This window comes from Pseudomonas congelans (assembly GCF_900103225.1).
GTDB lineage: Bacteria > Pseudomonadota > Gammaproteobacteria > Pseudomonadales > Pseudomonadaceae > Aquipseudomonas > Aquipseudomonas congelans.
Window position 1 is genome coordinate 1543552 of the sequence record NZ_FNJH01000001.1, and the last position, 57394, is coordinate 1600945.

Annotated in this window: 53 protein-coding genes, 1 tRNA gene and 1 pseudogene (2 of these 55 running past the window's edge); 21 read left to right on the forward strand and 34 right to left on the reverse strand. The window is 59.5% G+C overall.

Going from position 1 to position 57394, the window contains the following annotated elements:
* The 3 genes and pseudogenes from BLR20_RS06275 to BLR20_RS06285 form a co-directional block, all read left to right on the forward strand.
* Window positions 1-823, forward strand: partial view of a sensor histidine kinase gene (locus BLR20_RS06275; RefSeq protein WP_054993800.1) — the 3' portion only. It extends 575 nt beyond the left edge of the window; the window shows 823 of its 1398 coding nt (coding positions 576-1398); its start codon lies off the left edge, out of view; it ends in the stop codon at window positions 821-823.
* Between the two features lie 496 nt (window positions 824-1319).
* Window positions 1320-2183, forward strand: coding sequence for an alpha/beta fold hydrolase (locus tag BLR20_RS06280; RefSeq protein WP_010426911.1), 864 nt, complete (start codon window positions 1320-1322; stop codon window positions 2181-2183).
* Window positions 2184-2318: 135 nt separating this feature from the next.
* Window positions 2319-2735: pseudogene (locus BLR20_RS06285) on the forward strand (efflux RND transporter permease subunit); the annotation flags it as partial.
* Window positions 2736-2739: 4 nt separating this feature from the next.
* Here BLR20_RS06285 and BLR20_RS06290 read toward each other — a convergent pair.
* Genes BLR20_RS06290 through BLR20_RS06300 form a run of 3 tightly spaced genes read right to left on the reverse strand, consistent with a single transcriptional unit; the run spans window position 2740 to window position 5710 of the window.
* On the reverse strand, window positions 2740-3585 hold the full coding sequence (locus tag BLR20_RS06290) for an amidohydrolase family protein (protein ID WP_054993798.1): 846 nt from the start codon (window positions 3583-3585) through the stop codon (window positions 2740-2742).
* 55 nt (window positions 3586-3640) lie between these two features.
* Complete coding sequence (locus BLR20_RS06295; RefSeq protein WP_054993797.1) at window positions 3641-4927, reverse strand: MFS transporter; 1287 nt, start codon at window positions 4925-4927, stop codon at window positions 3641-3643.
* Window positions 4928-4978: 51 nt separating this feature from the next.
* Window positions 4979-5710 (reverse strand): GntR family transcriptional regulator, encoded by a 732-nt coding sequence (locus BLR20_RS06300; RefSeq protein ID WP_010426918.1) that lies wholly within the window; start codon window positions 5708-5710, stop codon window positions 4979-4981.
* Between the two features lie 262 nt (window positions 5711-5972).
* Between BLR20_RS06300 and BLR20_RS06305 the strand changes: the two genes are divergently transcribed.
* Window positions 5973-7172, forward strand: coding sequence for an MFS transporter (locus BLR20_RS06305; protein WP_025990780.1), 1200 nt, complete (start codon window positions 5973-5975; stop codon window positions 7170-7172).
* A gap of 7 nt (window positions 7173-7179) precedes the next feature.
* Here BLR20_RS06305 and BLR20_RS06310 read toward each other — a convergent pair whose 3' ends face one another.
* The 13 genes from BLR20_RS06310 to BLR20_RS06370 all read right to left on the reverse strand — a co-directional run bounded on the left by BLR20_RS06310 (window position 7180) and on the right by BLR20_RS06370 (window position 18366).
* Window positions 7180-7899 (reverse strand): alpha/beta hydrolase, encoded by a 720-nt coding sequence (locus tag BLR20_RS06310; protein WP_032612538.1) that lies wholly within the window; start codon window positions 7897-7899, stop codon window positions 7180-7182.
* Window positions 7900-7972: 73 nt separating this feature from the next.
* On the reverse strand, window positions 7973-10300 hold the full coding sequence (gspD, locus tag BLR20_RS06315) for a type II secretion system secretin GspD (protein WP_054993796.1): 2328 nt from the start codon (window positions 10298-10300) through the stop codon (window positions 7973-7975).
* Window positions 10300-10830, reverse strand: a complete 531-nt coding sequence (locus BLR20_RS06320) for a hypothetical protein (protein ID WP_054993795.1) — start codon at window positions 10828-10830, stop codon at window positions 10300-10302. Before BLR20_RS06320 ends, gspD begins: the two co-directional genes overlap by 1 nt.
* Entirely contained in the window at window positions 10827-11438 is a 612-nt protein-coding gene (gene gspM, locus BLR20_RS06325; RefSeq protein ID WP_003343405.1) for a type II secretion system protein GspM, read from the reverse strand. The genes BLR20_RS06320 and gspM overlap by 4 nt, the downstream gene beginning before the upstream one ends.
* Entirely contained in the window at window positions 11413-12507 is a 1095-nt protein-coding gene (locus BLR20_RS06330; protein WP_054993794.1) for a type II secretion system protein GspL, read from the reverse strand. Before BLR20_RS06330 ends, gspM begins: the two co-directional genes overlap by 26 nt.
* Window positions 12504-13238, reverse strand: a complete 735-nt coding sequence (locus BLR20_RS06335; protein WP_054993793.1) for a hypothetical protein — start codon at window positions 13236-13238, stop codon at window positions 12504-12506. Before BLR20_RS06335 ends, BLR20_RS06330 begins: the two co-directional genes overlap by 4 nt.
* Window positions 13235-13867 (reverse strand): prepilin-type N-terminal cleavage/methylation domain-containing protein, encoded by a 633-nt coding sequence (locus BLR20_RS06340; protein ID WP_010426934.1) that lies wholly within the window; start codon window positions 13865-13867, stop codon window positions 13235-13237. Before BLR20_RS06340 ends, BLR20_RS06335 begins: the two co-directional genes overlap by 4 nt.
* Entirely contained in the window at window positions 13864-14235 is a 372-nt protein-coding gene (locus BLR20_RS06345; protein WP_032612529.1) for a type II secretion system protein, read from the reverse strand. Before BLR20_RS06345 ends, BLR20_RS06340 begins: the two co-directional genes overlap by 4 nt.
* Window positions 14235-14669, reverse strand: a complete 435-nt coding sequence (locus tag BLR20_RS06350; protein ID WP_074594479.1) for a prepilin-type N-terminal cleavage/methylation domain-containing protein — start codon at window positions 14667-14669, stop codon at window positions 14235-14237. The genes BLR20_RS06345 and BLR20_RS06350 overlap by 1 nt, the downstream gene beginning before the upstream one ends.
* A gap of 8 nt (window positions 14670-14677) precedes the next feature.
* Window positions 14678-15109: a type II secretion system major pseudopilin GspG gene (gspG, locus tag BLR20_RS06355; RefSeq protein ID WP_003317918.1), complete on the reverse strand. Its 432-nt coding sequence runs from the start codon at window positions 15107-15109 to the stop codon at window positions 14678-14680.
* A 25-nt stretch (window positions 15110-15134) separates the two neighbouring features.
* Window positions 15135-16337, reverse strand: coding sequence for a type II secretion system inner membrane protein GspF (gene gspF / locus BLR20_RS06360; RefSeq protein WP_010426940.1), 1203 nt, complete (start codon window positions 16335-16337; stop codon window positions 15135-15137).
* A complete protein-coding gene (gspE, locus tag BLR20_RS06365; protein ID WP_025990782.1) occupies window positions 16334-18058 on the reverse strand; it encodes a type II secretion system ATPase GspE in 1725 nt (574 codons plus the stop codon). Before gspE ends, gspF begins: the two co-directional genes overlap by 4 nt.
* An 83-nt stretch (window positions 18059-18141) precedes the next feature.
* The gene (locus BLR20_RS06370; protein ID WP_010426945.1) at window positions 18142-18366 is read right to left on the reverse strand and encodes a hypothetical protein; all 225 of its coding nucleotides are present in this window, start codon (window positions 18364-18366) and stop codon (window positions 18142-18144) included.
* Between the two features lie 494 nt (window positions 18367-18860).
* Between BLR20_RS06370 and BLR20_RS06375 the strand changes: the two genes are divergently transcribed.
* Window positions 18861-21602, forward strand: a complete 2742-nt coding sequence (locus BLR20_RS06375) for a beta-glucosidase (protein ID WP_010426946.1) — start codon at window positions 18861-18863, stop codon at window positions 21600-21602.
* Window positions 21603-21640: 38 nt separating this feature from the next.
* Here the strand turns inward: BLR20_RS06375 and BLR20_RS06380 are convergent, their stop codons facing one another.
* Together BLR20_RS06380 and BLR20_RS06385 are read right to left on the reverse strand one after the other, a co-directional pair.
* On the reverse strand, window positions 21641-22285 hold the full coding sequence (locus BLR20_RS06380) for a TetR/AcrR family transcriptional regulator (protein WP_054993792.1): 645 nt from the start codon (window positions 22283-22285) through the stop codon (window positions 21641-21643).
* Window positions 22286-22398: 113 nt separating this feature from the next.
* A complete protein-coding gene (locus BLR20_RS06385) occupies window positions 22399-22938 on the reverse strand; it encodes a GNAT family N-acetyltransferase (protein ID WP_010426949.1) in 540 nt (179 codons plus the stop codon).
* Window positions 22939-23042: 104 nt separating this feature from the next.
* Between BLR20_RS06385 and BLR20_RS06390 the strand changes: the two genes are divergently transcribed.
* From BLR20_RS06390 to solA, 3 genes are all read left to right on the forward strand, one after another.
* The gene (locus tag BLR20_RS06390) at window positions 23043-23933 is read left to right on the forward strand and encodes a LysR family transcriptional regulator (RefSeq protein ID WP_010426951.1); all 891 of its coding nucleotides are present in this window, start codon (window positions 23043-23045) and stop codon (window positions 23931-23933) included.
* A 262-nt stretch (window positions 23934-24195) separates the two neighbouring features.
* Window positions 24196-25779, forward strand: a complete 1584-nt coding sequence (locus BLR20_RS06395; protein WP_010426953.1) for an aldehyde dehydrogenase (NADP(+)) — start codon at window positions 24196-24198, stop codon at window positions 25777-25779.
* 429 nt (window positions 25780-26208) lie between these two features.
* Window positions 26209-27384 carry an N-methyl-L-tryptophan oxidase gene (gene solA, locus BLR20_RS06405; RefSeq protein WP_054993791.1) on the forward strand — a complete coding sequence of 392 codons (1176 nt, stop codon included), beginning with the start codon at window positions 26209-26211 and terminating at the stop codon, window positions 27382-27384.
* Here solA and BLR20_RS06410 read toward each other — a convergent pair whose 3' ends face one another.
* The 6 genes from BLR20_RS06410 to BLR20_RS06435 all read right to left on the reverse strand — a co-directional run bounded on the left by BLR20_RS06410 (window position 27385) and on the right by BLR20_RS06435 (window position 34967).
* Window positions 27385-28734 (reverse strand): TolC family outer membrane protein, encoded by a 1350-nt coding sequence (locus BLR20_RS06410; RefSeq protein ID WP_032612524.1) that lies wholly within the window; start codon window positions 28732-28734, stop codon window positions 27385-27387. It abuts the gene before it with no gap.
* Window position 28735: 1 nt separating this feature from the next.
* Window positions 28736-30073 carry an HlyD family type I secretion periplasmic adaptor subunit gene (locus BLR20_RS06415; RefSeq protein ID WP_054993790.1) on the reverse strand — a complete coding sequence of 446 codons (1338 nt, stop codon included), beginning with the start codon at window positions 30071-30073 and terminating at the stop codon, window positions 28736-28738.
* Entirely contained in the window at window positions 30070-31863 is a 1794-nt protein-coding gene (locus tag BLR20_RS06420; protein WP_010426961.1) for a type I secretion system permease/ATPase, read from the reverse strand. The genes BLR20_RS06415 and BLR20_RS06420 overlap by 4 nt, the downstream gene beginning before the upstream one ends.
* Before the next feature lie 81 nt (window positions 31864-31944).
* A complete protein-coding gene (locus BLR20_RS06425; RefSeq protein ID WP_010426963.1) occupies window positions 31945-32328 on the reverse strand; it encodes a protease inhibitor Inh/omp19 family protein in 384 nt (127 codons plus the stop codon).
* Between the two features lie 57 nt (window positions 32329-32385).
* Window positions 32386-33816 carry a serralysin family metalloprotease gene (locus BLR20_RS06430; protein WP_054993789.1) on the reverse strand — a complete coding sequence of 477 codons (1431 nt, stop codon included), beginning with the start codon at window positions 33814-33816 and terminating at the stop codon, window positions 32386-32388.
* 479 nt (window positions 33817-34295) lie between these two features.
* Complete coding sequence (locus tag BLR20_RS06435) at window positions 34296-34967, reverse strand: Bax inhibitor-1/YccA family protein (RefSeq protein ID WP_002553978.1); 672 nt, start codon at window positions 34965-34967, stop codon at window positions 34296-34298.
* Between the two features lie 121 nt (window positions 34968-35088).
* Here BLR20_RS06435 and BLR20_RS06440 point away from each other — a divergent pair.
* Window positions 35089-35176, forward strand: a tRNA-Ser gene (locus BLR20_RS06440).
* A 143-nt stretch (window positions 35177-35319) separates the two neighbouring features.
* Window positions 35320-36228: a LysR family transcriptional regulator gene (locus tag BLR20_RS06445; RefSeq protein WP_010426967.1), complete on the forward strand. Its 909-nt coding sequence runs from the start codon at window positions 35320-35322 to the stop codon at window positions 36226-36228.
* Here the strand turns inward: BLR20_RS06445 and BLR20_RS06450 are convergent.
* The gene (locus tag BLR20_RS06450) at window positions 36214-36993 is read right to left on the reverse strand and encodes a substrate-binding domain-containing protein (protein WP_032612513.1); all 780 of its coding nucleotides are present in this window, start codon (window positions 36991-36993) and stop codon (window positions 36214-36216) included. The genes BLR20_RS06445 and BLR20_RS06450 overlap by 15 nt on opposite strands.
* 15 nt (window positions 36994-37008) lie before the next feature.
* Entirely contained in the window at window positions 37009-38310 is a 1302-nt protein-coding gene (gene tcuC, locus BLR20_RS06455; RefSeq protein WP_011268262.1) for an MFS transporter, read from the reverse strand.
* Between the two features lie 234 nt (window positions 38311-38544).
* Between tcuC and tusD the strand changes: the two genes are divergently transcribed.
* The 6 genes from tusD (at window position 38545) to BLR20_RS06485 (ending at window position 42025) form a co-directional block, all read left to right on the forward strand.
* Window positions 38545-38937, forward strand: a complete 393-nt coding sequence (tusD, locus tag BLR20_RS06460; protein WP_010426971.1) for a sulfurtransferase complex subunit TusD — start codon at window positions 38545-38547, stop codon at window positions 38935-38937.
* Window position 38938: 1 nt separating this feature from the next.
* On the forward strand, window positions 38939-39301 hold the full coding sequence (gene tusC / locus BLR20_RS06465; RefSeq protein ID WP_032612511.1) for a sulfurtransferase complex subunit TusC: 363 nt from the start codon (window positions 38939-38941) through the stop codon (window positions 39299-39301).
* Window positions 39301-39600 carry a sulfurtransferase complex subunit TusB gene (gene tusB, locus BLR20_RS06470; RefSeq protein WP_054993788.1) on the forward strand — a complete coding sequence of 100 codons (300 nt, stop codon included), beginning with the start codon at window positions 39301-39303 and terminating at the stop codon, window positions 39598-39600. The genes tusC and tusB overlap by 1 nt, the downstream gene beginning before the upstream one ends.
* Window positions 39597-39932 (forward strand): TusE/DsrC/DsvC family sulfur relay protein, encoded by a 336-nt coding sequence (locus BLR20_RS06475; protein WP_054993787.1) that lies wholly within the window; start codon window positions 39597-39599, stop codon window positions 39930-39932. Before tusB ends, BLR20_RS06475 begins: the two co-directional genes overlap by 4 nt.
* Window positions 39929-40930, forward strand: a complete 1002-nt coding sequence (locus BLR20_RS06480) for a glycosyl transferase family protein (protein ID WP_054993786.1) — start codon at window positions 39929-39931, stop codon at window positions 40928-40930. Before BLR20_RS06475 ends, BLR20_RS06480 begins: the two co-directional genes overlap by 4 nt.
* A gap of 96 nt (window positions 40931-41026) precedes the next feature.
* On the forward strand, window positions 41027-42025 hold the full coding sequence (locus BLR20_RS06485; protein ID WP_054993785.1) for a glutathione S-transferase family protein: 999 nt from the start codon (window positions 41027-41029) through the stop codon (window positions 42023-42025).
* Window positions 42026-42075: 50 nt separating this feature from the next.
* Here BLR20_RS06485 and cysG read toward each other — a convergent pair whose 3' ends face one another.
* The 6 genes from cysG to ftsK form a co-directional block, all read right to left on the reverse strand.
* Entirely contained in the window at window positions 42076-43470 is a 1395-nt protein-coding gene (cysG, locus tag BLR20_RS06490; protein ID WP_010426982.1) for a siroheme synthase CysG, read from the reverse strand.
* Window positions 43471-44751 (reverse strand): serine--tRNA ligase, encoded by a 1281-nt coding sequence (gene serS, locus BLR20_RS06495; protein WP_010426984.1) that lies wholly within the window; start codon window positions 44749-44751, stop codon window positions 43471-43473.
* A gap of 16 nt (window positions 44752-44767) precedes the next feature.
* Entirely contained in the window at window positions 44768-45142 is a 375-nt protein-coding gene (crcB, locus tag BLR20_RS06500) for a fluoride efflux transporter CrcB (RefSeq protein ID WP_010426985.1), read from the reverse strand.
* Window positions 45142-46464, reverse strand: coding sequence for a replication-associated recombination protein A (locus BLR20_RS06505; protein ID WP_054993784.1), 1323 nt, complete (start codon window positions 46462-46464; stop codon window positions 45142-45144). Before BLR20_RS06505 ends, crcB begins: the two co-directional genes overlap by 1 nt.
* Before the next feature lie 18 nt (window positions 46465-46482).
* Complete coding sequence (lolA, locus tag BLR20_RS06510; RefSeq protein ID WP_003371767.1) at window positions 46483-47106, reverse strand: outer membrane lipoprotein periplasmic chaperone LolA; 624 nt, start codon at window positions 47104-47106, stop codon at window positions 46483-46485.
* Window positions 47107-47182: 76 nt separating this feature from the next.
* The gene (gene ftsK, locus BLR20_RS06515) at window positions 47183-49588 is read right to left on the reverse strand and encodes a DNA translocase FtsK (RefSeq protein WP_010426991.1); all 2406 of its coding nucleotides are present in this window, start codon (window positions 49586-49588) and stop codon (window positions 47183-47185) included.
* A gap of 468 nt (window positions 49589-50056) precedes the next feature.
* Between ftsK and aat the strand changes: the two genes are divergently transcribed.
* From aat to infA, 3 genes are all read left to right on the forward strand, one after another.
* Window positions 50057-50746 carry a leucyl/phenylalanyl-tRNA--protein transferase gene (gene aat, locus BLR20_RS06525; protein ID WP_010426992.1) on the forward strand — a complete coding sequence of 230 codons (690 nt, stop codon included), beginning with the start codon at window positions 50057-50059 and terminating at the stop codon, window positions 50744-50746.
* Window positions 50747-50794: 48 nt separating this feature from the next.
* A complete protein-coding gene (locus BLR20_RS06530) occupies window positions 50795-51502 on the forward strand; it encodes an arginyltransferase (protein WP_032612506.1) in 708 nt (235 codons plus the stop codon).
* A gap of 101 nt (window positions 51503-51603) precedes the next feature.
* Entirely contained in the window at window positions 51604-51822 is a 219-nt protein-coding gene (gene infA, locus BLR20_RS06535) for a translation initiation factor IF-1 (RefSeq protein WP_002553999.1), read from the forward strand.
* Between the two features lie 115 nt (window positions 51823-51937).
* On the opposite strand, the gene clpA is transcribed toward infA, so the two are convergent.
* A complete protein-coding gene (gene clpA / locus BLR20_RS06540; protein WP_003371759.1) occupies window positions 51938-54211 on the reverse strand; it encodes an ATP-dependent Clp protease ATP-binding subunit ClpA in 2274 nt (757 codons plus the stop codon).
* Window positions 54212-54241: 30 nt separating this feature from the next.
* Window positions 54242-54604 carry an ATP-dependent Clp protease adapter ClpS gene (clpS, locus tag BLR20_RS06545; RefSeq protein WP_003405085.1) on the reverse strand — a complete coding sequence of 121 codons (363 nt, stop codon included), beginning with the start codon at window positions 54602-54604 and terminating at the stop codon, window positions 54242-54244.
* Between the two features lie 218 nt (window positions 54605-54822).
* Here clpS and BLR20_RS06550 point away from each other — a divergent pair, with 218 nt between their 5' ends.
* Together BLR20_RS06550 and BLR20_RS06555 are read left to right on the forward strand one after the other, a co-directional pair.
* A complete protein-coding gene (locus BLR20_RS06550) occupies window positions 54823-55107 on the forward strand; it encodes a cold shock domain-containing protein (protein WP_275669840.1) in 285 nt (94 codons plus the stop codon).
* A gap of 612 nt (window positions 55108-55719) precedes the next feature.
* Window positions 55720-57394, forward strand: the 5' portion of a protein-coding gene (locus BLR20_RS06555) for an NADP-dependent isocitrate dehydrogenase (RefSeq protein WP_054993783.1). 548 nt of this gene lie beyond the right edge of the window; only the first 1675 of its 2223 coding nucleotides appear in the window; the start codon lies at window positions 55720-55722; its stop codon lies off the right edge, out of view.

A 57394-nucleotide genomic window follows, 5' to 3' on the forward strand; every position in this document is an offset into this window, starting at 1 on the left:
GATCCAGGCCAGCGCCGAATCAATCATCGCCGGCGACATGGCCGGCCGTCTGCCGGTTTCCAACAGGCGAGATGAGCTGGACATGCTGGCGGTGATCGTCAACGCCATGCTCGACCGTATCGAAAAGCTCATGAACGAGGTCAAGGGCGTCTGCGACAACATCGCCCATGACCTGCGCACACCGCTGACCCGCCTGCGTGCGCAGCTTTACCGTATTCAGCAGCAGTCAGCGCACGATTCGAGCCATGCCACCCAGATAGCCCAGGTCATCAGCGAAGCTGACACGCTGATGGCACGCTTCCGCGGGCTGCTGCGCATTTCCGAACTGGAAGACCGCCAGCGACGCTCGGCATTCGTTGAACTGGAACTGCGCCCATTGCTGCAGGAGCTGCATGATTTCTATCTGCCGCTGGCTGAAGAAGACCAGATCACCCTGATACTCGACCTGCATGAAACGTTACCTACTCTGGTAGGCGACCGCGCCCTGCTGTTCGAAGCACTGACCAACCTGCTGGGCAATGCCATCAAGTTCACCCCTGGCGGTGGAATCGTCAAAATCAGTGCCTACCCTGCCCCTGGCGGCACCACGCCGTGCATCGAAGTACAGGATTCCGGGCCTGGCATCCCCGTCGCCGAGCGCGCCGCTGTGTTCCAGCGCTTTTATCGCAGTGAGGCCGGCACCGAGCAAAGCGGCTTCGGTCTCGGTCTCTCGGTAGTAGCCGCAATCGTCAATCTGCACGGTTTTACGCTGCAGATAGGCACCAGCGAATACGGCGGCGCAAGTTTGCTGCTGGAATGCCGCACAGTGAATACGCTGGCCTGAAACTCAGGCACCTTCAAGCCCATGACTGCATGACCGTGCCTGCTTTTTGACGAGATTAAAGCGTCTGGCCCGGTGGTTTCAGCTATTTCGATATTAATCTGGCGCGTTCTGCCAAGTGCTCATGTGTAACTATATGTTTCATATGTGCGCCTGGGTTGACCGTTTCAGCACGCACAGTTTCCTCTCAATAAATACGCTTTTCAGGCTCGATACGGCGTTTTTCCCCGATTAAATCCACCTGTCGCTCGAAAGATGATGGCTAAACGCCAAAGCACAATGTGAGCGAATAGACATTTTTGTGACGTCAGTGACTTGTCGCCATGCTGGCACTGCGTTATCTATGTCCAGGCAAACACAGTTCCTGCGGTAACGTTTCCGCTGCACCCAGAATAATAACTCACCGGATTTCGCCACTTACCAGGCGAGGCTTTGGCATGGCTGCCGAAGCAGAGAACGCTGCACTAATTGCTGGATAAAATTTAGCTGGGAGGCTGTTATGGGCGCACAATCGAAGATTCTAACGATCGGTAAGTACAAGGTTTACGCCGAGACTTACTGGAAAGGCAGCGACGCCAAGACCATTCTGCTGGTCAACGGCGCACTGTCGACCACTGGCTCTTTCGGGCAGACAGTCAAATACTTGCAACCGCACTACAATCTGGTGCTGTTCGATCTGCCGTTTTCGGGGCAATCCCGAGCGCACAACCCGGACGACATGATTGTCAGCAAGGAAGATGAAGTAAACATTCTTCTGCAACTGATTGATCTTTATCAGGTGAACCACCTACTGTCGGTCTCCTGGGGCGGTGTGTCGGCCCTGCTGGCCCTTTCCGAGTGCCCTCCATCCGTGGAGAAGGCAATCATCAGCTCGTTCTCGCCGGTCCTCAACGAGGCCATGCTCGACTACATCGACAACGCTCAGGTCTATCTCGCCGCACGCGAGAAACGCAAGATCGGCTCACTGCTCAACGACACCGTGGGCAAGTACCTGCCACGCCTGTTCAAACTCTATAACTACAAGCACCTGATCAGTCTGGCCGAGCACGAATATCGCCAGATCGACTTTCATATCAGCCAGATTCGCCAACTAAGCGCCAGTAACTACGTCGAGCGTTTCTCCTCGATCAACATTCCGGTGCTGTTCATCAACGGTGAAAAAGATGAATACACCACCGTTGAAGATGCGCGCATGTTTTCCAACTACATCACCAAAAGCACTTTCAATGTAGTTCCGGACACCGGGCACTTTCTGGACCTGGAAAGCAAGGCGGCGTGGCACCACTCGCAAAGAACCGCACTGACATTCCTGGGTACTGAAGCCACCCAGGAGATTTGGCCCAGCGTCACCGCGATGGCCTGAAGCTCGCTCGCCTGCGCCCGGAAAGCCTTGGTGCTTTTCCGGCGTGACGCTGTGATGGATGGGTGTTGGTTTCGTTGATCGGGCAGTGCTATTCGTTGATGACTTTTCCCTTTGCAACGCTCCTGCGTTCGTGCGGCTGTGAAAAAACTTCTGCTGGTGGTCAGTGTGGTGCCCCTGGGTCTGATCGGCGTGGTCGCGGCCTTGTTGATTTCCGGGTATCCGCTGGGGTTCGTGGCGATTCCTGGCGTGCTGGCGCTGATCGGCATCATCATCCGCAACTCGGTGATTCTGGTGACGCAGATCGATGAATTCATTGCCGCCGGGGAAAGCGCCTGGACATCGGTGGTCAAGGCCACCGAACATCGCTGCCGACCGATTACGCTCACCGTAGCGGCCGCGAGCCTGGGCATGATCCCGATTGCCCGCGAGGTGTTCTGGGGACCGATGGCCATCGCGATGATCGGCGGCATCGCCATCGCCACCCTGCTGACCCTGTTTTTCCTGCCGGCACTGTATATGGTCAGCTATCGGATCAAGCCACCTGCTGTTTAGCAGGTCAGATTTCGACAGGCAGAAAATCGAACAGCGCCTGCGGTGCCTCGACCAACATAATGCGCTTGAGCGGATCCGGGCATTCAAGCGCGCGGAACTGCTCGACCACACGGGGGTAGCTGACCACGTGCTCATGCTGGGTGTGCGGCCAGTCGCTGCCCCATACCAGTCGGCGTGGACCAAAGCTCTGCAGCAGCAATGGCAATGCCGCGCGAGCAAACGCCGCGTTCTGCTCGACACTGCCGCGCAGACGGTAGATTGCCGAAACCTTCATCCATAGCTGCCCGCTCAGCCCCAATTCCAGCAGGGCCTGGAACGCCGGATCATCAACACCAAGACGCGCATCGGGCCGCCCGAAATGGTCAATCACCAGCTTGCAACCAAACGGCAGCAACTGCCGGACCAGCCCCGGCAGGTCAGCTATCTCGCGGTGCAGTTCGACATGCCAGCCGAGCGTCCAGATGTGTTTGAACAGCGTCTTCCATTCCGGTGCGGCGAAGTCCGGCAGCGGCTTGCCGATCAGGTTCAGGCGGATGCCGACAATGCCCAGCCTGGCCATATGCTGCAACGCACCGCGACTGATGTCCGTGTCGACCACTGCCACGCCGCGCAACCGGTCCGGAGCCTGCGCCAGAGCGTTGAGCAGAAACCGGTTATCGGTCCCCAGAAAACTGGGCTGGACCAGTACGCCGTGGCTCAGGCCATGTTCACTCAGGTTGGCCAGATAGGCCTGCACCGTTGCGTCGTAGTCAGGGCTGTAACGTCGCCCTGACGCCAGGCTCAAATCCTTGCTGAAGACATGTGCGTGGGCATCGATGCCCAGCATTGGCGTGGTACAGGAATCAGTCATGGGTTCGTCTATAAGAAGTCGACGCGGTGCCGCAACACCGCGGATGAAAGGATTTTCAAGCTTGCTGCGCTGCGCCCTTGTCCAGTGGCTCGGCAACCGGCAGCGTGGCTTCGAGGTTGCGTCCACGGGTTTCCGGCAGGCAGAAAGCGGCAATCATTGCCACGCCGTAGGCAATGCCGGCGTCGATGCCGATGGCGCTGCCAAGCGACATTGACTGGCTCATATGCCCTACCAGAAACGGAAACACCGCCGACAGCACGCGCCCGAAGTTGTAGCAGAAGCCCACCCCGGCACCACGTACCTCTGCCGGGTACAGCTCATTGAAAAACGAGCCGAGGCTGGCCGGAATGCCTGCTGCGAAAAAGCCCAGCGGAAAACCGAGAAACAGCATCTGTGTGTTGCTCAACGGCAGCATCAGGTAGCACTGCACGGTAACCACGCAACACAAGGCGAACAGCATGATGTTCCTGCGTCGACCAATGCGATCGATCAACAGACCGCTGCACACGCAGCCACACCAGAACGCGACGATAATGACCGCCAGATAGCCGCCGGAGCTGAGCACTGACAGGTTGCGCTCGGTTTTGAGAAAGGTCGGCAACCAGGTCATGACCGCGTGATAACCGCCATGCGCACCAAGCCCCAGCAAGCCACCGAGCAAGGTAACGCGCAGCAGCTCGGGGCGAAAAATCCCGGCCATCGACTTGAAGAAGTTGACCTTCGGCGCGGCGCTTTTCTGCATGCGCAGGAAGCTGTCCGGCTCTTCGACATTGCGTCGCACCCAGATGATCATCAGGGCGGGCAGCAGGCCGACAAAGAACATCACCCGCCAGGCGATATCCTCCGGCACAAACGAATAAATCAGGGTGAACAGCACCACCGCCAAGCCCCAGCCGACGGCCCACGCACTTTGCACGGTGGCCATGACCTTGCCGCGGTAACGGGACTGGATCGTCTCGGCCATCAGCACCGCGCCTGCCGCCCACTCACCACCGATGCCAAAGCCCTGCAGTGCCTTGACGATCAGCAACTGGTTGAAACCGGTCACGAACGCAGACAAAAAGGTAAAGAAGGAAAACCACAGGATCATCCACTGCAGCGTGCGCACCCGACCATAGCGGTCCGACAGCGTCCCGCCCAACCAACCACCCAACGCAGATGTCACCAGCGTTACCGCGCTGATCAGCCCGGCATCGCCCTTGGTCAGGGCAAAGGCAGCAATCAGGGCCGGAATGGCCAGACCGAACATCTGCACCTCCAGAGCGTCCAGCGACCAGCCGCCAAAACAGGCCCAGAAGGTCTTGCGTTCCTTGGGAGTGACGTCGCGATACCAGTTGAACATGGCTTTTTATCCTTAATGGGCGTTGAGCGGCTCTGGCAGACTGCAGCGCTGTCAGCGAATTTCCACGCTGTAGCGGAAATGGCTGGCGTGCCCTCGCGAACGACGCCACTCCAGTGGCTCACCGGCGTAATCGCGAGCCACACGTTCGATGACCACTACCGCACTGCCAACCGGAATCTGCAGCAAGCGGCCGTACACGTCGTTGACCGTCTCGGCCGTCAGGCTTTCTTGCGCGTAGGCGACCACTTGACCGCAGACGTCTTCGTAGATCGGATAAAGCAATGGCCCCTGCGTATCGAGGTCCAACTCCAGCAATGCCTGAAACCGCACCCGTGGCAACCAGATTTCTTCAGCCAGCACCGGCTCGCCATCCAGCAACCGCAAGCGGACCATGCGAATCACCGGCGCACCGGCGCCAAGCCCCAACGCCTGAGCGACCGAGGAAGGCGCAGCCACAGGTTCGACGGACAAAATCCGGCTTTCCGGCACCCGGCGCTCACCCGCTTCGGTTTGAAAACGGAAAAAACGAAACAGCGATGACTGAAACTGCGCACGCCGAATGAACGTGCCACGCCCCTGCTGACGCTCCAGAATGTTATCGCTGACCAACAGATCAATGGCCTTGCGCACTGTGCCGGTAGACAGGCAATACTCCGCGGACAAAGCCGCCTCGGTAGGAATCGCCTCGCCCGGACGCCAGCGATTGTTGGCAATCTGCTCCGCCAGGCTGTCGCGCAGACGCTGATAAAGCGGTAGACGTTCGTCGCTGGAAAGCTTGTTCATTATTTTATTCATCCAGTCATCTATATGAATTTTTAAAAAGAGTATTCATCCGTGGCAGGCGAACGTCAATAGGTCGCGAACGCGCGCGACTATACCTTCAACTTGCTCCACGGGCGCTGATCATCATTCCCGGAAATATCCTGTATCAACTCGCCGCACCTACTTAATGGCCGACAAACCCGTTAGCCTGCGCTGCATCGATCAAAAACCGTCTGACAGACACGCATTAGCGTCTGACAGTCCATGCTCAAGCGAGACTTTCATGCCCCACTCGTCCCAATCCTCACATAACACTGCGACCATGACCCCGGCCATGGTCATGCTGTTTGCATTCTGCTGCGGCGCGATTGTCGCCAACATCTACTACGCCCAGCCGATCATCGAGCTGATTGCACCGGACATCGGGCTGTCGAGTACGGCGGCGAGTCTGATCGTTTCGTTGACGCAGATCGGTTACGCGCTGGGGCTGTTCTTTCTGGTGCCACTGGGTGATTTGCTGGAGAACCGCAGGCTGATGCTGATCACAACGGCGGTTGCGGTGCTCAGTCTGCTGGGCGCCGCCTTCGCCGAGCAGCCGAATGTGTTTTTGCTGGTCTCGCTGCTGGTCGGCTTCAGTTCGGTGTCAGTGCAGATGCTCATTCCGCTGGCGGCGCATCTGGCCCCGGAGGAGTCGCGTGGGCGGGTTGTTGGCGGGATCATGGGCGGGCTGCTTTTGGGGATTCTGCTGGCGCGGCCGATTGCCAGTCTGGTGGCTGACCACTTCGGCTGGCGGGCGGTGTTCGGCTCGGCGGCCGTGGTGATGATCGGCATCAGCGTGGTGCTGGCGACCACCATGCCAAAACGCCTCCCGGATCATCGTGCGTCCTACGGCCAGTTGCTGTTCTCGCTATGGACTCTCTTGCGTACTCAGCCGGTGCTACGCCAGCGTGCCTTTTATCAGGCCTGCATGTTCGCGACCTTCAGTCTGTTCTGGACTGCCGTCCCGCTGGAGCTGTCACGCAATCACGGGCTGTCGCAAACCCAGATCGCGATCTTCGCCCTGATCGGCGCGATTGGTGCCATTGCGGCGCCCATCAGCGGTCGCCTGGCAGACGCTGGCTACACCCGCATCGCGTCACTGGGCGCGCTGCTGTTCGGCGCACTGAGTTTTCTTCCGGGCCTGGTTCACCCTGCCTATAGTGTGATTGGCCTGGCCATAACGGGCGTAGTGCTGGATTTCTGCGTGCAGACCAGCATGGTGCTGGGCCAGCGCACGGTCTACGCGCTGGATGCCGCCAGCCGCAGCCGGCTCAACGCGCTGTACATGACCAGTATTTTTATCGGTGGCGCCATTGGCTCGGCCATCGCCAGCCCTCTGTTTGATCACGGCGGCTGGAGCTGGGTGCTGATCGCCGGCACCACGCTGCCGCTGATTGCGCTGCTGGCGTTTCTCAGGGATCGCTCCAAGCAAGGCGAAGGCTAATCGACCCTTAACGGGTCGACTGCTTCAACCAATCCGCCAGATCCATCACTTCAGCCTCGTTGATGCTGTGTCCCATGCCTTCATACGCATGGGACTGCGGCGTCAGGCCGAGCGATTTCAAGGTCGCTTCGGCTTGCGGGGCGCTGGCATAGGCCACTTGGCGATCCTGTGTGCCGTGACCTATGAATACGCTCAGGGCCTTTATATCGTCAGAGGCCTTGACCTCGGACTTCACGACCGGCAGCAGCCGTCCGCTCAATGCCGCGAAGCCGCCAACCAGTTTGGGCTGTCGCAGGGCGACTTCGTAACTCATCATTGCGCCCTGGCTGAACCCGATCAGGAAGACCTTGCCTGGCTGCGTGTGAAACTTCTCAGTGGCTTTGCCAATGAACGCAGCCAGCTGGGTACCGCTGCTTTTCAGGTCCTCGGTCACACCGTCGTAATCCGCGACGCCGGGCTTCTGGGTGAACCATTTGAAGCTGTCGGCGCGCAGCGCCACAGGAGCCTGCACCGAGACGTAGTTGTACTCGGCCGGAAGATGTTCCTTGAGCCCGAACAGGTCGGCCGCATTGCTGCCGTAACCGTGGATGAAAATCACCAGCGGCTGGTCAGGCTTGTCGACATTGGTCTGCGCCAGATAATCGAGTGGCAGATCGGTGTGCAAGGTGTCCTGCGCCTGTGCCATTCCGACGAAGGCAAACAGCAAGACAGCGAAGAATTTCAGCATGTTCATGACCTCTGTTTGACGCCGCCCAAAGGCAGCGTCGTGAGTGGGCGTGGTGGCAGAAACTAACACAGCCTCAGTTCTGCATGCTGGTCCGCGAAACCTCCGGCTTGATCAGCTGCATCTGCTGACGGTAATCATCCGTCACCTGACGCGCCTGGCTGCTGCTGGTAATGACCCGCGGCGTAATCAGCACGATCAGTTCGGTACGACCCTTGGATTTGCTGGTATTGCCGAACAGCCATCTCAGGCCCGGGATGCGTCCCAGGTAAGGTACGGCGCTGACCGTCTCGGCGTTATCCTGCTTGATCAAACCGCCCAGCAGCACGGTCTGACCGCTCTGCGCGGCCACCTGCGTGGCGACCGAGCGGGTGGAGATACGCGGATTGCCGTTGGCGTCGTTGGTGCCGCTAGTGGTGTCGGCACTGCTGACCTGCTGCTGAATGTCCATGTACACCAGCCCGCCCGGATTGATGCGCGGTACGACGTCGAGAATCACACCAGTCTGCACATACTCGACGCTGCTCAATGTGGTGCCAGCATTGGTGTTGGTGTTGATCGAGGTCTGGCTGATCGGGATATTGTCGCCGACCTGAATCTGCGCCTGCTGGTTGTTCATCACCACCAGCGACGGCGCCGACAGGACCTGGGTGCGGCCGTTGGTTTCCAGCGCCCGCAAGGCGACCTGCAGGTTGTTGCTGACGAAGGAGTAGAAGAATGCGTCAGTAGAGGCCAGCGCGGCCCCGCCAGTACCAATCGCACCCTGGCTGCCCGCAGTGTTGGTAACGTTGCCGGTTGTACCCGAGTTGCCCGCCAGACGCCCCAGGTACCACTGCACGCCCATGTCCAGTTCGCCCGTGAGCTGGACTTCCAGGATGCGCGTCTCGATCTGCACTTGCAGCGGCGGATTATCGAGGCGTTTGATGGCCGACTCGATCTCCTTCCACTGCGCTGGACGGGTACGCACCAGCAATTGGTTGCTGCTCTTCTGCGCAGTGATGCGCGTGCTGGCGTCCAGAGACTTGTTGTTGCCGCCAGAGTCGCTGCCTTCCTGGCTGGCCGAATCCGAATCGCCGCCACTCTGATCGTCGCCTTCCGATTCGCTGTCGCCGTTGTTCTGGCTGTTATTCATGCCCTGACTGTTGCCAAAACCCCCACCATTGCTCAGGCCGCTGCCGGTACCGCCCAGCCCGTTGGAGCTGCTCATGCCGCCGACACCGCTGCCGCCGCTGGAGTTGAGCGACGACAAGGTGGTGGTGCGCAGGCCTGGTGCAACCTTGGCGGCAGCGTCTTCCTTGATGGCACCGTTACCGTAGATCTGCCGCAGGTATTTGGCCAGATCGGTGGCCTTCATGTTGCGCACGTCATACACGTACATCTGCGGTTCATTGCCGCCGCCTTCGTCGATGGTGTGAATCCACTCGCCGACTTCGTGCAGGTACTCGGGCTGCGAGGAAATCGCCACCACCGAATTGGTCCGCTCGATCGGCAGGAAACGCACCATGCCCGCCAGCGGCATGCCGCTTTCCGGGCCGAACATTTTCTGCAGCTCGGGCATCAGCTCGCCGACCGAGGCACGTTGCAGGCCGAAAACCCCGACCGACATGCCTTTGAGCCAGTCCACATCGAAGGTGTCGATGGTGTCCTGATAGTTGGCCAGCTCTTCGGGCGTACCCGCCAGGCTGAGCACGTTGCGCGCCGGGTCGACCAGCAGGAAGGCATTTTCGCGGGCGAACGGCTTGAGCAGCTTCTGCATCTCGGTCGCCGAGATATAGCGCAAGGGAAACAGCCGCGCCGACATGCCTGCCGAAGGTTGCGCCACACGCATTTCCGGAACCAGCTTGCCCGCCACCGCCTGGTTCGACGGCAGGATCACATAGCGGTTGCCCTGCTTGATCATGGCGTTGTCGGTCCAGGACAGCAGCGTCTCCAGAATCGACAGCGCCTGCTGCTTGTTGACCGGCTTGGACGTCGAGAAGCTCACATCGCCCTTCACACCCTGGGCAATGCTGTAATTCTCGTGCAGCAGATCGCCCATGATGCTGTTGATCACCGCCTGAATCGGCTGATTGGTGAAGTTGAAGACGATGTCACCGGTCTCGCCCTGGCGCGCTGCGGGAGCGGCGGCAGGCTGACGGATGAAACGCTGGTTGCCTTTAATGATCTGCCGCTGCGGCGAGCTCGTCGTCTGCTGGGAAGGTGGCTCGACGGGCGGTCTTTCGCTGCGCGGGTCTACCGGCGGGCGTTGTGAACCGGTTCCCTGGAGCGCTTCCTGCAGCATGCCATTGTCGGGATCGAGTGTGTCTGACTGTGACGCGCAGCCGCCAAGGGCGACGGCGGTGGCCAGGCAAAGCAAGGGTGTGCGCAAGGTAGCGATGGCAGGAACTCCAGAAAAGGTACCCATCACAGGGTGGAATCGTTGGTTAAGGTAATCGGCGGTGTATTCGACGGCGGCGGCAGACGCAGCGCGGGCAGGCGCAGGACTTGCGTGCGGTCATCGAGTTTGAACGTGGCCTGGGTGGGCTCCAGACGGTCCAGCGTCCAGCCGTTGGGCAAGCGATCACCCTGACGGACTTTCAATGCCGGACCACTGGCCTGCTTGAGCAATGCCACCCGCAGCGAGCCGTCCATGATCACCCCGGTCAGGGTAAGGCCAGCCAGATTGGTGGCTTGCGCATCGGCTTTGCGAACCGCCACATCGGGGCTGCGATCAGGGCTGAACAGTGGGATTTTCCAGGTATTGGCGAGGCTGTCGAGTGTCGCCGACGGCGCGCTGTGGACCTGCGCCCTCTGATCGACCGGGTTGCGCGGTGCCTGCTCGGGCAGCCAGTCCGGTGAGTGCGCAGCGCCACTGAAGACCAGTGCGATCAAGGCCGCGAGCACGGCGGCGAAAGCCAGCAGTGCCCACTCCAGCGGACGTAGTGAACCGATCATTGCTCACCCTCCCCGGCGCTGGCCGGTTGCAGGTAGCCGCGCACCAGCAGGTGCACCACCAGTTTGCCGGCAGCACCGCTGGCCGGAGCGTTGGCGTCGCGACGCATACTCATCTCGTCAATGAACAGAAACGGGCGCTGATACTCCAGCGCATGCAGGATCGCAGTCAATGGTTCGATGGCGCAGTTCAGGGTCAGGCTGACCTTGACCTGGCGATACGGCTCGGCACTGTCCTGCTCCGGGGTGATCGGCATGCGCTGGGTCAACTCGCAGCCACCGCCAGTGCTGGCCTGGCTGCTGATCAGGTCGGCAATGCGCTGCATCAGATCAGCGGCCACGGCACTGGGATCTTCGCCCGGCAGCAGGCTGGTGCTGCTGGCCGGATCACGGCGGGCCTGCTCCAGTTGCTCGCGCAACGAATCACCCTGCTGCAGAAGGCCAGCGTAGCGCTGCTGCTGTTCGCGCAACTGGTCGGTCTGCTCGTTGATATCGCGCAAGGGTCCGGCGAACCAGCTGTCGATCAACAACCAGTAAGCCAGACACAGCACCAGGGCCAGAATCATCAGGGCAGCGCCCCGCCGCTCACGGCTTGTCAGTGGACGGCGCATCGGCGTTCTCCTGCTGCTGGTTCTGGTGCAAATGCGCGCGCAGGGAATACTGATCCTTGCCGGTTTTGGTGTCGGGCTGGATCACCCCCTGAAACTGCGCATTATCCAGACTTCGGCAGTCCTTGACGCGGCCGATCAAGGCACTGGCCTTGGCGCTCTGTCCGGAAAATGCCACCTCGGCACTGTCGCTGATTTCCAGATGCTCGATCCAGGTGTCCGAAGGCAGGCAGGCGGTCAGCTCGCTGAGCAGCGCCGAGAGCGGCGGCTGCGCAGCCTTGCGGCGCAACAGGTAGTTGGCGGCGCCCAAGGTGTTGGTCAATTGCTGGCGCAGTTGCTGGACCTCGCCTACCTGAGCCTTCTGCGCCTTGACGCTGGCCTGCATATCATCGAGCAGGCTCTGGCGGTCGTTCAGCCACAGCAACATGGCGCTCAGCAACAGACCGGCACACAGCCAGATCAGCCCGCGCTGCAAGCGATGGCCGGAGCGCGACTGTTGCGGGCGCAGTGGCATCGGCAGCAGATCGATATTCATGCGCTGCCCTGCAGCCAGGTTGTCAGCCCCCACGTCAGTGCCCACATCGACAGCATCGGGACGCAAGCCACGCTCGGCGCACTCACTGAGTATCGCGTCCAGCCGCTCGCGCAGGATTGCCACCAGCGTGACCTGCACAAAGCTGGCACTGCGACTGTCCTGTCGCGCCACGAAGTACAACTGGCCAGCGTCAAATGGCGTGAAACGGTCAAGCTCGTAGCCGACCACGGTCGACAGATTGCGTGCCGCAGCCGCAGGAAGCTGCAAGGTCTGCAACAGCACAGCCGACGGCGGCAGCAGCAGAACGCGCCGCACCTGAGGCGATGCATCGGGCAGCGGCTCGACCAACGGCCAGACAAGCGCCTGCTCCACGGTCTCGCGGCCCAGCCATCGACGCACACGCGGCGGCAGGCAGGCGCGAAGCTCCGCCACCCACCATTGCCAGGCGTGTTGCGCCGGACTGCCACGCCACTGCCGGGCGACCTGTTCGCGTAACGCGTAAACAGGCGCCAGACGTGCAGAAACTGATGAATTCATTCTTGCCAACGCAACACCCTGTAGGGCTGTGCGCCTCCCTCCGATGGGCTCAATAGAACAGTGGTCTGTAACAGGGCGGTCACGCCGCCCGGTCGTTCTGCGCGCGTGTCGATGGCCAGCACCTCACCGGGGTCGGCTCCAACCGCGCTCTGGTTCGGCAGGTTCAAGGCCCGACGCAGCAACGCCGAAGCGAACGCCGGGTCGGGCCGATCCAGGCCGCTCCACAATGTTATTTCCGGCAGCAACCGGGCATACAGCGCCTGGTTCATGCCCGCCAGCTGGCGAACTTCCTCTACCACCCGCAGCGGTGACTGACCGCCGTTGCGCTGCGACTCCAGCACCTGGGCGATACCGCTGGCCTGATTTTTAGCCGCGCCGCAGGCCTGCAGCAGACGCGATATATCCGCAACCGGCGCGCTGTTGAGGTCCAGCTTGCCGCGCTCGCTTCTGATGCTGACCAGCAGTTGCGTATCATCCATCCGCAATGAGACCACACGCCCGTCGGCAATCCAGCGTTTGCGCTGCTCAGGATCGAGCAAGCCCTGTACAGCCATATTCATGCCAGCTTCGGCCGCCAGCAGCGCCTGGGTATTTTGCCGTAACCAGAGCGATTGCCGGCTCTCCAGTTGCACCCATCCGGCCAGACCGCCAAGCAGCAGGCTCAGCAGTGCCAGCACCCAGAGCACCACCAGCAGCGCAACCCCGCGCTGCGATTGGCCGGTCACGTTCATTCGCCGCCCGCCCCGCCGGACAGGTCCAGACGCAAGGCCACCACTTCAGAGACCCATTTCACCGCGCCATGGGTCTGCATATCGATGCGCACCGCACCCGGCAAACGATTCGGCCAGGGCCATTCGGCCATCCAGCCAGTCGGCTTGCCTTTGGGCGTCAGCCCGCGATAACTGAACGTCAGCGACTCGACGTTTTGCAGCAATACCTGAGGCTCACCCCAGGGTTTCAGGGCAATGCCATTCGCACTGGACTGAACCTGAGCGAACGAGACTTGCAAAGACCGATGGTCTTGCGGTCCCTTGAGCTCCAGGCTGTGAACCTGGATACCGCCGCCCAGCTCGCCCGGCAGCGTTGCGACAAACCGCAACTGCTGCGCCGAGCCTTCGAAAAAACCGCTGTTGACGTCATCTTCGCCAGACGTGTCCAGCGGCAGCGCCTGAGCGATCGAGCTGCGCAGGAACGCTTGCGCGGCGCGGATTTCATCCAGGTTAACGGTGTAGCGCTCAGCCTTGAGCACCGCACGATTGGCACCCAGCAACGCCCCGGCAACCAGCACCAGCAGCACGCCGAGCAGGCTGATCACCAGCAACACTTCCAGCAGCGTGAAGCCACGCTGGGTGCGCCTCATGAACCCGCCCCGCTGACAGCGCCGCGCAATTTAAACGTGCTGAACTGCGCCTTGCGCTGATGCTCACTGAGCAGCAGATCGAGGCGAAACATCCTCGCCTGACCATTGGCACCCGGCAATTGACGGATATCCAGTGTCCATTCGATGCCCGCAAGTTTTCCCCGCCGCGTGCCGTTTTCCAGCGCACCGGCGCTTTCCTGATCCATTATCGTGCGTGCCGCATGGCTCAGCCGGTCACTGCGCGACACCTGCTGCAAGGAGCGCGCACTTTGCCCGAACGCCACCAGCAGAACACCGCTGCACACCGCCATGACGGTTAATGCAGCAAGCATTTCCAGCAGGGTGAACCCCGACTGCGATGTTTTCATTAAAGCGTCCGGACCTGGACGCTGCCGGTCAGCCAGCCAATATCAATACGCCAGCGTCGGTCGCCGTCAGCGACCACCACGTTGCCACCACTGGAGCCGCCGTCCGGGTAGAACTCCACAGCGGAGCCAAGATCGGACGAAGTCTGCATGGTCACGCGCAGACTTTCCGGCCAGTGCATCTCGCGCTTGCCGGGCGCCTTGAAGGTCGCCTTGCGCAGATTGAACTCGGTGCGCGCCGGCTGACCGGTGACAATCGCGCGCACTCTGGTTGCCCGTAGCGCTTCGACCATGTCGCCGACCGCGCGCCGTTCACTGGCGGTACTCAAACCCTGTTGCAGACCGAAACCCACCAGACCGACGGCGATGCTCATCAACACCAGCACCACCAGCATTTCCATGAGGGTAAAACCCCGGCTTGCGACAGGCGTTCTCATGCCGAGCGTTACTCCCAGTTGCCCAGGTCGGCGCTGTACCCTTCGCCGCCCGGCTGACCATCCTGGCCGTAGAAGATCAGGTCGAAGCTGCCGTGCTGGCCCGGGAAGCGGTAGCCGAATGCATGGCCGAACGGGTCTTTGAGGTCCGAAGGCTTCGCATAAGGGCCGTTCCAGTTAGACGCATTGCCCGGTTTCTCGGTCAATTGCTGCAAGGTCTTGGGTGGCGAACCGACGTCCAGCGCGTAGCTTTCGATCTTCATGCCCAGGCTGGCCAACTGAGCCTTGCCTGCGCCGTATTTGCCCTTGTCGACGTTGCCGCCCACCTGACGCACGACGATGGTCGCAACGATGCCCAGCAATACGATAACGGCGAGCATTTCCAGCAAAGTGAAACCGCCCTGTCGACGTGCGGGTTTGAAACGTGTACGGCTAAAAGTCATCGGAATGGTTTCCTATTTCATGAATTCAGATATTGCTGGTCAGGCTCATCAGCGGCAGCATGATGGCCAGCATGATCACCGCGACCATGCCCGCCATCACCACTGTCAGCGCCGGTACGAGTGCCGCCAGCATGCGGTCGATACCGCGCTTGGCCTCGACGTCGAACACATCGGCGACCTTCATCAGCATGGTGTCCAGTTCGCCAGCCTGTTCGCCGACCTCGATCATTTGCAGCGCCAGATCCGGCAATAACGGCTGCGCGCCGAACGCGCTGGCCAGCGTACCGCCGCCCTTGACTGACTCGGCCGCCTGCTCGACCTGCGCCTGCAGGGCACGATTGGTGCAGACCTGGCGAGCGATCACCAGCGCCTGCAACAACGCCACTCCATTGGTCAAAAGCGTACCGAGGGTTCGCGTCAGGCGTGCTGCCTCGATGCGCTGCAGTAAAGGACCGATCACCCGAATGCCCAGCAAACGGCGGTCACGGCGCTCGCGACGCTGCGGGTCGCGCATGCGAATGGCCATGCCCCAAAACAACGCGATCAGGCCCGCCAGCACCGCCAGCCCGTAGTCGCTCAAAAACTCTCCGAGGTTGAGAATGACCTCGGTGATCAACGGAATCGGCACGCCCAGATCCTTGAAGATCGGTACGAATTGCGGCACGACATAGGCCAGCAACAGGGCCAGAGAGCCCAACACGCCCACTACCAGAAAGGCCGGATAGATCAGCGCGTTGATCACCTCGCCACGCAGCAACTGGCTGCGCTCCAGGTAATCGCTGAGCTGGCGCAGCGTGCTTTCCAGTGCGCCACCGGCTTCACCGGCGCGGACCATGCTTATATAGAGGGGCGAGAACTGGCTGCCCTCTTCTTCGAGCGCCACGGACAGCGGCTTGCCAGCCTTGACCTGCTCACGAATGCGCTCGATCAACGCTTTGGTCTGCGGTTGTCCAGGCTGTTTGAGCAGAATTCCAAGCGATCGTTCCAACGGTTGCCCCGCACCGAGCAACGTTGCGAGCTGCTGGGTAAAGCTGACCAGCGCCGCGCCATTGAGCAGGCCGCTGCCCAGCGCACGGCGCAAACCGCCCAGACCGGCAGCATCGACCTGCAGGACCATCAGGCCACGCTTCTGCAATGCGGCAATGGCGGCATCCTGATCGCGGGCCTCCAGCGTGCCATTCTGCGGCGCGCCCTGAGCATCCAGCGCGCGGTACTTGAACAGACTCATGTGCCTTCACCACGGGTGACGCGCAGCACTTCTTCCAGCGAAGTCACCCCGGCCACGGCCTGACGCAGGCCCTCTTCATGCAGCGTGCGCAAGCCGCCACGTCGGGCCGCCTCTTCCAGCGTCGAGGCGTCGGCGTGGCGCATCAAAAGACTGCGCAGTTCTTCGTTCATCACCAGCAGTTCGGTGATTGCACTGCGCCCGCGATAGCCGCCGCCGGGCGCATCGGCACGCGGGCGATACAGACGGATGGGCCGCTCGTCAGTGAAACGCTCCAGCCCGTGTTCGGCGATCAGCTCAGGCGGCGCATCGAAGGCTTCACGGGTCGCCGGATCGAGGCGACGGACCAGGCGCTGAGCCAGAATTCCGTTGACCGTCGAAGCGATCAGGTAGCTTTCGACGCCCATGTCCAGCAAGCGGGTAATACTCGCCGCTGCGCTGTTGGTGTGCAGCGTCGAGAGCACCAGGTGACCGGTCAACGAGGACTGGATGGCAATACGGCAGGTTTCCAGGTCGCGCATCTCACCGATCATGATGACATCCGGGTCCTGACGCACGATGGAGCGTAGCGCCCCGGCGAAATCCAGGCCGATGGAAGGCTTGACCTGAATCTGGTTGATGCCTTCGAGCTGATACTCGACCGGGTCTTCAACGGTAATGATCTTGCGCTCGGCAGTATTGAGCCGTGACAGCGCGGTATACAGCGTGGTGGTCTTGCCGGAACCGGTCGGCCCGGTGACCAGCAGAATGCCGTGCGGACGCTCCAGCACGTCGAGAAATTCGTCCAGCCGTTCGCCATCGAAACCCAGGCTCGGGAAATCGAAGTTGATGGTCTGTCGGTCCAGCAGACGCATGACCACCGATTCGCCAAAGCTGGTGGGCACTGTCGATACCCGCAGGTCCAGCTCCTTGCCCTGGATGCGCAGCATGATCCGGCCGTCCTGCGGCAGACGACGCTCGGCGATGTCCAGCCGCGCCATGATCTTCACCCTGGAAATCACCGCCGCCGAGGAGCTGGACGGCGGTGCCTCGGCTTCGTGCAAGACACCGTCGATGCGATAGCGCACCTTCAACTGGCTCTCGAAGGGCTCGATATGAATGTCTGACGCACGCTGCTCGACCGCGCGCTGCAGGATCAGGTTGACCAGACGAATGACCGGCGCTTCGGAGGCCAGGTCCTTGAGGTGCTCGATGTCTTCCAGCGAGCCGCCCTCCTCATCCAGGTTCTCGATCAGGGTGCCCATCGCCGAACGGCCCTGGCCGTAGTAGCGTTCGATAAGGGTCTCGACCTCATTGCGCGGGCCGATGGACAGTCGCACCGGCACCTCGCAGGCATAGGCAATAGCCTGAAACGGGTACAGCGTGCCGGGGTTGGCGCTGAGCACTTGCAGGCCATGATCGCTCCAGCCTACCGGCACGACTTGATAGTGGCGCATGAAGCGTTCGGTCAGCGGCGGCAAAGGATCCAGCAGCGGTGGCACGGCGTCGGCGAGCAATAACGGTGCCTGCAGCAATGCTGCCCATGCGCGGGCCAGCTCGAATTCGGAAACCAGGCCCAGACGCGTCAGCAGCCCGAGCAACTCAGTGCCTTCAGACTCCTGCTGCAAACGCTGCGCGCGCTCCAGATCGGCCGTTTTCAGTCCGGCATTTTCTATCAGCCAGGCACAGACCTGCTGGGCATCCGGAATGAGCAGACGGGAAACATCGACGGGAGCTGACGGCATGAATGAGGGCATTTTGCTACTTCGGAGGGACATATTACAGCACTCTCCGCCTGGAGAGTGCTGCGCTCAAAGGCTTCAAACGATCAGTTTGACTGCTTTTGAGGGGTTGCGTTCTGCGGGCGACCACCTTTTGTTTCGGTCTTCTGGTTTTGCGCCTTCTGCGCCGCCTTGGTGTCCTGGGTCTGGGTCATCACGGTCTCGTCGCTGGCGCCGGAAGTTGCGTCTGCGTCGGTAGCGTCGTCAGCAAAGACTGCACCACTCAGGGCAAGACCTAAAACCACACCGGCACTCATCATGGAAAACTTCATCGTATTAACTCCTCGAAAAACAAAAAGAGCTCCGCAAAAAAGCGGGGCAGTTATAGAAACCGGCCAAGAATTAGCGCACAGCATACTTCGCAACTTGCGAGCTGTCTTTCTTCGTCCTGAAAAATCTTAAACCCATCGACCAGTAGGTTTAACAAGAGTTCCTCAATTGTAAAGAAAAAATACGAAATCGAAGAAAAATACGCTTTTATTTGACATTTATGCCTTGTTTTATACTTAATTGTATCGTTTTGTAGATTCAAAAAGCCATCATGCGATGTCGATATGATGGCACGCGGCAAGTAAAAAAATAACCGCCAAACAAAACTAATACGGTAACTAAGGAGTCCTACCTCGCGCCCTTACAACAGGGAATAAACGCGACGACGGGAAACTGTTGCCCACAGAAAAGTTGGCCGAAAGCAGTAAATAAGAACGCATTTATCCTGTGCACGTGCGCAGGCAGACAGTTATTTGAAACGCAGTTGGAGAGCAATATGAACAAGCGAAAGATGATAGGCGCGCACTCGGCGCTGGCCTTGCTGGCATTGGCAGTATCCCAGGTGCACGCCGCTGACCCTACCGTGCAACAAGGGCGTGAAGATCGCGCCGAAAAAGCCGCACAGAAAACCCTGGCCAAGATGACCATGGAAGAAAAGCTGGCCTACATTGGCGGCACCGGCGGCTGGGACGTCAAGCCGCTGAACAACTACGGCATCCCGCAGATCCACGGCGCTGACGGTGGTGTGGGCGTGCGTTACACCAGCGAAGGCAACGATCAGGGTGTTGTCTACCCGTCCGGCCCTAACCTGGCCGCGACCTTCAACCCTCGTCGTGCCATCGACCTCGGTCGCGCGCTGGGTTATGACACTGCCGTCGGCGGCTACCAGTTCATCACTGGCCCCGGCGTCAACCTGTATCGCATGCCGTTCGGCGGCCGTGCGTTCGAATACCTCTCCGGTGAAGACCCGTTCCTCGGCGCCAGCCTGGCACCAGGCGTCATCAACGGTATCCAGTCTCGTGGTGTATGGGCCAACGCCAAGCACTACGCGGCCAACGATCAGGAAAGCAACCGCTTCAACCTCGACCAGAAGATGAGCGAGCGCGTACTGCGCGAAATGTCGCTGCCTGCGTTCGAGTCGTCGTCGAAAAACGGCAACGTGGCGATGATGATGTGTGCCTTCCAGAAAGTGAACGGTGAATTCGCCTGCGAAAGCGAGCACCTGATCGCTCAGATCCTGAAGAAGGAATGGGGCTTCAAAGGCTTCGTACAGAGCGACTACAACGCTGTCGTTCACGGTTTCAACGCTGCCCGCGCCGGTACCGACCTGGACATGATGGGCTACCAGATGAACAGCTCCGTGCTGAAGCCGCATCTGGACGCCGGCGACCTGAGCGCTGCGACCATCGACGACAAGGTCCGTCGTATTCTCAAGCAGATCTACCTGTACAAGTTCGACAGCAAGACGCCGCTGACCACGCACAACATGAACAGCTCGACCAGCAACAAGGTCGCTCTGAACGCTGCGCGTGAAGGTATCGTACTGCTGAAAAACCAGGACAATCTGCTGCCGCTGGACAAGCAGAAAGTCAAGAAAATCGCCGTTGTCGGCACCCTGGCCAAGTACTCGCCACCGACCGGTTTCGGCAGCGCCAACGTCATGGCCAGCCATTACGTCAGCGAATTGAGCGGCCTGCAGCAAATCGCGCCTAACGCCAAGGTCGACTTCATTGAAGGCCTGTCGCTGGACCCAAGCACCAGTGCCTGGACCACCACCGACGCAACTGGCAATGAAGTCCAGGGCATGAAGGTCGAGTACTTCAGCAACACCAACTGGTCCGGTGATGCAGCTGTCACCCGTACCGAGAAGCATGTTGACCTGGACTGGGCCAACGACAAGAATCTGCCGTTCGAAAGCAACACTTCGACGTCCGATCCGTACGCCACCAAAGGTTCGACCGCTGGCCAGTTGAATGGCGATACGTCGTCTACTTCGATTCGCTACACCGGTAAGGTCACCCCGACCCAGAGCGGCGAGCAGGTGTTCAAGGTGCGTGCCGACGGCGCCGTGCGTCTGTGGGTCAACGGCAAGAAAATCATCGACAACGGTGACGGCAAGCCGCTTCCGGGCAACAGCATTCCGCCAACCATTCCAGAGTTCGCCAAGATCAATCTGGAAGCGGGCCAGTCTTACGACGTGAAGCTCGAGTACTCGCGTCGTGCCGGCTACCTGTCGACCATGGGCGGCCTGGTAGGTGTGCAGTTGAGCTCCGCCTCACTGAACGCTCCTCAGGACCTGTCCGGCTATGACGCCGTCGTGGTTGCCGTGGGTAACAGCAACGAATACGAAGGTGAAGGTTTCGACCACAGCTTCGATCTGCCCGAGTTCCAGAACGAGCTGATCCAGAACATCGCCAAGGTCAACCCGAACACCGTGGTGACCATGTACGGCGGTACAGGTCTGAAGATGAGCGACTGGATCGAACAGGTTCCAGCAGCGCTGCATGCTTTCTACCCAGGTCAGAACGGTGGTCAGGCCCTCGCCGAAATCCTGTTCGGCAAGGTCAACCCGTCGGGCAAGCTGCCGATCAGTATCGAACGCAACATCGAAGACAACCCGGCTTACGCTTCCTTCCCGAAATTCGACAATCAGAACACTCTGACTGACATGGATTACAAGGATGACCTGCTGCTGGGTTATCGCGGATACGAGAAGAAAGGCATCAAGCCGCTCTACCCGTTCGGTTACGGTATGTCGTACACCACGTTCGGCTACAGCAACATCAAGGTCACGCCGGGCGTCGCGGTCGGCAATACGCCGATCAAGGTGTCCTTCGACCTGAGCAACACTGGCAAGGTCGGTGGTTCGGAAGTCGCTCAGCTGTACGTGGGCCAGCAGAACCCGAAAGTCGAGCGTCCGATCAAGGAACTCAAAGGCTACAAGAAGGTGTTCCTCAAGCCGGGTGAAAGCAAGCGTGTGACCATCGAGCTGAATGATCGCTCGCTGGCCTACTTCGACGAGAAGAGCAAGCAGTGGGTGGTCGATGCCGACACCTTCAACATCTCGCTCGGTTCGTCGTCGCAGGACATCCGCCTGAACGCCAAGCTGGTCAACTCGTTCCGTCAGGAACTGTCGACCACCACCAGCAACCCGCTGCCACGCTCCGCTCTGAACTCGGTTCTGGTCGAGAAACCACCGGTCAAGACCGGCGGTGTATTCAAGCAGACCGTTGAGTAAGCGTTAGCTGACTGAAGGGTAAACGGACAAATAAAGGCTCAGGGACGAGCCCTTACCGCTGCATCGACCTGCGCAATGTAGGTATCGAAACACTCGACCAGGTCCACCTGATCGGGAAAGCGTAACCACTGAATCTGCAAACCATCCATCATCGCCAGAAGCTGCCGGACGATATTGTCCAGATCCACATCCGCACGTACCTCCCCGCGCTCCACCAAGGCCGAAAACTGTCCCAGCAAGTGCGCGTGAATACGCTCGTAGCGCGTCTGGAACCATTCATAGGCAGGCTGGTTTTCCAACAGGCTTTCAGCATTGAGGATCGAAAACGCACGCACTACGCCAGGTGCCGTGGCGTTGGAGCGGTTGATCGCACGCAAGCCGCCGAGCAGACCGGTCAAGGTGTTATCGGTACGGACTTCGGCAGCAATTCGGCCGTTGACCTCATCGCGTCGCTCAAGTACGCCCATCAGCAGCGAGATCTTGCTCGGAAAATGGTGCAGCAATCCGGCGACGGAAATACCGACGATGGCCGCCACTTTGGCCACTGAAGCGCCGGTATAGCCTTCAAGGGAAAACACTTGCAGGGCCGCATTGAGCAGTTCTTCGCGGCGCTTTTCGCCCTTTGGCGCGCGCCGCTGTCGGGTGACTGCCGTGCCCGTTTCCGTGGGGTCATGCCGAGTCATATCAGGCTCCTTCTTGAACAGCCGCGTACCCTAACGATTCAGGCAAGCGCTGGCAACGCTGTTGAGCCGGATTGTTCGACAATTTCATCTTGTACAGCAGCGCCGTGACAGGCTCAGGTGCGTTCCACCGGAACACTGCCCCAGCCTTCGCCGAGCATGCGCTGCATCAGTACCGTATCTACCCAACGGCCATGCTTGAAGCCGACCGATTCAAACACCCCGACCCGGCGAAAGCCAAGACGCTCATGCAGGCGCAACGAAGCGATGTTCTGGCTATTGCCGATAACCGCAATCATCTGCCGCCAGCCACCCGCTTCGCAGTGCTTCACCAGGGCATTCAACAGCGCATGGCCGATCCCCTGACCACCAAGCCCATCGCGCACATACACAGAATCCTCCACCGTGAAGCGGTAGCCTGGACGTGGCCTGTACGGCGTGACATAGCCATAGCCGAGAATTTCTCCGGCGCGCTCGGCGACCAGATACGGCAAGCCTTTGGCGAGGACCGTGCAGCGACGCTGCAGCAATTCGGCAAGATCGGGCGGCTCCAGCTCGAAACTGGAAATACCGTGCAGCACGTGGTCAGCGTAAATCGCCTGTACAGCGGGCATGTCATCGTCGCGGGCGTCACGCAGGTCAAAGGTTGAAGTCATGTCCAGGCTCTGTACGAATGTCTGTGAATGGCCGCAATCATGCCGCTCACCACGCCATTAAAAAAGCTATGATTTGTCATCCTCAGCATAAGAAATACTTTGTCATGCGCCGGTTGAACCTCAATCACCTGCACACGTTTGCGCTGGTCATTGCCCATGGCAGTTTTTCTGCGGCGGCAGAGCGTCTGCACCTGACCCAGCCAGCGGTCAGCCTGCAGGTGCGACAGCTGGAAGATCAACTGAAGCTGCAACTGATCGAACGGGTCGGCAAGCGCCTCAAACCTACCTCGGCTGGCAATGTACTGCTGGAACATATCGCGCGCATCGATGCGGTGGTCGAAGACGCCCTTCAGGAGCTGTCCAGCCATGCCAGCGGCATTGCCGGAAAAATCGCAATCGGCACCGGCGCGACAGCCTGTATCCACCTGCTGCCGCCCATGTTGCAGGCGCTGCGGCGGCGCTTCCCCGAACTGGATGTGCGCGTCAGTACCGGCAACACCGACGGCATCCTCAAGGCGGTGGAAGAAAATCTTCTGGATCTGGCACTGGTCACCCTGCCCGCTTCCGGTCGAAGCCTGCACATCACGCCACTGATTGAGGATGAGTTCGTCGCGATTTTCGCCAGCAGCCAGCGACCGATGCCGGCCCACATGACCCCGGAGCGCCTCAGCGGACAGCCGCTGGTGGTATTTGAAGCTGGCAGCAGCACGCGTCTGCTGATCGATGAATGGTTCCTGCGGGCAGGGATCCGCGTCAAACCGGTCATGGAGCTGGGCAGCATCGAGGCAATCAAGGAAATGGTCGCTGCAGACCTGGGCTACAGTATCGTGCCGCGAATGGCCGTCGCTGCGCTCCACCATCGCCGCGGCTTGCAAATGCTGCCGCTGGCAACAGCGCTGAGTCGCACATTGGGAATTGCCTTGCGCCAGGACAAACCAGTCAGCAAGGCCCTGCGTCAGGTGCTGGATGCGCTGCAAGACCTCAAAAGGTCATGAAGGCGCGCCACCCTAGAGGCTCGACTGTGCCCATGCACTATAAAGAGCAACGGCACTCGGCATGGCAAATCAGGTCGACAGTTGCACAGGCAGCGAATCAGGTTGTACGATGACTGCCCACTGATAACCGAAAAATGATGGCCGGCCTGCTTTTAGACGCCCCATCACTGACAATCTGTAAAGCAACTCGGCAACCCATAAGGAGCGCCGGTCTGGATACCCTCCCTGCCGACCTCCAACCTCAAAACAACAGGAGATACCGATGCCTAACATTCTCGGCCAGAACTTCATCGCTGGCGGCCGCAGCGCTTTGGGCCAGAGCCTGCAAAAAAGCCTGGATGCCACCACCGGTGAAGAGCTGCCTTACAGCTTTCATCAGGCCACCGATGGCGAAATCGACGCCGCAGCACTGGCTGCCAAAGCCGCATTCCCGGAATTTCGTCAACTGAGCCCGGCCCGTCGCGCCGATTTCCTCGACGCCATTGCTGATGAGCTCGACGGACTGGGCGATGATTTTGTCGCCATCGTCTGCCAGGAAACCGCCCTGCCCCAAGCACGTATTCAGGGCGAGCGCGGTCGTACCAGTGGCCAGATGCGTCTGTTTTCCAAGGTTCTGCGTCGCGGTGATTTCGTCGGTGCACGTATCGACCTGGCGCTGCCGGATCGCAAGCCGCTGCCACGCGTCGACCTGCGTCAGTACCGCATCGGGGTGGGCCCGGTTGCCGTGTTCGGAGCGAGCAATTTCCCGCTGGCGTTTTCCACTGCGGGCGGTGATACCGCAGCAGCACTGGCCGCCGGTTGCCCGGTAGTGTTCAAGGCGCACAGCGGCCACATGGCGACTGCCGATCTGGTGGCCAGCGCAATCATTCGCGCTGCCGAGCGCACGCAGATGCCCAAAGGCGTGTTCAACATGATCTTCGGCAACGGCGTCGGTGAAGGTCTGGTCAAGCACCCGGCTATCCAGGCGGTCGGTTTCACCGGTTCGCTGAACGGCGGAAATGCGCTGTGCAAAATGGCTGCAGAACGTCCACAACCCATTCCGGTCTTTGCCGAGATGTCCAGTATCAACCCGGTCGTGCTGCTGCCAGGCGCCTTGCAGGCACGTGGTGAAACCGTGGCCAAGGAGCTTGCCGGCTCGGTGGTCATGGGTGCCGGTCAGTTCTGTACCAATCCCGGCGTAGTCATCGGCCTGCGCTCTCCGGCGTTCTCGGCTTTCATCGAGCAACTGACCGAACAGATGGGCAGTCAGGCTCCACAGACCATGCTTAACGCAGGTGGCCTGCGCAGTTACAGCAAGGGTGTGGAACACCTGCTCTCGCATCCTGGCGTGACGCATCTAGCCGGCAAGCCACAGGAAGGCAAGCAGGCTCAGGCGCAGTTGTTCAAGGCTGACGTGAGCCTGCTGCTGAACGGTGATCAGTTGCTGCAAGAGGAAGTCTTCGGCCCGACCACGCTGCTGATCGAAGTCGCTGACGATGCGCAGTTGAAAGACGCGCTGCAAGCCTTGCGTGGTCAGCTGACTGCGACCGTGATCGGCGAGCCTGCGGACTTGAGCCAGTACAGCTGGCTGCAGCCGATTCTCGAAGAGAAGGTCGGACGCATTCTGTTCAACGGCTACCCGACCGGTGTCGAGGTCTGCGAGGCCATGGTTCACGGCGGCCCATACCCGGCAACCTCGGACGCACGCGGTACCTCGGTGGGCACCCTCGCCATCGATCGTTTCCTGCGCCCTGTGTGCTATCAAAACCTGGCGGACAGTCAGTTGCCACCTGCGTTGCAGAACGCCAACCCGTTGGGTCTGCGTCGTCTGGTCAATGGTGAATGGAGCGACCAGCCTGTCGCGTAATCGCCATCGGCCGGAACCGCAACACAGCAGCGCGACCTGATGAGGGTCGCGCTTTTTTTTGGAAAATATTTCTTTTTTGTGCCCGAAGTCGCTTATAGCGGACCGGTTTTCTACTCGGATGACAGCACCATAGAAGTGCAAAACATGGGCTGTTCATAAAATAACCACACAGCTGTAAGCCACGTGTAACAAGGGTTTCAAAAAGTTACCCACAGACATACCCACGATTTCCGTGGACAACTTTTCATCGATTTCGGACCTTAAAAACCCTGAGCAGTGCAAGCGTAAATTTTTGACGGGCGCCTGGAATCCCGGAGTGATGGCAGCTGTAATGGCCCACGAGGCAGCCTGACATAACCTTATGCACATCTGGCGGTTGATTCGTCAGACTATGCAGCGTGAAATAGACGATTTATCGAGGCGCCAATCATGCAACAGCGTTGTAAAGTGGCCGTACTCGGCCTGGGTGCCATGGGTGCGGCCACTGCCTATCAGTTGGCAAAGGCCGGAGTCGATGTGATTGGTATCGACCGCTACGACCCTCCGCACACACAAGGCTCCAGCCACGGCGATACACGCATCACGCGGCTGTCGGCCGGTGAAGGTCCGCAATACCTGCCACTGGTACGCAGCTCGCAGCGCATCTGGCGCGAACTTGAAGCATTGAGCGGCGAGTCGCTGTTCGAGCAGTGCGGTGTGCTGGTGATGACCTCAAGCCCGTCCTACGACCCAGCAGACGTTAACGACTTCACCCATCAGACCATTGCGCTGGCCCGCACTTATGAGGTGAAGCACGAGGTATTGGCAGCCGTAGCGATTCGCGAGCGCTTTCCTCAGTTCGCTCCTGTGCTGGATAGCGCCATCGGCTATTTCGAACCAGAGGGCGGATTCGTTCGGCCCGAGCGCTGCATCGCCGTACAGCTCAAGCTGGCAAGGCAACACGGCGCGCGTTTGCTGACCCATGAAACAGTCACGCAGCTACAGGCGCATGGCGATCAGGTACGAATCACCACCGACAAGGGCTCGATCATCGCCGACAAGGTCGTGGTCAGCGCGGGCATGTGGTCGTCCGGGTTGCTCGGCGCACCGTTCAGCGACCTGCTGCGGGTGTGCCGGCAAAAGCTGTTCTGGTTCGAGTTGCAGCGCGAGGCTGCCTTTGCTGCGCCTTCGCCAAGCTTCATCCTGAGTCACGGGCCCGGCGAGGCCGATGTCAATTACGGCTTCCCGCCGCTGCCCGGCGAAAACAGCATGAAGGTCGCCACCGAGCAATACACCGAGACGTCAGCGGCTGAGCAACTGGACCGCACCATTACCGCGAGGGAAAAGCAGGAAATGTTCCGGACCCAGGTGCAGGGCAGGATTGCGGGACTGACGCCGAAGGTGATCAAGTCTTCGGTCTGCGCCTACACCGTCACGCCGGACAGCCACTTCATCATCGATGAACACCCGCACCTGAAAAACGTGACGGTGGTCTCGGCCTGTTCCGGCCACGGTTTCAAGCATTCGGCCGGGCTCGGACTGGCGCTGGCGCAACGCTGTATTGACGGCGAGAGCGAGGTGGATCTCTCGGCCTTTTCACTGCAACGTTTCGCCAGGCAGGGCTGATCAGCGCGCCACCACGAAAGCCTCGTCGATGCGCGCCAGATCGGTGTCGCGCAGGGTGCCCGCGTAGTAATGCAGTTTGATCCAGGCCATCAGATAGTCGTAACGGGCTTTCGCCAGATCGCGACGAGTACTGTAAAGCTGCTGCTCGGCATTGAGGGCATCCAGGCTGATGCGCTCACCACCCAGAATGCTCTGGCGGGTCGATTCGACCAGTGCCTGCGCCGAGATCAGCGCTTTCTGATAGGCGCGCAACTTGCTCACCCCTGACGCGCAGGCGTTGAACTGGCGACGCAGCTCGATCAGGGTTTCGCGGGTCTTGCCGTCCAGCTCGTATTCAGCCTGCTCGCGCTTGCTGTTGGCCTGGCGCACCGAGGCGCTGGTGCCACCGCCGGCGTACAGCGGAAGGCTGAGTTCGATGCCTATCGTATTGGTGTCGTAACGCTGATTGTAGGTGTTGCCGCTGTCCGATTCATTCTGGCGGATACTTGCATAGGCATTCACCGTCGGCAGATGCCCTGCGCGGTTGCGCTCCACCTCGTATCGCGCCACTTCCAGGGACTGACGTTGCGAGGCCAGGATCGGGCTGTTGGCCATGGCCAGCGCATGCCACTCGGTAAAGCTGGAGGGTGCCAGGACCAACGCCTGAAAGCTGTCCCTCAACGGCTCCAGCTGCGCAATATCGATACTCGGCGTGCCCAGCAATGCGGCCAGCTCGCGCAACGACGCGTCCTGCTCATCGCTGGCTTCGATCTGCTCGGCAATCGCCAGTTCGTTGCGCGACTCCGCTTCGAGAATATCGGTGCGTGTGCCCTCTCCCCGCTCGAACATCTGCCGGTTCTGCGCGAACTGGCGCTCGAACGCCTGCTGCTTGGCACGGGCGATATTGATCTGGTCCTGAGCGAAGAGTGCCTGGGTGTACAGGGTCAACACCCGCACCAGTAATTCCTGGCTCTTGCTGCGAAAGGTCTCGTCGGCAAACAGCGCCTGAGCCAGCCCCTTGCGGTAATTGGCGTACGCTTCGTAATCGATCAATGGCTGCTGAACCGTCAGGCTTGAACCGAAGCTGTTGTAGTGGCGGTGGTCAGTGCTGTCTTGAGCGCTGCCCTTGAGGGTCGCCTTGGAATCGTTGCGTCCTTTGTTGTAGCTGTACGACACACGAGGCAACAAGCCGGCACGACCGATCACCCGGTTTTCCAGGCCCGCGTCGCGCTCCTTGAGTGCGCCCAGATAAACGGGGTCATTGCGCAGCGCCAGTTCATAGACCTCAAACGGGCCCATAGCCTGACTCAAAGGCGCAACGCCCAGCAGGATGGCCGTCAGCAAAGCGGCTTTAAGGGGATGACGAAACATCCTATTCCTCCGTCAACGCGGAGCCGGCACGGTCCAGCAAAGGTTTGAACAGATAATTGAGCAGCGAGCGTTCACCCGTGCGCACGAACATTTCAGCGGGCATGCCGGGTTTGATCACCAGCCCGTTGAGTTTTTCAAGCGCCGCGTCGCCCACCGAGGTACGCAGCACGTAATACGGCTGGCCGGTTTTTTCATCCTGCATCTGGTCGGCGGAAATCAGGCTCACCTCACCGGAAACCCGCGGCGTGCGGCTTTGATTGAACGCGGTGAAGAGAATGTCGACCGGCAGATGGCTGGCGACCTTGTCGATCAGTTGCACCGGCAGCCGCCCTTCGACTTCCAGCCGCGTACCTTGCGGAACGATTTCCAGCAGCATTTCACCGGCACGCACTACCGCACCTTCGGTGTGCACGCCCAGATTGACGGCGATGCCATCGGCAGGCGCAAGAATTGCGCTGTGTTGCAGACTGAAACCGGCCGAGGCCAGCTGCTGCTCAAGGGTAAGCGCCTTGACCTGGGCATCGGCCCATTGGCTGCGCACCTCTTTCTGGTACTCCTCACGCTGCTGTTGAAGGCGCAAACGCGATTCGACGATACCTTGCTCTATACGTCCGGTTTCGCCCGCATTTTGCGCCAGGCTCTGTTGCACCTGAGAAAGCTGGCGCTGGAACTCCAGCAGGCGATTGCCAGGAATGAATCCGTTCTGCGCCAAGGGCTCCAGGTTACTCAGTTGCTTGCGTAACGAGTCGGCCTGAGCCAGCAGGTCCGAACGGGCACGGCGCATGCCGGCGAGCTGCAGCCCGGCACCCTCGATGCTCGCCTGCAGGCCGGACTGCTCGCGCGCCAGGGCCTGGCGTCGGCTGCTGAACAACTGCCGCTGCCCTTCAAGCACCAGCGCCAGCCGTGGGTCGGGGTCTTGCCCCTGTCCGGCCGCAATCAGTTCTGCGGGAAAACGCACCTCGTCCAGGTTGTCGCGCTCGCTTTGCCAGCGCGCCAGGCTGGCCCAGGCCATTCGATACTGGGCTCGCAACGATTGCACGTCGGCTTCGACCTGAGTCTGATCAAGGCGAAACAGCGGTTCGCCCTCTTTGACCAGTTGACCTTCACTGACCAGAATTTTGCTGACCACGCCGCCATCCAGCGATTGCACGGCCTTGCGTTTGCCAGAGACCACCACCGTCCCCTGCACGGCAATGCCCTGATCCAGAGGGGCAAGACTGGCCCACAGAAAAAAACTGCCCGCCCCCGCCAGCATGAGAATCCAGCCCGCGCGAACGAAGAACTGCACGCCACGCTCCTTGCCCGGCACGGCGTAATGAGTGTCGATAGGGCTGTTCATACGTCGGACTGCCTGTTCTGCGTGCCGTATTGACGGCTCATGGAAAGCCCGGCTGCCGGGCGAGATTGCGATTGAGGGTGCGCTTGCGCTGCCTGCGCCGACGATGGCTGTCCGGACAAGGCCTGCAGCACCTGAGCCGTAGCGCCAAATGCCTGCATGCGACCTTCGCTCAGCACCAGCAGGCGATCGGTCTGGTTCAGCGACTGCGTACGGTGGGTGACGAGCACAACGGTGCAGCCGCGGCTCTTGAGTTCGGCAATCGCCTGAGTCAGGGCCGCCTCACCCGCAGCATCCAGATTGGAGTTGGGCTCATCGAGCACCACCAGTCGCGGGTCGCCGTACAGCGCACGGGCCAACGCGACGCGCTGTTTCTGACCGCCGGACAAGCCAGCGCCATCATCACCCAGCCGCGTGTCGTAGCCTTGCGGCAGGCGCAGAATCAATTCGTGTACGCCCGCCAGTTGCGCGGCAGCGACCACAGCGCTCGCGTCGCCCTCGCGAAAGCGCGCGATATTTTCTGCCACGGTGCCACCGAACAGCTCGATGTCTTGCGGCAGATAACCAATATAGGGTCCCAGCGCCTCTCGGTCCCAGCGATGCATGTCGGCCCCGTCCAGACGTACCGTTCCGCCCAGCGCTGGCCAGACACCGACCAGCACGCGTGCCAGGGTCGACTTGCCGGAACCGGATGCACCCAGTACGCCGAGTACTTCACCGGCTTGCAGTTGAAAGCTCACTTGCTGAATCGTGGGCGACGTTTTGCCGGGAGGCGCAGCGCTGACCTGTTCCGCACTGATCTGACCGCGCGGTGCCGGCAGTGGCATGCGCGGCGCGGGCTCGGCATAGGTCTTGAGTAGCTGGTCCAGGCGCCCGTAAGCCAGGCGTGCAGAGCTCCATTGCTTCCAGACTGCGATCAGTTGGTCGATGGGGCTGAGGACCCGCCCCATAAGGATCGAGCCGGCGATCATCATGCCTGCGGTCATGTCTCCATTTATCACCAGCAGTGCGCCCAGGCCAAGCACGAGCGACTGCAGGCACAGGCGCAGGGCCTTGCTGATCGAACTGATCACCGCTCCAGTATCACTGGCACGGTTTTGCAGGGCCAGAAAGCGCCCGTGCACATGAAACCAGCGACGCCGCAGCACCTCGAGCATGCCCATTGCCTGGATCGCCTCGGCCTGTTGCAGGTGTCGGGTCGCCAATTGCGCAGACTGCTGCGAGTAGCCGCTGGCTTCGGCCAGCGGTTTGCGGGTCAGCCATTCGTTGAGGCAGGCCAGTCCGACCAGCAACACCGTCCCCACGCTGGCGAGCACGCCTAGCCAGGGGTCGAAAAGGAAGATCACCGCCAGGTAGATGGGGAACCAGGGGGCGTCGAAGAACGCGAACAACGCCGGTCCGGTGAGAAACTGGCGGATGAAGGTCAGATCACCCAGCGCTTGCCCAGCCTGACGCTGTCCGGCGTGCAGGTTGCTCTCGAACGCAGCCTGATAGACGCGCAGATTGAAACGCTTTTCCAGCTCGCTACCGATGCGGATCACCACAAAGCTGCGGACCATCTCCAGCAAGCCGATGAACGCAAAGAACCCGACCACCATCAGCGTCAGCATGGCCAGAGTGGTCTGGTTCTGCGACGTCAGTACGCGGTCATAGACTTGCAGCATGTAAATCGATGGGGCGAGCATCAGCACGTTGATCAGCGCGGTAAAACAACCGACACCAATCAACGCGCTCTTGTAGTCAGCCAGCGCTTTATAAAGCGGCGGCCGGGCGCTTTGGGGCAACGCACTCATGGTTGTTCCTTGATGGTCTTGCTTATGACGGAGTGACATCCCTGGGTTTTGACAAACAACTCGCGCAGGTCCGTGAAACGCTTAATCGGCGAGACGCCCAAGGACCAGCACTTCACCGCCGGGCAGACGCGCCTCATAGACCTGCTCCCCCATATTATTGAGGTGAATCAGGCGATTGCCTTCCTTGTCGGTGAACGCCAGGCCATCCGGTGTCGGAAACCAGCCAGTGGGTGCTTCGTGCAACCACTTTACTGCGCAGGCGAGATCGCCCGTCAGTTGCGGTACATCGGTATTAAGGTGCAGTTCACAGGCTTCATTCGTCTTTCCCTGAACAGAAAGTCGCCACTTGCCACTGAGTTCAGCAGGATCGGGCAGTTTCAAACTCATGGCCATGCTCGCTCCAGAAATACCCACCAGCAACGCAAAGGCAGCTGGCACGATTCGAACAACGTGATTGATCTTCATTACGGGGGTACTTTCCAGATTATGGACGACCGCAGGGTCGTCCAAAATTGTTACAGATTAAACCACGATATCAGTGGCCAACGCTTGACCAACGGTCCCCACGAGGAAGTCCCCCAAACCCTGACCTGTGAAGTCGATCGCCAGACTGCCCAGATTGCTGCTCTGGTTATAGTTGAGGATCGCCTCGCCGGCGTGGCCGCTGAATGCGTTGACGAACTGCAGCGCGCTCAGCGTGGAAATCGCCGATACGTCGATCTTGTCCTGACCGCTGACGAAATCACGAATCGTATCCTGGCCCGCGCGATTGGAGTCGGAGCTGGCGCCAAACACGAAGATGTCGGCACCCGCACCACCGGTCAGGCTGTCGGCACCGCCACCGCCGTAGATGATGTCGTTGCCGGCACCACCCTTGAGGTCGTTGGCGGCAGCATTGCCGATCAACAGGTCATTGCCCGAACCGCCCACCGCGTTTTCAACCACCACACCCTTGGCGATCGAAACGTTGCCGACCATGCCACCGACATCCGAGAACGAGGCGGCATTGAGGTTGATCTTCTGATTCTGGGTGAAGCCGGAAAAGTCGAGAGTATCCTTACCCCCGCCATCCCACACCGAGAACACCACCTTGGAAGAGGCGGACGTGGCGCTGTAGAAATCGCGCCCGGCGGTGGAGTTGAACCCATAGACCGTGTCACCGGCACGGGTGCTCATGTTCGCGCCATAGAGCTGCTGAACGGCGGCGATATCATCCAGCAACGGTGCCGACGAGTACGACGGAGCACCGCCCTTGACGAAGTTCTGGTCAGTGTTGGACTCACTCCAGTAACTCATGACGCTATAGCCACGGGTGTCTTCTGCGTAGGTGGCGTCCTTGTAGCTCGGATTGCCCTCGCCCGCGTTGTAGTCACCCGGGTGAGACAGGCCCAGGGTATGGCCGATTTCATGGGTCAGGGTCTGACGGCCGTAGTTGCCATTGTCCGGGGTGGTGTTGACCTTGTAGCTGTTGTCGACAAGGTACCAGGACTGGCCGTCAGTACGGCTGTTGCCGCTGGGCAGGTAGGCAAAAGCTGCCCCGCCCGCACTGCCGTTGCTGTAGTTGCCGAAGGTCATATGCCCGTCGCCCCCGGAAGCCGCCTGGGTAAAGCTGACCTTGGCGACGTCTGCCCAGGATTGCATCGACAACACCGCCTGAGCTTTCTGCTGCGCGTTGAACGCACTGAAAGTCCCCAGCGAATTGTCGAACCCGGCAGGCTTGGCCGTCAGGAACGTGTAAGTGAGGTTGATGGTGCCGTTGCCATCGCGATCCGTCCAGGCGGCGTCATCGCGAAGAATATAATCAGCGGCCTGATCGACTGAATACGAGGGCTTGCCATTGATCGTGAGATTGCCGCCACGATCATACTGGTGGGCGAACGCATTGATCTGGTCGAAAGAGGTGCTGGTAGCAGCGGAGAGTTGAATTGCAGCATTTTCTTTGACTTTCGTCATGACACTTCCTTGTTTGCTGATTGACAGGTTAGGTACGACAGGACTCTCCCCTGTAGCGAGAGAGTCCGGTCACTCGCTTTGTGAAGCGTAAAATCGTGTTGCGTAACAAAACTGACACATCTTGAAATCTTGTGTCCAGCACTGTTCGATGATGCCAAATGGCCCAAAACGGGAAAGCGCCTACAGGCCTTGGAGAATCGCCTGATATTATTTTTTGTGATGACGAGATAGCCGATAAGCGCTTGAACAGGCTGCAACAAGCTTGATAAATATGACTGATAGGTCAGGAATTTTAAGGGTTCGACAGACCACGAATGCCCTGAGTAATGAACCGGCCTACTCAGCTACCAGGAACGGCACACCGCCAGCAGTGCGAGGGGCCGACGCCGACCTTTTTCCTCGTCGCAGAAACGCAAAAAGCCCCGACGAGTCGGGGCTTTTCTTGAAGTGCAGCGGCCTGAATATTCAGGCCTGGTCGATCAGTCGTCGCGGCTCATGATGCCGAAGATCTGCAGCAGGCTGATGAACAGGTTGTAGATCGATACATACAGGCTGACCGTCGCCATGATGTAGTTACGCTCACCACCCTGAATGATCGCGCTGGTCTGGAACAGAATGCAGACCGACGAGAACAGCACGAAGCCCGCGCTGATAGCCAGCTGCAGACCGCTGATCTGGAAGAACATGCTGGCCACTACCGCACCCAGCAGGACGAAGAAGCCTGCGGTGATGAAACCACCCAGGAAGCTCATGTCCTTGCGGGTAATCAGTACATAGGCTGAAAGGCCGCCGAATACCAGAGCCGTCATCGCGAAGGCAGAGCTGACTACTTCAGCACCACCGGCCATGCCCAGGTAACGGTTGAGGATCGGGCCCAGCAGGAAACCCATGAAACCTGTCAGGGCGAAGGTCGACACCAGACCCCAGACCGAATCACGCAGCTTGTTGGTCAGAAAGAACAGACCATAGAAGCCGATCAGCACCACGAAAATGTTCGGGTAGCCGACACGCATCTGCTGAGCGACGAATGCCATGACACCGCTGAAAGCCAGTGTCAGGGCGAGAAGACCGTAAGTATTGCGCAGGACACGACTAACCTCGAGCTGGTCGGCCTGCATGCCGGTTTTAAGGCTGTAATCCTGTTCGCGCATGGCGAAACTCCTTGCTGTTGAAATGTTGAGTTGCAAAGATCATAACAGAGGCGCTGCAACTGGCTAGTCACAGAGTTTGACAGCTTGTTTCATTCCGGTATTATGGCGCCCGCAACGAAGTGGAGGTATGGCCGAGTGGTTTAAGGCAGCAGTCTTGAAAACTGCCGACTGTAACAGGTCCTAGAGTTCGAATCTCTATGCCTCCGCCATATTTGGCAGCGCAAAGCCCTGATTATTCAGGGCTTTGTCGTTTCTGGCCCCCACGAAACCCTGCGTCCTCCCCGCCCTGCGAGCTGCCGTGCGCAACCTGATATATTGATGCTCATACCGAATCAATCATCCTGGTCACGCAATGCCCATCAATTTCGACCTCAACGACCTCCAGGCATTTCGTGCCGTGGTCGAGAATGGCAGCTTCCGCAAGGCCGCTGAAACAGTGCAGATCACCCAGCCTGCGCTCAGTCGGCGAATAGAAAAGCTCGAATCTGCGCTGAACGTTAAGCTCTTCGAGCGGACCACCCGCAGAGTCAGCCTGACCACGGTCGGCCGCGCATTTCTGCCTCAGGTCGAGCGCATTCTGGACGATCTGGACAGCGCATTGATGACCATCGAAGGTGTCGGCTCAACGCGAATGGGCAGCGTGACGATTGCCTGCGTGCCTTCAGCCGCCTATTACTTCATGCCTCAGGTCATCAGCGCCTTCCACCGGCTGTTTCCGAAAATCAGAATTCGGGTCATGGACGCCAGCGCCAATGAGGTCAACAGCGCGGTTGCCCTGGGCGAAGCCGATTTCGGGGTGAGTTTCAGCGGTAATCTGGCGCCGGAAGTGGACTTCGAACTGCTTCTGCAGGAACGCTACGTGATGGCCTGCAGGCGGGATCACCCGCTGGCCACGTGCGACAGCGTCAGTTGGGAGGAGATGTACCGCCACGACTACATCGCGCTGGATATCACCTCGGGTAACCGTCTGGTGCTGGATCAGGCGCTGGCGCCGTCGCGCCCGCACAAGGAAAGCATCTGCGAAACCCGCCATGTCACGACCATGATCGGCCTGGTGGAGGCCGGGCTTGGTGTGGCTGCGGTGCCTTCGATCGCCATGCCGATGACCGCTCACCCGTTTCTGGTGAGCGTGCCATTGGTTGCGCCCGAGGTGATTCGCAACGTAGGGCTGATCAAGCGTCGTGGCAGGACCTTGACACCGGCAGCCCTCGAGCTGGAACAACTGGTCAGGAAAATGCCGTCACCCTCAGCGGGGCACTGAATCCAGCCCGGTAGACTGCACCGTGGCCTGGGCTTTCGGCGATGCCAGGTAATCCAGCAAGGCCTTCGCCTCTTTCGGGTGCTCGGCATTGACCGGGATTCCAGCGGCATAACGGGTAACCGACTGCACGTCTTCAGGAATCTTCGCCACGAACGTCACGCCGGGAATCGGCAGCAGCTCGGCAACCTGTTGAAAGCCCACTTCGTAGTCGCCCTTGGCAACCACCGAAGCAACCGGGATGCGCTCGATCATCTTGCCCTTCGGCGCGAGCTCCTTCTCGATACCGAGCTTTTTGAAAAGCTCTTTTTCGATGTACACGCCACTGGCGCTGTCGGAGTAAGCAACCGACTTGGCCTTGAGCAAGGTAGCCTTGAGCTCACTGTCGGTGCCGATCGCCGGCTTGGCCGCCCCCTCCTTCACCACCATCCCGATCCGCGAGTCAGCCAGTTCGACCCGCGATGCAGGGTCTACCTTGCCTTGCTTGATCAGATCATCCAGCGCATAGCCAACCATAATCACCACATCGGCGTGCTCGCCACGGGCCAGACGATTCGGAATGGCCTCGGGCGCCTTGCCCATAGAAGGGCCGAGAATGGTGTCCAGCGAATCCCCGGAAGACGCCGCGTATTGCGGTCCGAGCAGTTTGTACGCAGCCGTAAAGCCGCCGGAGGTCATGACTTTGAGCTGTTCAGCCTGCGCCGCCGCACTGACCGCGATACAGCCGAGAAAAAGCGCGGCCAATTGAGTTTTGCATAACGATTTCATAGTTATTTTCCTTGATTAAACAGCCAGTTGCGGGCGGGTCGAGATGTGCCGGTAGAGCACCAGTGTGGCGCCCAGCGCACAGGCTGCAGCGAACGTCATCCAGTAAGCAGGCGCCGCCTTGTCGCCGGTCAGGTGGATCAACCAGGTCGAGATCGCCGGAGTGAAACCACCGAAAACCGCCGTCGCCAGGCTGTAGGCCAGCGAGAAACCGGCAACGCGAACCTCTACCGGCATGATTTCCGTCAGCGCCGGGATCATCGCGCCGTTATACAAGCCGTAGAGGAACGAGAACCACAACAGCACTTCCAGCATATGGCCGAAGCTGGGCGCCAAGGCGAGGAACGACAGCGCCGGGTAAGCACTGATGATGGTCAGCAGCGTCATCGCGACCAACAGTGGTTTGCGCCCGAAGCGGTCGCTCAGCATGCCGCCGACCGGCAGCCAGATAAAGTTGGAGACACCGACCAGCAGTGTCACCAGAAGCGCATCGGCGGTACTCAGGTTGAGTACGGTTTTGCCGAACGTCGGTGCATAGATGGTGATCAGATAAAACGTGGTAGTGGTCATCGCCACCATAAGCATTCCGGCAATCACTACGCGCCAGTTTTGCAGCAGCGTTGCGAACACCTGTCGCATGGTCGGGCGGTGAGAGCGAGTAGCGAACTCTTCGGTTTCCTGGAGGCTGCGGCGCAACAGGAAAATGAACGGGATAATCAGGCAACCGATGGCGAACGGAATTCTCCAGCCCCAGTCGGCGACAGCAGCAGGGGCCATCCATTGGTTCAAGCCATAACCCAGTGCAGCGGCGACGACGATTGCCACCTGCTGACTACCTGACTGCCAACTGGTGTAAAAGCCCTTGCGGCCGGGTGTCGCCATCTCTGCCAGATACACTGACACCCCACCCAATTCCGCGCCGGCAGAGAAACCTTGCAGCAAGCGGCCGACCAATACCAATGCAGGTGCCCACAAGCCGATGCTCGCGTAACCGGGCACCAGGACAATCAGCAACGTGCCACTGGCCATGATCGACAGGGTCACGATCAAGCCCTTGCGCCGCCCCACGTCATCAATGTAGGCACCCAGAATCACGGCACCCAACGGACGCATCAGGAAGCCCGCACCGAAGACCGCGAAGGTCATCATCAGCGAAGCAAACTCACTGCTGGCCGGGAAAAAGGCGGAGGCGATCTGGGTGGCGTAAAAGCCGAACAGGAAGAAGTCGAATTGCTCGAGGAAATTACCGGAGGTCACGCGAAATACCGCGCCTGCCTTCGACCGGGAGGATTCTTTTCGTAATGAGGATGAGCCGTGCATCAATGTTCTCCAGCGATCTTATTAGAGTGTTGTAAGCGCTTGTTGCGGAGGAGTCTGCCGGACACACTTTGAAACGATAAGTGCTATGTTTTCATCGATTGATGTCTAATGAACATCAATAGAAGCCCATGCAGCCGTGTTCTGCCCCGTCGCTTGCCGGTCAACACGCGCCAAACTCACACGCCTGCCCTTGAATTCTTTATCATTGCGCACGTTTTGTTGGCAGAGCCGATCATGAAATTCGCCATCTCCCTTTTTTCCGCCGCTCATGCGCCCTCCTCTCGGCGAGCCTTGCAGTTCGCCAGGGCGGTACTGGCAGGCGGGCATGAAATCGTCCGTTTGTTCTTCTATCAGGACGGCGTACACAGCGCGTCGGCCAACGTCGTGACGCCTCAGGATGAACAGGATATGGCGTTGCAATGGCGTGACTTCATCGTCGAGCACGATCTGGACGGCGTGGTGTGCATTGCCGCCGCGTTGCGGCGCGGTGTGCTCGACACGCAAGAGGCCGAGCGTTACCAGCGGCCGGCGGCAAACCTGCGCGAGCCGTGGGAATTGTCCGGGCTGGGCCAGTTGCACGATGCCGTGCAATCGGCTGATCGCCTGATCTGCTTCGGAGGGCCATGAGATGCCCAGATCACTATTGGTTGTCAGCCGTCAGTCGCCGTGGTCCGGTCCCGGCGCCCGGGAAGCGCTGGATATCGTGCTGGCGGGCGGGGCATTCGACCTGTCGATAGGCCTGCTGTTTCTGGACGACGGGGTGTTTCAGTTGTCGCCACAGCAGTCGCCCGACGCACTGCAACAGAAAGACCTGACCGCGAATCTGAAAGCCTTGCCGATGTTCGGCGTCGAAGACCTTTACGTCTGCGGGCAGAGCCTGACCGAGCGTGGCATCTCCCCTGGCGCATTGAGCGAAGAGATGACCCAGTTGACCACGCGCGCGGAATTGTCAGCACTTTTTGACCGGTACGACGAGGTGATTACCATCTGATGGCTACTTTGCACGTTCTCTCTCACTCGCCGTTTGCCGACACCCGGCTGGACAGTTGCCTGCGCTTGCTTGGCAGTGCTGATGGCTTGCTGCTCTGCGGCGATGCCGCCTATGCGTTGATGCCGTCCAGTGCGCAGTTGGAAGCCCTTCAGCCTCTGATCGACTCGTCGCACCTGTTCGCCCTCGACGAAGACATCAGGGCACGCAATCTGACCCTCCCTGCCGGAGTCAACCGCATCGACTACCCGGCCTTCGTGGAACTGTCGCTGCGCTTCGACAAGGTCAATACCTGGCTATGAAACAGTTGAACATTGACGGGCGCAGCATCGAACTGGACAAGGATGGTTTTCTGCAAAACCTCAGCGACTGGTCGCTGGACGTCGCTCACGCCCTGTCCGCCGAGGAAGGCATCGAGCTGAGCGCCGAGCACCTTGAAATCCTCGAACTGCTGCGAGGTTTTTACGCCGAGTTCCAGCTTTCGCCCGCCACACGGCCGCTGATCAAATACACCGCATTGAAGCTGGGTGCAGAAAAAGGCAACAGCATGCACCTCAACCGCCTGTTCAATGGCACTCCCGCCAAACTCGCCGCCAAGCTGGCGGGCCTGCCCAAACCGACCAATTGCATATGAATGATTACCCTGCGCTTGTCACTGAAACACCTGAAGAGCATCCCTTTGCGACCTTCGTTCGCATACTGGGCAAAGGGAAACGTGGCGCGCGCAACCTGACTCGCGAGGAAGCACGGGAAGCCATGGGCATGTTGCTCGATGAAAAAGTCGAGGACACCCAACTCGGGGCGTTTCTGATGCTGCTGCGCCACAAGGAAGAAAGTCCCGAGGAGCTCGCAGGGTTTACCGAAGCGGTGCGTGAACGTCTCAACGCGCCTGCCATGCAGGTCGATATCGACTGGCCGACCTACGCCGGGAAAAAGCGTCACCTGCCGTGGTATTTGCTGGCAGCCAAATGCCTGGCACAAAACGGCGTCAGGATCCTCCTGCACGGCGGCGGCGCGCATACCGCAGGGCGTCTGTACACCGAACAACTGCTGGACCTGCTGAAGATACCTCTATGCCGCAACTGGTCAGCGGTCAAAACCTCGCTCGAGCAAGACCGTCTGGCGTTCATTCCGCTCGCCGACTGGGCACCGCAGTTGCAGCGCATGATCGATCTGCGCAACACGCTGGGGCTACGCTCGCCCATTCATTCGCTGGCACGCATCCTCAATCCGCTGCAGGCGCGTTGCGGCCTGCAAAGCATTTTTCACCCGGGCTACCAGAGTGTGCATCGCGATGCCAGCAGCCTGCTCGGCGACAACGCCATCGTGGTCAAAGGTGATGGCGGCGAAATCGAGATCAACCCCGACACCATCAGCCACCTGTACGGCACCACCGGCGGCCAGCCGTGGGATGAAGAATGGCCAGCGCTGTCACCACGCCGCCATGTAAAACCGGCGACGCTTGACCCGCAACAACTGCTGGCCTTGTGGCGAGGAGAGATCGAAGACAGTTACCCGCAACTGGCATTGATATCGACCATGGCGCTCGCCCTGCGCGGCCTGGGCGTCGATCGTGACGAGGCCTTCGCCCGGGCGCAGGTATTCTGGGATCGCCGCGACATCAATCTGTGACGCGACGGCCTTTCGACAATGAAAGGCCGTAATCCAGTCGAACCGATATGCCTGCGCTGACCTCCAAGCCCTATAACCTGGAAATGGGAGTCAGACATGGGCCTTCTGGTCGAGGGACACTGGCAAGACCAGTGGTACGAAAGCAGCAAAGATGGCGCATTTCAGCGCGAAAATGCTCAGCGACGCAGTTGGGTCACGCCCGATGGACAACCGGGACCGTCCGGTGAAGGCGGGTTTGCCGCGCAGGCAGGCCGCTATCACCTGTACGTGTCTCTGGCTTGCCCGTGGGCACACCGCACCCTGATTTTGCGCAAGCTCAAGGGCCTGGAAAACCTGATCGATGTCTCGGTGGTCAGTTGGCTGATGCTGGAGAACGGCTGGACCTTCGATCAGCAGAAAGGCTCCAGCGGCGATGCTCTGGATGACCTGCAGTTTCTTCACCAGCGCTATACCGCCGACGACCCTCGATACACCGGCCGCGTCACCGTTCCGGTGCTGTGGGACAAACAGCAGCAATGCATCGTCAGTAATGAATCTGCGGAGATCATCCGCATGTTCAATTCCGCATTCGACGAGTTGACCGGTAATACGCTGGATTTTTACCCGCAAGCGTTACGCGCGAGCATTGACGAGCTTAACGAGCAGATCTATCCGAACGTCAACAACGGCGTGTATCGGGCTGGTTTCGCAACCTCGCAGGGCGCGTACGAGGAGGCGTTCGATGATGTGTTCGCTGAACTGGATGTGCTGGAAAACCTGCTCGGCGAAAAGCGCTACCTGACAGGTACGCACCTCACCGAAGCCGATATACGCCTGTTCACCAGCATCGTGCGCTTCGATGCGGTGTATTACAGTCACTTCAAATGCAACCTGCGCCGCATCGCGGACTACCCCAATCTCAGCAACTGGCTACGCGAGCTGTACCAGTGGCCGGGTATCGCAGAGACGGTGAGTTTCGAGCACATCAAAGGGCATTATTACGGCAGCCATCGCACCATCAACCCGACCGGAATCATACCGAAGGGGCCAGCGCTTGATCTGCACGCAGATCACGACCGTGAGCGACTGTCCGGTGAAGGTGTCTGGAACAACTGAGGTATGGGAAGGAGTGGTGGATAGCCTGGACGGGCTACCCACCATTGGCATCAGAGAGTCGCCTGAGCGCCCTCGAACCAGGCCAGCTTTTCACGCAACTTGACCACCTCACCGATGATCACCAGCGTCGGCGCATGAACATCATGCTCGGCGACCAGTTGCGGCAGGTTTGCCAGGGTACCCGTGAACACACGCTGATTGACGGTGGTGCCCTGCTCGACCAGTGCAGCAGGCGTGTCAGCAGAGCGACCGTGCCGGATCAACTGCTCACAGATGACCGGCAAACCGATCAGCCCCATGTAAAACACCAGTGTTTGCGCAGGCGCTACCAGGTCCGACCAGGGCAGATCCGTCGTGCCGTTTTTCAAGTGCCCGGTGATGAAACGCACCGATTGCGCATGATCACGGTGCGTCAACGGTATACCCGCATAGGCCGCGCAACCGCTGGCAGCAGTGATGCCAGGCACCACCTGAAACGGAATGCCATGCGCCGCCAACTCTTCGATTTCCTCGCCGCCACGGCCGAAGATGAACGGATCACCGCCCTTCAGACGCACCACCCGCTTGCCCTGTTTTGCCAACGCAACCAGTTGCTGGTTGATCTGCTCCTGCGGAACAGCATGCTCCGCACGGCGCTTGCCAACGTACACACGCTCGGCATCACGACGGCACAGGTCAAGGATCGTTGGGGCGACGAGGCGGTCATACAGCACCACATCGGCCTGTTGCATCAGGCGCAAGGCCCGAAACGTCAGCAAATCCGGATCACCGGGACCCGCACCGACCAGATAGACCTCACCGGTCTCCGGAGGCGGCTCGCCGGCAATCTTGGCGATGAGCATACGTTCAGCCTCGGCACCCTGCCCGGCCAGCTGGCGGTCGGCAATGGCGCCCTGAAAAACATCCTCCCAGAACGCCCGGCGCTGCTGCACGTTCGGAAACAGGCCTTTGACCTGATTGCGAAAGCGCGCAGCCAGTCCGGCGAGCTGCCCGTAGGTGGAGGGAATCCAGGTTTCCAGCTTGGCGCGAATCAGACGCGCGAGCACCGGCGCATCGCCGCCACTGGACACTGCGATCACCAGAGGCGAGCGGTCGACGATGGCCGGAAAGATCACCGTACACAACGCCGGGGCGTCGACCACGTTGACCGGAACGCAACGCAAGCGGGCATCGCGGGAAACCTGAGCGTTGAGCGGCTCGTCATCCGTCGCAGCAATAATCAGCACGCAACCATCTAGGTCGCATTCACTGTAGCCGCGCAGGATCATCTCACCGCCGCTCTGGACAACCAGCTCGCTCAGTTGCGCCTCGATTTCCGGCGCAACCACGCGCAGCACTGCCCCGGCGTCGGCAATCAGGCGTGACTTGCGCAGGGCAATTTCACCGCCGCCAACCACCAGCACCCGGCTGCCACGCAGGTTATGGAACAGCGGCAGAAATTCCATTTAACCGATGACCTCAAGGCCGCCCATATACGGCTTGAGCACCTCAGGCACACGAATCGAACCGTCCGCCTGCTGATAGTTTTCCAGCACCGCCACCAGTGTGCGGCCTACCGCCAGGCCCGACCCGTTGAGGGTGTGGACCAGCTCCGGCTTGCCGGTTTCCGGGTTGCGCCAGCGCGCCTGCATGCGACGCGCCTGGAAATCACCGCAGTTGGAGCAGGAAGAGATTTCGCGATATTTGTCCTGGCTCGGAATCCAGACTTCCAGGTCGTAGGTCTTCACCGCGCTGAAACCCATGTCGCCGGTGCACAGCGCCAGCGTGCGGTAAGGCAGTTCAAGCAATTGCAGCACGCGTTCGGCGTTGCCAGTCAGCGACTCGAGCGCAGCCATGGAGTCGTCAGGCGCAACGATCTGGACCATTTCGACCTTGTCGAACTGGTGCTGGCGAATCATGCCGCGGGTATCACGCCCGGACGCGCCCGCTTCACTGCGGAAGCAAGGGGTATGGGCGACAAACTTGAGAGGCAGCTGTTTGGCATCGAGAATTTCACCCGACACGATATTGGTCAGCGACACTTCAGCAGTCGGGATCAGGTACAGGTCGGCTTCGCCTTCGCGGGAGATCTTGAACAGGTCTTCCTCGAACTTGGGCAACTGACCTGTGCCCTGCAACGCTGGAGCCTGCACCAGATAAGGCGTGTAGGTCTCTTCGTAGCCGTGCTCGTTGATGTGCAGATTGATCATGAACTGTGCCAAGGCACGGTGCAGACGCGCTATCGGGCCACGCAAAAGCGCAAAGCGTGCGCCGGACAGCTTGGCGGCAGTTTCGAAATCCAGCCAGCCGAACTTCTCGCCCAGCGCGACGTGATCCTTGACCTCGAAATCGAATTGCGCCGGCGTACCCCAGCGACGTACTTCAACGTTGCCTTCTTCGTCGGCACCGATCGGCACGGACTCGTGAGGCAGGTTCGGAATGCTCAGCACCAGAGCATCCAGTTCGGCCTGAATGGCATCCAGCTCGACCTTGCCTTCGCTCAGTTCGTTGCCCATGCGCTCGACATCAGCCATCAACGGCGCAATGTCTTCGCCGCGCTGCTTGGCCTGACCAATGGATTTGGAACGTGCATTACGCTCTGCCTGCAGCTGTTCGGTGCGGGTCTGCACTACCTTGCGCTGGGCTTCCAGCGATTCAATGCGCGCCACATCCAGTGTGAAACCACGGGAAGCCAGGCGATCCGCTACGTCCTGAAGTTGAGTACGTAACAGTTTGGAATCGAGCATATCGTTCTCTCGTCTATCAAAGTCTGGTCAGGGACAGGCCAACCCAGGTTGCGAGCAGCCCGCCGAATACGCTGATACCGGCATAGCCGAGGGCCAGCGGTACTTGCCCGCTTTCCAGCAGGCGCAGCGTATCCAGTGAAAAGGATGAAAAGGTCGTCAGACCGCCTACAAAACCGACAAGCAAGCCGGCACGAATTTCGATGGGCACTTCCGGGCGCAGCAGGAACAGTCCGTACAGTACACCGATGATCAGGCATCCGACGATGTTGACCGCCAGCGTCGCCGCGTAAAAATAACGTGGCCAGTTGGCGCTGACCCAGGTACCCGTCGCAAAGCGCAATAATGTACCAGCGATACCGGCAATCGACACCGCAAGAATAGTCTGAATCATCACTTTCTCCGCTTGCGAGGGCTGGCATCGTCCAATGCGTTCAGATGCCTGAGCTTTTCACCGATCTTGAGCTCCAGACCGCGAGGCACAGGCTGGTAATACTGCCGTGGCTCCAGGTCGTCCGGAAAGTAGTCTTCGCCAGCCGCATAAGCATCGGGCTCATCATGGGCATAGCGATATTCTTCACCATAACCGAGCTGCTTCATCAGCTTGGTAGGCGCATTGCGCAAGTGCAGCGGAACCTCCAGCGAACCATGCTCGCCCGCTTCACGCATAGCCGCCTTGAACGCCATGTAGACCGCGTTGCTTTTCGGCGCGCAGGCGAGATAGACGATGGCTTGTGCAACCGCCAATTCGCCCTCGGGACTGCCAAGGCGTTCCTGTACATCCCAGGCGGACATGCACAACGGCAGCGCACGAGGATCGGCATTGCCGATATCCTCACTGGCCATGCGCACTACGCGGCGCGCCAGATACAGTGGGTCACAGCCACCGTCGATCATCCGCGCAAACCAGTACAGGGCGGCGTCGGGATTGGAACCGCGAATCGACTTGTGCAACGCCGATATCTGGTCGTAGAACGCCTCGCCGCCCTTGTCGAAGCGGCGTCGGCTGTCACCCAACAGGCTCTGCAGCAACCCGATATCGATTTCGCTGCCGTCTTCGGCCAGATCGGAGGCGTTCTCCAGCAGATTAAGCATGCGCCGGCCGTCGCCATCGGCAGCGGCCATCAGCATCGCGAAGCCCTCATCGCTGAGGGTCAGTTGCCGCGTGCCCAATCCGCGCTCTTCGGTCAGGGCACGATTGACCAGCTTGCGCAGCGCTGCCTCGTCGAGGCTTTTGAGCACGTAGACACGCGCCCGGGACAACAAGGCGTTATTGAGTTCGAACGACGGGTTTTCGGTAGTCGCGCCGATAAAGATCAGCGTGCCGTCCTCGACGTAAGGCAGGAAGGCATCCTGTTGCGACTTGTTGAAGCGGTGCACTTCGTCGACGAACAGGATGGTGCGCTTGCCGTACTGTCCGGCCTGCTGCCTGGCGACTTCGACGGCCTGACGGATTTCCTTGACCCCGGCGAGCACCGCCGAAACCGTCTCGAAGTGCGCGTCCGACACTTTGGCCAGCAGCTTCGCCAGGGTGGTCTTGCCCACCCCAGGCGGGCCCCAGAAAATCATCGAGTGCAGTGCGCCTTGCTCCAGCGCCTCACGCAGCGGCTTGCCATGGGCAAGCACGTGTTCCTGACCGACATACTCATCCAGGTTGGTAGCACGCAAACGTGCAGCCAGAGGCTGAGCTATCGGTTCGCGGCTGAACAGGTCCATGATCAGAAATTGGCCCTTTTACTCTTGAATGACATCAGCGCCCTTGGGAATCTGGAACTGAAACTTACTGGCTGCGATCGACTCGTTGGCCTTGACCCCGGTGAACAGGATGTTGGTGCGCTGACCCACACTGTCGATCAACTGCATGTCGTTGATGATGCCGTTGCGAAACGACAGGCGCAGGCTGTCGAACAGCGTGTCCTTGGTCTTGGGCTTGAGCACGAAATCGATCACGCCACCCGCTTCTTTCGCGGTGATGTCGAAGCTTTCGCTGATCTTCGATACGTCGCCGGAGAGCAGCAAGGCTGGGGTCTGGGTCAGGCGCTGATCGAGCTTCTTGATCGTGACCTGCTCCAGATCAGGGTCCCACAGCGAAACTTTCTTGCCGTCCGAGACCATCAACTGCTCCTGCGGCGCATCGGTGTGCCAGTTGAACAGGCCTGGGCGCTGCAGGGCCATTTCGCCGGTGGTTTCCTGCAACTGGGTGCCGCCACCGTCCAGCGTCAACTGCGAGAAGCGGGCGGTCAGGGTCTGGGATTTTTCCAGCAACTGAGTCAGGCGCGCCACATCCTTGCTGTCGGCATGGGCGGGGATCATGGAGAAGGTCAGTGCGGTGGCCAACAGCATGCGGATAAGGCGCATTGGATTCCTCTTTGAAGTCGATGATGATGCGACAGCGTGGCGTGCACGCCGTCGCCGCAATACGGGGTGATTAGAATCAGTCGCGCACCGGCCCGGGGGCCAGGACTTCACGTGAACCGTTGGTATTCATGGAGGTTACGACACCTGCCATTTCCATAGCTTCAATCATGCGCGCTGCGCGGTTATAGCCGATCTTCAACTTGCGCTGTACAGCAGAAATCGACGCGCGACGGCTTTCCAGCACGAACTTGACGGCCTCATCGTAAAGCGCGTCGCTTTCGCTGTCTTCACTGCCTTCGCCGCCACCGCCATCAAAGCCGCTGCCGGGCTCTTCGACGCCAGCGAGAATATCGTCGTTGTAATCCGGGGAACCTCGCAGCTTCCAGGCTTCTACCACACGATGCACTTCTTCGTCGGAAACGAACGCACCATGCACACGAATCGGCAGGCTGGTGCCTGGCGGCATGTACAGCATGTCGCCGTGGCCCAACAGTTGTTCGGCGCCACCCTGGTCGATAATGGTCCGCGAATCGATCTTGCTCGACACCTGGAACGCCATACGCGTCGGAATGTTGGCCTTGATCAGACCGGTGATCACATCCACCGACGGACGCTGAGTCGCGAGGATCAGGTGGATACCCGCAGCACGCGCTTTCTGGGCAATACGCGCGATCAGCTCTTCGACCTTCTTGCCGACGATCATCATCATGTCGGCGAACTCGTCCACCACCACAACGATGGTCGGCAGTTTGCTCAGCAGCGGTGCTTCGTCATGAATGCTTTCGCGCTTGTACAGCGGATCGGCAAGCGGCTCGCCAGCATCCTGGGCTTCCTTGACCTTCTGATTGAAGCCGGACAGGTTACGTACACCCATCTTCGCCATCAGCTTGTAGCGCCGCTCCATCTCGGCAACGCTCCAACGCAATGCGTTGGCGGCGTCCTTCATGTCGGTGACCACCGGACACAACAGATGCGGAATACCTTCGTAGATGGACAGCTCAAGCATCTTCGGGTCGATCATGATCAGTTTGGCGTCTTCGGGGCCGGACTTGAACAGGATCGACAAGATCATGGCGTTCACACCCACCGACTTACCGGAACCGGTCGTACCGGCTACCAGCAGGTGGGGCATCTTGGCCAGATCGGTAATCACCGGCTTGCCGCCGATGTCGTGACCCAGCGCCAGGGTGACAGGCGACTTGGCGTTATCGTATTCGGGAGTCGACAACACCTCGGAGAAGCGCACGATCTGGCGGTCTTCGTTGGGGATTTCGATACCGACGGTGGTCTTGCCCGGAATCACTTCGACCACACGAACACTGGTCACGGCGAGCGAGCGCGCAAGGTCCTTGGCAAGGTTGGAAATGCGGCTGACCTTGACGCCGGCGGCCGGCTGGATCTCGTAGCGGGTGATGACCGGACCGGGATGGATGGAGTCTACCGACACCTCCACACCGAATTCCTTGAGCTTGATTTCCAGCAAGTGACCGACGGCCGCCAGAGACTCCGGCGAATAGTTGAGCTGCTTCTTCTCTGCCGGGTCGAGGATCGAAATCGGCGGCAGCGTACCTTCCACTGCGCTGTCCACGAACAGCGGGGCCTGCTTTTCCTTCATGACGCGCTTGCTGGGCTCTACAGGCTTTGAAGGCGCTGGCGCAATCACCGCAGGCACGTGCTTTTCGCGCTCGGTCATGTGTTTGCTCAACGACGCTTCACGCTCCACCAGTCGTTCTCTGGCCTTGGCCTGCTCGCGACGATCGGGAGCCACAGGCGCCACCACATCGTTGACACGCATGTCCACCTCACGCAACTGTGCAACCATCTGCTTGCGTTCGGCACGAGCGGTCCACCAGCGGTTCGCAGCGCTTTGAAACAGCTCGAACAGGTCGAGAGTGATCTTGCCAGTGACATCCATCACCTTGAACCATGACAGGTCGGTAAACACGGTCAGGCCGAACAGGAACAGGGCAATGAACAGCAGTGTGCTGCCTTGAATATTCAACGCTTTTTTGGCGAGATCACCCAGCACTTCACCCAGCACACCGCCTGCCGAGCCCGGAAAGCCCGCCGAGAAATGGAAGTGGATGTGAGCCAGCGCAGCGCCCGCCAGGATCAGAAACACCAACCCGATGAGGCGCCAGGAAAACAGCCAGCCGCTCCACTGCCATGGCTCATGACGATGACGAAAGACCTGCCAGGCCTTGATCGCCAGCAACAGCGGGAAGATGTAGGCGAAATAGCCCAGAACCATGAACAGAATATCGGCACAGAACGCACCTGCACGCCCTGCGGCATTCTGGACCTGCGCCGCATTGCTGCTGGTGTGGCTCCAGCCGGGATCACTCTGATCGTAGGTCAACAAGGCCATCATCAGATACAGGCACAGTGCGCCAAAGGCGATCAGGGCCCCTTCCTTGAGCCGGTAGTGCAATTGCTGTCGCCAAAGCGGGACAGCGCTGGGTGCTGGGGTGGATTTCTTCAAAACGCTTTATTTCCTGCGCGGTAGCGCGAACATCTCGTTGATTGACCAGAAACGGCTGTCGTACGGCACTGACTGCTCCCGCGTGGACAGGGAGGGCAGACAGCGGGAAAGCCTGTCGACAGACGCTTGAATGATAACGCCCAAAACAGGCATTGTACGGTTTTACAGCCACTTGAGTCTGTACGAAAACACACCAGATCCACTTCAGACGGTTCCGCAGGACGGAACATGCTTTCAACTTCACTGACGATGTTCAATTTGAGCATGCATTACGTTTTGTGACAAAGGCTTATGGCGTGTTTCTATCAACAGCCCGCAACTTGAACGACCACATGACCGCTGCGCCGCTCGCGGCCTACCGCATGCACAAGCTACGCGCCATAATGACAACCGCTTGTGACCACGCCTGTCGCACAGAGTTGCACTCACAGACAGGTGCGCCCTCCCCTTCCGCAAAGTTGTGATGCCATGCTGACCTGGTTGAACCGCAACAGCCTCGATTTTCCCCCACTGGAAAAAGCCCTCCGTGAACCCAACGGTTTGCTTGCCGCAGGCGGAGACTTGTCGGCCGATCGTCTGATCAGCGCTTATCGACACGGCTGCTTTCCCTGGTTTCAGGATGGCCAGCCGATTCTCTGGTGGTCTCCCGACCCGCGCACCGTGCTGTTTCCCGAAGAACTGCACGTTTCGCGCAGCCTTGGCAAGGTTCTGCGCCAGTCGCGCTATCGGGTGACCTTTGATGAGGATTTTGTCAGCGTGATCCAGGCCTGCGCTGCGCCTCGCAGCTACGCCAATGAAACCTGGATAACCGGCTCGATGCAGGAGGCCTACGTCGAACTGCACCGCCGCGGCCACGCACACAGCGTCGAGGTCTGGGATCAGGATGAGCTGGTCGGCGGGCTGTATGGCCTGGCAATGGGCCAACTGTTTTTCGGCGAGTCGATGTTCAGCCGGGCAGACAACGCCTCGAAAGTCGGCTTTGCCACCTTGGTAAAGCATCTGACTGACTGGGGATTTGTGCTGATCGACTGTCAGATGCCCACTCAACATCTGCACAGCTTCGGCGCACGCTCCATTCCTCGACAGACTTTCGCCGATTACCTGTCCCGCCATCTGGATCAGCCGACCGACGCCGACTGGTCAGCTAGGCGAGTTTGACAGGCTGGCATACACTCAGGGTTAAGGATTCACCATTAGGCGACGACCATGACAGAGCTGGCGAGGCTGAAGTTTTATGCCACTCAACCGCACACTTGCAGTTACCTGCCCGAAGAGCAGGCGACTACCCTGTTTCTGGACCCCAGCCAGCCGATGGATGCACAGGTCTATGCCGACCTGTCGGACATGGGTTTTCGCCGCAGCGGTGATCACCTCTACCGCCCTCACTGCCAGAACTGCAGTGCGTGTGTACCCGCGCGCATTCCGGTGAATCTCTTCGTCCCCGATCGTCAGCAAAAACGCATTTTGAAACGCAATGCCGACATTCAGGTACAAAGCGCCAAACCGGTATTCACTCAGGAATATTTCGATCTTTATCAGCGTTATATTGAACAACGGCATGCTGACGGCGACATGTTCCCGCCGAGCCGCGAGCAATTTTCGACCTTTCTGGTTCGCGACCTGCCCTTTTCGCGCTTTTACGAATTTCGTGTCGATCAACGCCTGCTGGCAGTTGCCGTCACCGACCTGCTGCCCAATGGGCTTTCGGCGGTCTATACGTTCTACGAACCCGATGAAGAACGCCGCAGTCTGGGCCGTTACGCCATTTTGTGGCAGATCGCCGAAGCGGCCAGACTGCAACTGCAGGCGGTGTACCTCGGCTACTGGATCAAGAACTGTAAAAAGATGAATTACAAGACCCAATATCGCCCCATCGAGCTGCTCACCAATCAAAGATGGGTCACTCTGTATTGAACCCCTTGGCTTAAACTGGTTTTTTCGGGCACAATGCACGCCGCTTTTGCCTGGCGCCACTTGCACCGGGCCACTCATTTGTATACCGAGGGCTTTACTGCATGTCGAAAGAAGACAGCTTCGAAATGGAAGGCACTGTCGTCGACACCCTGCCCAACACCATGTTTCGCGTGGAGTTGGAAAATGGGCACGTCGTAACCGCGCATATCTCCGGCAAGATGCGCAAGAATTACATCCGTATTCTGACCGGTGACAAAGTGCGTGTAGAGCTGACGCCCTACGACCTGAGCAAAGGGCGCATCACCTACCGCGCTCGCTAAACAGGCATTAACGAAAACGCCCGGCATAAGCCGGGCGTTTTTGTATGCCTGTTTTTTACAGTCGATGTCCTCGACCTGCCTCGCATCATAATGATGCGAGGCGAGGCGTCGGTTATCAGGCCATTTCTGCCGTGGTTTCGAAATCGAAGGTGATCTCGCCATCCTTGATGTCGATGTGAACCACGCCGCCATGTTCCGACAGTTCGCCGAACAGGATCTCTTCGGCGAGTGGCCGTTTGATCTTGTCCTGAATCAAGCGAGCCATCGGTCTGGCACCCATTGCGGCATCGTAACCACCCTGCGCCAGCCAGCTTCTCGCCGCCTCGGACACTTCGAGCAGTACGCGCTTGTCTTCCAGCTGGGCCTGAAGCTCGGTGAGGAACTTGTCGACCACGCTCTTGATGACTTCGTGACTGAGGCGACCGAACTGAATGATGGTATCCAGACGGTTGCGGAACTCCGGCGTGAAGCTCTTCTTGATCACTTCCATCGCGTCAGACGAGTGGTCCTGATGCGTGAAACCGATCGAAGCACGCGCAGCAGACTCGGCCCCGGCGTTGGTGGTCATGATCACGATCACATTGCGGAAGTCCGCCTTGCGCCCGTTGTTGTCGGTCAGCGTACCGTGGTCCATCACCTGCAGAAGCAGATTGAAGACTTCCGGGTGAGCCTTTTCGATTTCATCGAGCAACAGCACGCAATGCGGCTGACGGGTAATGGCCTCGGTCAGCAGACCGCCCTGATCGAAACCGACATAGCCCGGAGGCGCGCCGATCAGACGGGAAACGGTATGCCGCTCCATGTACTCGGACATGTCGAAACGGATCAACTCGACGCCCAGTGCCTTGGCCAGCTGACGAGCCGCCTCGGTCTTGCCGACGCCCGTAGGACCGGCGAACAGGAACGAACCGACCGGCTTGTCAGGCGACTTGAGACCGGCACGAGACAGTTTGATCGCAGTCGACAACGAGTCGATGGCCGCATCCTGTCCGAACACAGTGAGCTTGAGATCACGCTCCAGATTACGCAGCAGTTCCTTGTCGGAGCTGTTGACGTGTTTTGGCGGAATGCGCGCGATCTTGGCGACGATGTCTTCGACCTGAGGCACGTCGATACGCTTGACGCGTTGCTCGACAGGCTGCAGACGCTGATAGGCACCGGCCTCATCGATCACGTCAATGGCCTTGTCAGGCATATGACGGTCATTGATGTAGCGCGATGCAAGCTCGGCGGCGGCGCGCAGGGCTTCATCGCTGTATTCGATGCTGTGATGCTGCTCGAAACGGCTTTTCAGGCCACGCAGGATACCGATGGTGTCCTCGACCGAAGGCTCGGACACATCAACTTTCTGGAAGCGACGCGCCAAGGCACGATCCTTCTCGAAAATCCCGCGAAACTCCTGAAAGGTGGTCGAGCCGATGCAACGGATCTCGCCGGAAGACAGCAGCGGCTTGAGCAGGTTGGAAGCATCCATTACCCCGCCGGAAGCTGCGCCGGCACCGATGATCGTGTGGATCTCGTCGATGAACAGGATCGCCTGAGGACGCTTGCGCAGCTCGTTGAGCAACGCCTTGAAGCGCTTCTCGAAATCGCCGCGGTATTTCGTCCCGGCCAGCAACGCACCCAGGTCGAGCGAGTAGACGACGCTGTTGGCAAGCAGGTCAGGCACCTGATTGTCGACGATGCGCTTGGCCAGACCTTCGGCGATGGCCGTTTTACCGACCCCCGCTTCACCGACCAGCAAAGGATTGTTCTTGCGACGACGAGCCAGAATCTGTGCCACCCGCTCGACTTCGCTTTCGCGGCCGACCAGTGGATCGATACGCCCCTGACGTGCCAACTCGTTCAGATTGCTGGCATAGGCATCCAGAGGATTGCCTGAGGAAGATGCTTCACCGCCCTCGTCGTCCTGCATATCCTGTTCACCTTCAGAAGAGTGTTCGCCATGCCCTGGAACCTTGGAGATACCGTGGGCGATGTAGTTGACGACATCGATCCGGGCCACGCTCTGCTGTTTGAGCAGAAATACGGCCTGGCTTTCCTGCTCACTGAAAATCGCAACCAGCACGTTGGCGCCGGTCACTTCGCGTTTGCCTGAGCTCTGCACGTGGAAGACTGCCCGTTGCAGCACGCGCTGGAACCCGAGCGTCGGTTGTGTCTCGCGGTCCTCGTCATGGACGGGGATCAGCGGAGTGGTGGAGTCGATGAACTCCTGCAGATCATGCTTGAGTTTATCGAGGTTTGCGCCGCAGGCACGCAGGACAGTGGCTGCAGCCTCATTATCCAATAGAGCCAGCAGGAGATGCTCGACCGTCATGAACTCATGACGCTTCGAACGTGCCTCCTTGAAGGCAAGATTGAGGGTGACTTCGAGCTCACGGTTTAACATAGCTTCACCTCATACCCAAGTGGTCGGCGTTTAACCGTCCTTCTCGATCTCACAGAGTAGCGGATGCTGGCTCTCCCTGGCGTATTGATTGACCTGCATTGCCTTGGTCTCGGCGATGTCGCGGGTAAACAATCCGCAGACTGCCCGTCCCTCTGTATGGACGGCCAGCATGACTTTGGTGGCCAGCTCACGATTCAGGTTAAAAAACACCTCGAGCACTTCTACGACGAAATCCATCGGGGTGTAGTCATCGTTGAATAAAACCACCTTGTACATCGGTGGCGCCTGCAGGGTCGGCTTGGCGTCCTGCACCGCAATGCCCGCCGAGTCGTCCTCGTGCGACTGCGGATCATCCTGATTGAATGTTAGTCGAATCTTGCTGAATGCATGCATGGAAAGAAATGTTCGTTTGAGGGCGGATTGAGCGATTTAGTCGCAGTCTGGACGGTTTTTAAAAGGGCTGCCACATGACCTTGACTATCAGCTAAACGGTGTTACAAACAATAGAGCCCACATTGGGTAAAAAGGGTCCGCGCAGTCAACCAAAATTTTTGGGGTGGGCAGCGGATGAAAGTGGATGATACTCCTGACGGAGTCCTTTGCAGAGGGAGATGGTGATGATTGAAGGAAAAGTCAAGTGGTTCAACAATGCAAAAGGGTTTGGATTCATAAACGCTGAAGGCAAGAGTAACGAGGATCTGTTCGTTCATTTCTCGGCTATCGAAATGGACGGTTACAAAACCCTCAAGGCTGGCCAGACAGTCAGATTTGAAGTCGCTCACGGTCCAAAGGGGCTGCAGGCGATAAAAATCAGTAGCTCGGACGTACCAAAGCAGGATCCGGCAAAGGACACGCAGCCGCAACTTCAGCAGGACCACGCTCAAGCGGACGCCTGATGCTCGTGTTGAAAAAGTCAGTTGAGGTATAACGGCAGCCATCAGAGCCCGCCGAATTTCCAGCAGCGTGCAATGAGCCTTGCCGGACACATAAAGAGACATAGACATTGGTCTGTTTTATATCCGTCGCGCTCCACAGGGTATCGAATTAGCGGTTATTGCACCGCGGATGCCCAGACTCCGAGACATTCAGCTCGTTTACGCCAAACCATCCTGCACAAAGAAAGTCCACTCCTCCCCATCTGATCCCCGCCTCCAGACCTCCCGGGCCCGACATGCCAACCACCAGACGCCTGTCTGGAAGATCGTACGTTCGACCAACGGCGGATATTCATTTTTCGATAGCTCGCATAGCATTCATGCTTGGTGCCAATGGTTTGATATACTCGCGCCGTGACCGCAGAGTCATCAAGGCCGACCCGTCCGAATTCTGACCCTCGGCCTTCCTTATGCGTCGGGCTGCTACCTGACCCGACAGCTTGACGCTCGACTGATGCACCCAACATCACCGCGAATAAACCTCGACCTGGCTCATGGCCGAACCGTGGGCAAGCGCGCTTAGAATGCGCGTATCGAGATTTGTGCATGCTCAGCAAAAGAGAGTTAATACGAATGTCCAACCGCTCGAAGATCATCTACACCTTCACCGACGAAGCTCCGGCCCTCGCCACCTACTCCCTGCTGCCTATTATCGAAGCCTTCACGGCAACCTCCGATATCGACGTGGAGACACGCGATATCTCTCTGGCGGGCCGTGTTCTTTCCAGCTTCCCGGAATTGCTTGCCGACAAAAAAGTGCCGGATCATCTCGCCGAGCTGGGCAAACTGGCCACCACGCCAGAGGCCAACATCATCAAGCTGCCTAACATCAGCGCCTCGGTCCCGCAATTGAAGGCGACCATCAAGGAGCTTCAGAATCAGGGGTACAACATTCCTGACTACCCTGAAAATCCTGCCACTGACGCGGAAAAAGAAACCCGCGCCCGCTACGACAAAACCAAGGGCAGCGCCGTGAACCCGGTTCTGCGCGAAGGCAACTCCGATCGCCGCGCCCCGCTGTCGGTCAAGAACTACGCGCGCAAGCACCCGCACAAGATGGGCGCCTGGTCAGCTGACTCCAAGGCTCACGTTGCGCACATGAGCAACGGCGACTTCTACGGTAGCGAAAAAGCCGCCGAGATCGCAGCCGACAACACCGTCAAGATCGAGCTCGTCGCCCAGGACAGCACCACCACCGTCCTGAAGGAAAAAACCTCCGTCAAGGCTGGCGAAGTCGTCGACTGCTCGGTCATGAGCGCCAAGGCCCTGCGCAGCTTCATTGCTGCCGAAATCGAAGACGCCCGCAAGCAGGGCGTGCTGTTTTCGGTGCACTTGAAAGCCACCATGATGAAGATCTCCGACCCGATCATGTTCGGCCAGATCGTCGACGAGTTCTACAAGGATGCGCTGACCAAGCACGCCGATACGCTCAAGCAGATTGGCTTCAGCCTGAACAACGGCATTGGCGACCTGTACGAGCGCATCACTGCCCTGCCCGCTGACAAGCAGGCAGAAATCAAGGCTGACATCGAAGCGGTCTACGCCGTTCGTCCACAGCTGGCGATGGTCAATTCCGACAAGGGCATCACCAACCTGCACGTGCCGAGCGACGTCATCGTCGACGCCTCGATGCCGGCAATGATTCGTGACTCCGGCAAGATGTGGGGCACGGACGGTCAGCTGCACGATGCCAAGGCCGTCATTCCGGATCGCTGCTACGCCACCATCTATCAGGCGGTCATCGAAGACTGCAAGAAAAATGGCGCATTCGACCCGACTACCATGGGCAGCGTACCGAACGTCGGCCTGATGGCTCAGAAGGCCGAAGAGTATGGCTCCCACGACAAGACGTTCCACATTCAGACCAACGGCGTGGTTCGCGTAACCGACAGCCAGGGCAACCTGCTGATGGAACAGAACGTCGAAGCCGGCGATATCTGGCGTATGTGCCAGGCCAAGGACGCACCGATCCAGGACTGGGTGAAACTGGCCGTCAACCGTGCTCGCGCCAGCGACACCCCGGCCATCTTCTGGCTGGACTCGTCCCGCGCCCATGACAGCGTAATGATCGAGAAAGTACGCAAGTACCTGGCCGATCACGACACCTCGGGCCTGGACATCCAGATCCTGTCGCCTGTCGACGCGATGAAGCTGACCCTGGAACGCACGCGCGCTGGCAAGGACACCATCTCGGTGACCGGTAACGTGCTGCGCGACTACCTGACCGACCTGTTCCCGATCATGGAAC

Coding starts and splice junctions, on each gene's coding strand:
- gspM (WP_003343405.1), bottom strand. CDS start 11,438: ATGCGCCGTCCACTGACAAGCCGTGAGCGGCGGGGCGCTGCCCTGATG.
- BLR20_RS06425 (WP_010426963.1), bottom strand. CDS start 32,328: ATGAAGATCAATCACGTTGTTCGAATCGTGCCAGCTGCCTTTGCGTTG.
- tusB (WP_054993788.1), top strand. CDS start 39,301: ATGGCTACTTTGCACGTTCTCTCTCACTCGCCGTTTGCCGACACCCGG.
- cysG (WP_010426982.1), bottom strand. CDS start 43,470: ATGGAATTTCTGCCGCTGTTCCATAACCTGCGTGGCAGCCGGGTGCTG.
- BLR20_RS06345 (WP_032612529.1), bottom strand. CDS start 14,235: ATGAAAACATCGCAGTCGGGGTTCACCCTGCTGGAAATGCTTGCTGCA.
- crcB (WP_010426985.1), bottom strand. CDS start 45,142: ATGATTCAGACTATTCTTGCGGTGTCGATTGCCGGTATCGCTGGTACA.
- BLR20_RS06485 (WP_054993785.1), top strand. CDS start 41,027: ATGGGCCTTCTGGTCGAGGGACACTGGCAAGACCAGTGGTACGAAAGC.
- BLR20_RS06350 (WP_074594479.1), bottom strand. CDS start 14,669: ATGAGAACGCCTGTCGCAAGCCGGGGTTTTACCCTCATGGAAATGCTG.
- BLR20_RS06305 (WP_025990780.1), top strand. CDS start 5,973: ATGCCCCACTCGTCCCAATCCTCACATAACACTGCGACCATGACCCCG.
- BLR20_RS06335 (WP_054993793.1), bottom strand. CDS start 13,238: ATGAACGTGACCGGCCAATCGCAGCGCGGGGTTGCGCTGCTGGTGGTG.
- lolA (WP_003371767.1), bottom strand. CDS start 47,106: ATGCGCCTTATCCGCATGCTGTTGGCCACCGCACTGACCTTCTCCATG.
- tusD (WP_010426971.1), top strand. CDS start 38,545: ATGAAATTCGCCATCTCCCTTTTTTCCGCCGCTCATGCGCCCTCCTCT.
- gspD (WP_054993796.1), bottom strand. CDS start 10,300: ATGGGTACCTTTTCTGGAGTTCCTGCCATCGCTACCTTGCGCACACCC.
- BLR20_RS06370 (WP_010426945.1), bottom strand. CDS start 18,366: ATGAAGTTTTCCATGATGAGTGCCGGTGTGGTTTTAGGTCTTGCCCTG.
- BLR20_RS06380 (WP_054993792.1), bottom strand. CDS start 22,285: ATGACTCGGCATGACCCCACGGAAACGGGCACGGCAGTCACCCGACAG.
- BLR20_RS06450 (WP_032612513.1), bottom strand. CDS start 36,993: ATGAAATCGTTATGCAAAACTCAATTGGCCGCGCTTTTTCTCGGCTGT.
- BLR20_RS06480 (WP_054993786.1), top strand. CDS start 39,929: ATGAATGATTACCCTGCGCTTGTCACTGAAACACCTGAAGAGCATCCC.
- BLR20_RS06295 (WP_054993797.1), bottom strand. CDS start 4,927: ATGTTCAACTGGTATCGCGACGTCACTCCCAAGGAACGCAAGACCTTC.
- BLR20_RS06435 (WP_002553978.1), bottom strand. CDS start 34,967: ATGCGCGAACAGGATTACAGCCTTAAAACCGGCATGCAGGCCGACCAG.
- BLR20_RS06550 (WP_275669840.1), top strand. CDS start 54,823: ATGGTGATGATTGAAGGAAAAGTCAAGTGGTTCAACAATGCAAAAGGG.
- aat (WP_010426992.1), top strand. CDS start 50,057: ATGCTGACCTGGTTGAACCGCAACAGCCTCGATTTTCCCCCACTGGAA.
- tcuC (WP_011268262.1), bottom strand. CDS start 38,310: ATGCACGGCTCATCCTCATTACGAAAAGAATCCTCCCGGTCGAAGGCA.
- BLR20_RS06430 (WP_054993789.1), bottom strand. CDS start 33,816: ATGACGAAAGTCAAAGAAAATGCTGCAATTCAACTCTCCGCTGCTACC.
- BLR20_RS06445 (WP_010426967.1), top strand. CDS start 35,320: ATGCCCATCAATTTCGACCTCAACGACCTCCAGGCATTTCGTGCCGTG.
- BLR20_RS06300 (WP_010426918.1), bottom strand. CDS start 5,710: ATGAACAAGCTTTCCAGCGACGAACGTCTACCGCTTTATCAGCGTCTG.
- serS (WP_010426984.1), bottom strand. CDS start 44,751: ATGCTCGATTCCAAACTGTTACGTACTCAACTTCAGGACGTAGCGGAT.
- BLR20_RS06340 (WP_010426934.1), bottom strand. CDS start 13,867: ATGAGGCGCACCCAGCGTGGCTTCACGCTGCTGGAAGTGTTGCTGGTG.
- BLR20_RS06475 (WP_054993787.1), top strand. CDS start 39,597: ATGAAACAGTTGAACATTGACGGGCGCAGCATCGAACTGGACAAGGAT.
- BLR20_RS06390 (WP_010426951.1), top strand. CDS start 23,043: ATGCGCCGGTTGAACCTCAATCACCTGCACACGTTTGCGCTGGTCATT.
- BLR20_RS06375 (WP_010426946.1), top strand. CDS start 18,861: ATGAACAAGCGAAAGATGATAGGCGCGCACTCGGCGCTGGCCTTGCTG.
- BLR20_RS06410 (WP_032612524.1), bottom strand. CDS start 28,734: ATGTTTCGTCATCCCCTTAAAGCCGCTTTGCTGACGGCCATCCTGCTG.
- BLR20_RS06505 (WP_054993784.1), bottom strand. CDS start 46,464: ATGGACCTGTTCAGCCGCGAACCGATAGCTCAGCCTCTGGCTGCACGT.
- BLR20_RS06415 (WP_054993790.1), bottom strand. CDS start 30,073: ATGAACAGCCCTATCGACACTCATTACGCCGTGCCGGGCAAGGAGCGT.
- gspG (WP_003317918.1), bottom strand. CDS start 15,109: ATGACTTTTAGCCGTACACGTTTCAAACCCGCACGTCGACAGGGCGGT.
- gspF (WP_010426940.1), bottom strand. CDS start 16,337: ATGAGTCTGTTCAAGTACCGCGCGCTGGATGCTCAGGGCGCGCCGCAG.
- BLR20_RS06530 (WP_032612506.1), top strand. CDS start 50,795: ATGACAGAGCTGGCGAGGCTGAAGTTTTATGCCACTCAACCGCACACT.
- clpA (WP_003371759.1), bottom strand. CDS start 54,211: ATGTTAAACCGTGAGCTCGAAGTCACCCTCAATCTTGCCTTCAAGGAG.
- BLR20_RS06395 (WP_010426953.1), top strand. CDS start 24,196: ATGCCTAACATTCTCGGCCAGAACTTCATCGCTGGCGGCCGCAGCGCT.
- BLR20_RS06420 (WP_010426961.1), bottom strand. CDS start 31,863: ATGAGTGCGTTGCCCCAAAGCGCCCGGCCGCCGCTTTATAAAGCGCTG.
- BLR20_RS06290 (WP_054993798.1), bottom strand. CDS start 3,585: ATGACTGATTCCTGTACCACGCCAATGCTGGGCATCGATGCCCACGCA.
- clpS (WP_003405085.1), bottom strand. CDS start 54,604: ATGCATGCATTCAGCAAGATTCGACTAACATTCAATCAGGATGATCCG.
- BLR20_RS06310 (WP_032612538.1), bottom strand. CDS start 7,899: ATGCTGAAATTCTTCGCTGTCTTGCTGTTTGCCTTCGTCGGAATGGCA.
- tusC (WP_032612511.1), top strand. CDS start 38,939: ATGCCCAGATCACTATTGGTTGTCAGCCGTCAGTCGCCGTGGTCCGGT.
- solA (WP_054993791.1), top strand. CDS start 26,209: ATGCAACAGCGTTGTAAAGTGGCCGTACTCGGCCTGGGTGCCATGGGT.
- gspE (WP_025990782.1), bottom strand. CDS start 18,058: ATGCCGTCAGCTCCCGTCGATGTTTCCCGTCTGCTCATTCCGGATGCC.
- BLR20_RS06280 (WP_010426911.1), top strand. CDS start 1,320: ATGGGCGCACAATCGAAGATTCTAACGATCGGTAAGTACAAGGTTTAC.
- infA (WP_002553999.1), top strand. CDS start 51,604: ATGTCGAAAGAAGACAGCTTCGAAATGGAAGGCACTGTCGTCGACACC.
- BLR20_RS06385 (WP_010426949.1), bottom strand. CDS start 22,938: ATGACTTCAACCTTTGACCTGCGTGACGCCCGCGACGATGACATGCCC.
- BLR20_RS06330 (WP_054993794.1), bottom strand. CDS start 12,507: ATGAATTCATCAGTTTCTGCACGTCTGGCGCCTGTTTACGCGTTACGC.
- BLR20_RS06320 (WP_054993795.1), bottom strand. CDS start 10,830: ATGATCGGTTCACTACGTCCGCTGGAGTGGGCACTGCTGGCTTTCGCC.